Annotated in this window: 52 protein-coding genes (1 of these 52 only partly in view); 29 read left to right on the forward strand and 23 right to left on the reverse strand. The window is 70.9% G+C overall.

The features are described from left to right. A partial coding sequence (locus tag JNB61_RS14260; protein ID WP_220340055.1) for an HNH endonuclease signature motif containing protein occupies positions 1–691 on the forward strand: 691 nt, incomplete at its 5' end. 241 nt (positions 692–932) lie between these two features. Here the strand turns inward: JNB61_RS14260 and JNB61_RS14265 are convergent. The 5 genes from JNB61_RS14265 to JNB61_RS14285 are packed head-to-tail and all read right to left on the reverse strand — an operon-like array spanning position 933 to position 6,722. Beyond that, positions 933–2,633: a S8 family serine peptidase gene (locus JNB61_RS14265; protein WP_220340056.1), complete on the reverse strand. Its 1,701-nt coding sequence runs from the start codon at positions 2,631–2,633 to the stop codon at positions 933–935. A 4-nt stretch (positions 2,634–2,637) separates the two neighbouring features. Continuing rightward, positions 2,638–3,213 carry an acyltransferase gene (locus JNB61_RS14270; RefSeq protein ID WP_220340057.1) on the reverse strand — a complete coding sequence of 192 codons (576 nt, stop codon included), beginning with the start codon at positions 3,211–3,213 and terminating at the stop codon, positions 2,638–2,640. Continuing rightward, positions 3,210–4,571, reverse strand: coding sequence for a wax ester/triacylglycerol synthase family O-acyltransferase (locus JNB61_RS14275; RefSeq protein ID WP_220340058.1), 1,362 nt, complete (start codon positions 4,569–4,571; stop codon positions 3,210–3,212). Before JNB61_RS14275 ends, JNB61_RS14270 begins: the two co-directional genes overlap by 4 nt. After that, positions 4,568–5,494 (reverse strand): glycosyltransferase family 2 protein, encoded by a 927-nt coding sequence (locus tag JNB61_RS14280; RefSeq protein WP_220292307.1) that lies wholly within the window; start codon positions 5,492–5,494, stop codon positions 4,568–4,570. The genes JNB61_RS14275 and JNB61_RS14280 overlap by 4 nt, the downstream gene beginning before the upstream one ends. Next, complete coding sequence (locus JNB61_RS14285; protein ID WP_220340059.1) at positions 5,481–6,722, reverse strand: glycosyltransferase family 4 protein; 1,242 nt, start codon at positions 6,720–6,722, stop codon at positions 5,481–5,483. Before JNB61_RS14285 ends, JNB61_RS14280 begins: the two co-directional genes overlap by 14 nt. Positions 6,723–6,956: 234 nt before the next feature. Here JNB61_RS14285 and JNB61_RS14290 point away from each other — a divergent pair, with 234 nt between their 5' ends. From JNB61_RS14290 to JNB61_RS14315, 6 genes are read left to right on the forward strand one after another with little or no spacing between them, the layout of a single operon-like run. Then, complete coding sequence (locus JNB61_RS14290) at positions 6,957–7,853, forward strand: hypothetical protein (RefSeq protein ID WP_220340060.1); 897 nt, start codon at positions 6,957–6,959, stop codon at positions 7,851–7,853. Between the two features lie 30 nt (positions 7,854–7,883). Further along, positions 7,884–9,506, forward strand: a complete 1,623-nt coding sequence (locus JNB61_RS14295; protein WP_220340061.1) for an O-antigen ligase family protein — start codon at positions 7,884–7,886, stop codon at positions 9,504–9,506. Then, a complete protein-coding gene (locus JNB61_RS14300; protein WP_220340062.1) occupies positions 9,503–10,360 on the forward strand; it encodes a glycosyltransferase in 858 nt (285 codons plus the stop codon). The genes JNB61_RS14295 and JNB61_RS14300 overlap by 4 nt, the downstream gene beginning before the upstream one ends. Continuing rightward, positions 10,357–11,223, forward strand: coding sequence for an SGNH/GDSL hydrolase family protein (locus JNB61_RS14305; protein ID WP_220340063.1), 867 nt, complete (start codon positions 10,357–10,359; stop codon positions 11,221–11,223). Before JNB61_RS14300 ends, JNB61_RS14305 begins: the two co-directional genes overlap by 4 nt. Then, positions 11,220–12,164, forward strand: a complete 945-nt coding sequence (locus JNB61_RS14310; RefSeq protein WP_220340064.1) for a glycosyltransferase — start codon at positions 11,220–11,222, stop codon at positions 12,162–12,164. The genes JNB61_RS14305 and JNB61_RS14310 overlap by 4 nt, the downstream gene beginning before the upstream one ends. Positions 12,165–12,205: 41 nt before the next feature. Then, a complete protein-coding gene (locus JNB61_RS14315) occupies positions 12,206–13,189 on the forward strand; it encodes a glycosyltransferase family 2 protein (RefSeq protein ID WP_220340065.1) in 984 nt (327 codons plus the stop codon). Positions 13,190–13,244: 55 nt separating this feature from the next. On the opposite strand, the gene JNB61_RS14320 is transcribed toward JNB61_RS14315, so the two are convergent. The 4 genes from JNB61_RS14320 to JNB61_RS14335 form a co-directional block, all read right to left on the reverse strand. After that, a complete protein-coding gene (locus JNB61_RS14320) occupies positions 13,245–14,435 on the reverse strand; it encodes a glycosyltransferase (RefSeq protein ID WP_220340066.1) in 1,191 nt (396 codons plus the stop codon). 26 nt (positions 14,436–14,461) lie between these two features. After that, the gene (locus JNB61_RS14325) at positions 14,462–15,985 is read right to left on the reverse strand and encodes a sugar transferase (protein WP_220340067.1); all 1,524 of its coding nucleotides are present in this window, start codon (positions 15,983–15,985) and stop codon (positions 14,462–14,464) included. Between the two features lie 179 nt (positions 15,986–16,164). Next, entirely contained in the window at positions 16,165–17,361 is a 1,197-nt protein-coding gene (locus tag JNB61_RS14330) for a glycosyltransferase (RefSeq protein WP_220292321.1), read from the reverse strand. Beyond that, positions 17,358–17,930, reverse strand: a complete 573-nt coding sequence (locus tag JNB61_RS14335) for an acyltransferase (protein ID WP_308291272.1) — start codon at positions 17,928–17,930, stop codon at positions 17,358–17,360. Before JNB61_RS14335 ends, JNB61_RS14330 begins: the two co-directional genes overlap by 4 nt. Before the next feature lie 210 nt (positions 17,931–18,140). On the opposite strand from JNB61_RS14335, the gene JNB61_RS14340 reads away from it, so the two are divergent. The 6 genes from JNB61_RS14340 to JNB61_RS14365 are packed head-to-tail and all read left to right on the forward strand — an operon-like array spanning position 18,141 to position 25,035. After that, positions 18,141–19,922, forward strand: coding sequence for a fatty acyl-AMP ligase (locus JNB61_RS14340; protein WP_220340068.1), 1,782 nt, complete (start codon positions 18,141–18,143; stop codon positions 19,920–19,922). Continuing rightward, a complete protein-coding gene (locus JNB61_RS14345) occupies positions 19,919–21,661 on the forward strand; it encodes an acyl-CoA dehydrogenase family protein (RefSeq protein ID WP_220340069.1) in 1,743 nt (580 codons plus the stop codon). Before JNB61_RS14340 ends, JNB61_RS14345 begins: the two co-directional genes overlap by 4 nt. Continuing rightward, positions 21,658–22,758 carry an acyl-CoA dehydrogenase family protein gene (locus tag JNB61_RS14350; protein WP_220340070.1) on the forward strand — a complete coding sequence of 367 codons (1,101 nt, stop codon included), beginning with the start codon at positions 21,658–21,660 and terminating at the stop codon, positions 22,756–22,758. Before JNB61_RS14345 ends, JNB61_RS14350 begins: the two co-directional genes overlap by 4 nt. A 15-nt stretch (positions 22,759–22,773) precedes the next feature. Further along, positions 22,774–23,028 (forward strand): acyl carrier protein, encoded by a 255-nt coding sequence (locus JNB61_RS14355; RefSeq protein ID WP_159846759.1) that lies wholly within the window; start codon positions 22,774–22,776, stop codon positions 23,026–23,028. Beyond that, positions 23,021–23,701 (forward strand): 4'-phosphopantetheinyl transferase family protein, encoded by a 681-nt coding sequence (locus JNB61_RS14360; protein WP_220340071.1) that lies wholly within the window; start codon positions 23,021–23,023, stop codon positions 23,699–23,701. The genes JNB61_RS14355 and JNB61_RS14360 overlap by 8 nt, the downstream gene beginning before the upstream one ends. A 23-nt stretch (positions 23,702–23,724) precedes the next feature. Beyond that, positions 23,725–25,035 carry a UDP-glucose dehydrogenase family protein gene (locus tag JNB61_RS14365; RefSeq protein ID WP_220340072.1) on the forward strand — a complete coding sequence of 437 codons (1,311 nt, stop codon included), beginning with the start codon at positions 23,725–23,727 and terminating at the stop codon, positions 25,033–25,035. 39 nt (positions 25,036–25,074) lie between these two features. On the opposite strand, the gene JNB61_RS14370 is transcribed toward JNB61_RS14365, so the two are convergent. Next, positions 25,075–25,350, reverse strand: a complete 276-nt coding sequence (locus tag JNB61_RS14370) for a hypothetical protein (RefSeq protein WP_159846768.1) — start codon at positions 25,348–25,350, stop codon at positions 25,075–25,077. A 203-nt stretch (positions 25,351–25,553) separates the two neighbouring features. Between JNB61_RS14370 and gmd the strand changes: the two genes are divergently transcribed. Together gmd and JNB61_RS14380 are read left to right on the forward strand one after the other, a co-directional pair. Beyond that, positions 25,554–26,597: a GDP-mannose 4,6-dehydratase gene (gene gmd, locus JNB61_RS14375; protein WP_159846771.1), complete on the forward strand. Its 1,044-nt coding sequence runs from the start codon at positions 25,554–25,556 to the stop codon at positions 26,595–26,597. Continuing rightward, complete coding sequence (locus JNB61_RS14380; RefSeq protein ID WP_220340073.1) at positions 26,594–27,577, forward strand: GDP-L-fucose synthase family protein; 984 nt, start codon at positions 26,594–26,596, stop codon at positions 27,575–27,577. The genes gmd and JNB61_RS14380 overlap by 4 nt, the downstream gene beginning before the upstream one ends. A 33-nt stretch (positions 27,578–27,610) precedes the next feature. Here the strand turns inward: JNB61_RS14380 and JNB61_RS14385 are convergent, their stop codons facing one another. Further along, the gene (locus JNB61_RS14385) at positions 27,611–28,414 is read right to left on the reverse strand and encodes a hypothetical protein (RefSeq protein ID WP_220340074.1); all 804 of its coding nucleotides are present in this window, start codon (positions 28,412–28,414) and stop codon (positions 27,611–27,613) included. Between the two features lie 214 nt (positions 28,415–28,628). Here JNB61_RS14385 and JNB61_RS14390 point away from each other — a divergent pair, with 214 nt between their 5' ends. After that, positions 28,629–28,991 carry a hypothetical protein gene (locus tag JNB61_RS14390; protein ID WP_220340075.1) on the forward strand — a complete coding sequence of 121 codons (363 nt, stop codon included), beginning with the start codon at positions 28,629–28,631 and terminating at the stop codon, positions 28,989–28,991. A gap of 25 nt (positions 28,992–29,016) precedes the next feature. On the opposite strand, the gene JNB61_RS14395 is transcribed toward JNB61_RS14390, so the two are convergent. The 3 genes from JNB61_RS14395 to JNB61_RS14405 all read right to left on the reverse strand — a co-directional run bounded on the left by JNB61_RS14395 (position 29,017) and on the right by JNB61_RS14405 (position 31,483). Continuing rightward, a complete protein-coding gene (locus JNB61_RS14395; protein WP_220340076.1) occupies positions 29,017–29,811 on the reverse strand; it encodes a caspase family protein in 795 nt (264 codons plus the stop codon). 7 nt (positions 29,812–29,818) lie between these two features. Beyond that, a complete protein-coding gene (locus JNB61_RS14400; protein WP_220340077.1) occupies positions 29,819–30,895 on the reverse strand; it encodes a hypothetical protein in 1,077 nt (358 codons plus the stop codon). A 237-nt stretch (positions 30,896–31,132) separates the two neighbouring features. Then, entirely contained in the window at positions 31,133–31,483 is a 351-nt protein-coding gene (locus JNB61_RS14405; protein WP_220340078.1) for a VanZ family protein, read from the reverse strand. Between the two features lie 432 nt (positions 31,484–31,915). Between JNB61_RS14405 and JNB61_RS14410 the strand changes: the two genes are divergently transcribed. Together JNB61_RS14410 and JNB61_RS14415 are read left to right on the forward strand one after the other, a co-directional pair. Then, complete coding sequence (locus JNB61_RS14410) at positions 31,916–33,331, forward strand: HNH endonuclease signature motif containing protein (RefSeq protein WP_220340079.1); 1,416 nt, start codon at positions 31,916–31,918, stop codon at positions 33,329–33,331. 20 nt (positions 33,332–33,351) lie between these two features. Further along, on the forward strand, positions 33,352–34,293 hold the full coding sequence (locus JNB61_RS14415) for a nucleotidyltransferase family protein (protein ID WP_220340080.1): 942 nt from the start codon (positions 33,352–33,354) through the stop codon (positions 34,291–34,293). Here JNB61_RS14415 and JNB61_RS14420 read toward each other — a convergent pair. Continuing rightward, positions 34,283–34,432, reverse strand: a complete 150-nt coding sequence (locus JNB61_RS14420; RefSeq protein WP_220292347.1) for a hypothetical protein — start codon at positions 34,430–34,432, stop codon at positions 34,283–34,285. The genes JNB61_RS14415 and JNB61_RS14420 overlap by 11 nt on opposite strands. Positions 34,433–34,724: 292 nt before the next feature. On the opposite strand from JNB61_RS14420, the gene JNB61_RS14425 reads away from it, so the two are divergent. Then, positions 34,725–35,219, forward strand: a complete 495-nt coding sequence (locus tag JNB61_RS14425; RefSeq protein ID WP_220340081.1) for a hypothetical protein — start codon at positions 34,725–34,727, stop codon at positions 35,217–35,219. 25 nt (positions 35,220–35,244) lie between these two features. Here JNB61_RS14425 and JNB61_RS14430 read toward each other — a convergent pair whose 3' ends face one another. Then, complete coding sequence (locus JNB61_RS14430; protein ID WP_220340082.1) at positions 35,245–36,627, reverse strand: PqqD family peptide modification chaperone; 1,383 nt, start codon at positions 36,625–36,627, stop codon at positions 35,245–35,247. Positions 36,628–36,662: 35 nt separating this feature from the next. Between JNB61_RS14430 and JNB61_RS14435 the strand changes: the two genes are divergently transcribed. The 4 genes from JNB61_RS14435 to JNB61_RS14450 are packed head-to-tail and all read left to right on the forward strand — an operon-like array spanning position 36,663 to position 41,352. Next, positions 36,663–38,045, forward strand: a complete 1,383-nt coding sequence (locus JNB61_RS14435) for a polysaccharide biosynthesis tyrosine autokinase (protein ID WP_220292353.1) — start codon at positions 36,663–36,665, stop codon at positions 38,043–38,045. 41 nt (positions 38,046–38,086) lie between these two features. After that, entirely contained in the window at positions 38,087–39,877 is a 1,791-nt protein-coding gene (locus JNB61_RS14440) for a DUF4012 domain-containing protein (RefSeq protein WP_308291273.1), read from the forward strand. A gap of 10 nt (positions 39,878–39,887) precedes the next feature. Continuing rightward, positions 39,888–40,454: an LPXTG cell wall anchor domain-containing protein gene (locus tag JNB61_RS14445; RefSeq protein ID WP_220340083.1), complete on the forward strand. Its 567-nt coding sequence runs from the start codon at positions 39,888–39,890 to the stop codon at positions 40,452–40,454. 52 nt (positions 40,455–40,506) lie between these two features. Beyond that, complete coding sequence (locus JNB61_RS14450; protein ID WP_220340084.1) at positions 40,507–41,352, forward strand: hypothetical protein; 846 nt, start codon at positions 40,507–40,509, stop codon at positions 41,350–41,352. Between the two features lie 66 nt (positions 41,353–41,418). Here the strand turns inward: JNB61_RS14450 and JNB61_RS20530 are convergent, their stop codons facing one another. Continuing rightward, entirely contained in the window at positions 41,419–43,305 is a 1,887-nt protein-coding gene (locus JNB61_RS20530) for a DUF4012 domain-containing protein (RefSeq protein WP_220340085.1), read from the reverse strand. 58 nt (positions 43,306–43,363) lie between these two features. Further along, positions 43,364–44,107, reverse strand: coding sequence for an endonuclease/exonuclease/phosphatase family protein (locus tag JNB61_RS14460; protein ID WP_220292359.1), 744 nt, complete (start codon positions 44,105–44,107; stop codon positions 43,364–43,366). A 149-nt stretch (positions 44,108–44,256) separates the two neighbouring features. Between JNB61_RS14460 and JNB61_RS14465 the strand changes: the two genes are divergently transcribed. From JNB61_RS14465 to JNB61_RS14475, 3 genes are all read left to right on the forward strand, one after another. Further along, positions 44,257–44,700 carry a hypothetical protein gene (locus JNB61_RS14465; RefSeq protein ID WP_220340086.1) on the forward strand — a complete coding sequence of 148 codons (444 nt, stop codon included), beginning with the start codon at positions 44,257–44,259 and terminating at the stop codon, positions 44,698–44,700. A 51-nt stretch (positions 44,701–44,751) separates the two neighbouring features. Next, a complete protein-coding gene (locus tag JNB61_RS14470; protein ID WP_220340088.1) occupies positions 44,752–45,759 on the forward strand; it encodes a glycoside hydrolase family 6 protein in 1,008 nt (335 codons plus the stop codon). Positions 45,760–45,882: 123 nt separating this feature from the next. Beyond that, positions 45,883–46,788 (forward strand): response regulator transcription factor, encoded by a 906-nt coding sequence (locus JNB61_RS14475; RefSeq protein WP_159846821.1) that lies wholly within the window; start codon positions 45,883–45,885, stop codon positions 46,786–46,788. A 311-nt stretch (positions 46,789–47,099) separates the two neighbouring features. Here JNB61_RS14475 and JNB61_RS14480 read toward each other — a convergent pair whose 3' ends face one another. Beyond that, positions 47,100–48,512: a glycosyltransferase family 2 protein gene (locus JNB61_RS14480; protein WP_223214867.1), complete on the reverse strand. Its 1,413-nt coding sequence runs from the start codon at positions 48,510–48,512 to the stop codon at positions 47,100–47,102. 259 nt (positions 48,513–48,771) lie between these two features. On the opposite strand from JNB61_RS14480, the gene JNB61_RS14485 reads away from it, so the two are divergent. Continuing rightward, a complete protein-coding gene (locus tag JNB61_RS14485; protein WP_220340089.1) occupies positions 48,772–50,454 on the forward strand; it encodes a sensor histidine kinase in 1,683 nt (560 codons plus the stop codon). Further along, entirely contained in the window at positions 50,451–51,626 is a 1,176-nt protein-coding gene (locus JNB61_RS14490; RefSeq protein ID WP_220340090.1) for a hypothetical protein, read from the forward strand. Before JNB61_RS14485 ends, JNB61_RS14490 begins: the two co-directional genes overlap by 4 nt. Here JNB61_RS14490 and JNB61_RS14495 read toward each other — a convergent pair. Genes JNB61_RS14495 through JNB61_RS20535 form a run of 4 tightly spaced genes read right to left on the reverse strand, consistent with a single transcriptional unit; the run spans position 51,604 to position 56,767 of the window. Continuing rightward, the gene (locus JNB61_RS14495; protein ID WP_220340091.1) at positions 51,604–52,200 is read right to left on the reverse strand and encodes a hypothetical protein; all 597 of its coding nucleotides are present in this window, start codon (positions 52,198–52,200) and stop codon (positions 51,604–51,606) included. The two genes, JNB61_RS14490 and JNB61_RS14495, sit on opposite strands and share 23 nt — an antisense overlap. 51 nt (positions 52,201–52,251) lie before the next feature. Further along, positions 52,252–53,112, reverse strand: a complete 861-nt coding sequence (truA, locus tag JNB61_RS14500) for a tRNA pseudouridine(38-40) synthase TruA (RefSeq protein ID WP_159846835.1) — start codon at positions 53,110–53,112, stop codon at positions 52,252–52,254. Between the two features lie 54 nt (positions 53,113–53,166). After that, positions 53,167–54,600, reverse strand: coding sequence for a mechanosensitive ion channel domain-containing protein (locus JNB61_RS14505; RefSeq protein ID WP_220340092.1), 1,434 nt, complete (start codon positions 54,598–54,600; stop codon positions 53,167–53,169). Between the two features lie 7 nt (positions 54,601–54,607). Beyond that, positions 54,608–56,767: an adenylate/guanylate cyclase domain-containing protein gene (locus JNB61_RS20535; protein ID WP_220292928.1), complete on the reverse strand. Its 2,160-nt coding sequence runs from the start codon at positions 56,765–56,767 to the stop codon at positions 54,608–54,610. 219 nt (positions 56,768–56,986) lie between these two features. On the opposite strand from JNB61_RS20535, the gene JNB61_RS14515 reads away from it, so the two are divergent. Next, a protein-coding gene (locus JNB61_RS14515) for an acyltransferase family protein (RefSeq protein ID WP_220340093.1) crosses the window boundary here: on the forward strand, positions 56,987–57,264 show its beginning. It continues 1,732 nt past the right edge of the window; the window shows 278 of its 2,010 coding nt (coding positions 1–278); its start codon is at positions 56,987–56,989; the stop codon falls past the right edge of the window.

A 57,264-nucleotide genomic window follows, 5' to 3' on the forward strand; every position in this document is an offset into this window, starting at 1 on the left:
GGTCGGGGTCGGGGCCAACGGTTCCGAGGGCGAGGCTGGGAGCGAGGGTTCCGGGGGCGAGGCGGAGGTCTGGTTCGACGAGCGGACGATCGATCAGATCCGGGCCGACCTCGTCGCCGACATGCTGCTCACGGGATCGCCGCTCATCGATCCGGCTCTCGACAGAGCACCCGGCGGACTCGGTGCGATCCGGGCCCGCGTGCAGATCACCATCCCGGTCACAACGATGACCGGAGTCACGTCGGGCGGCGCCGAGCTCGATGGCATCGCCCCGATCGATCCCGCGACCGCGAAACGGCTGGCGGGTGGCGCGCCCGGATGGGATCGCGTCATGACTGACCCGGTCACCGGCATCGTGCTGGCCGTGGATCGCTACGAAGTCAGCCCGGCGCAGAAGAGATTCCTCAGCGCCCGCGACCGACATTGCCGAACACCTGGATGCCGCAGACCAGCACGCCTGTGCGACCACGACCACACGCGAGATCACGCGCTCGGCGGGGAGACCGCACTGTGCAATCTCGCCTGCCTATGCAAACGGCACCACATGCTGAGACACGCGACCGAGTGGAAGGTCCGCCAGTTGCCCGGTGGAGTGCTCGAGTTCACGAGCCCCTCCGGCCGGTCGTACATCGACACCCCGACTCCACGCGTCGTCTTCCTCCCCAGCGATGAGCCCGCGGCCCCGTTCTGAACGCTCGCCCATGTCACCGGGAGCGGGTGGATGCCAGCACCGGAAACCAACTCGCCCATGTCACCATGCGCGGGCGGACGCCGTCCACCGGGGACGAACTCGCCCGTGTCACCATGCGCGGGGGGATGCCGCCCACTGGGCGACCTCGCGCGACTCCGGGCGCGCTGCTCCTGGCGATAAGGACCTGTGGAGGCATCCTCATCGCCAGGAGTCTTGGGCGCAAGTACCAGACCCGAAGGCGTCAGTTACGGAGCGTCAGCGAGATCGTCGGGCTGTAGCCGGTGTTGCCGGCAGCGTCGACCGCCCGCGCGCGCACGGGGTACGTGGCGTTGGGGTAGCTGCTCGACGGCAGCGTGCCGGCCCACGTGCCGTCGGACTGCTTCGTCAGCGTGCCGAGCTTCGTCGTGCCCGACCACAGCGTCACCCCGGTGACGGCCACGTTGTCGGTGGCAGTGACCCGCACCGTGACGCTGCCCGAGACCGTCGATCCCGATGCCGGCGCGGTGATCGTCGCCGTCGGCGCCTGCGTATCGGGCGTCGGAGTCGGAGTCGGCGTCGGCGTCGGAGTCGGAGTCGGCGTAGGCGTCGGAGTCGGCGTCGGCGTCGGCGTCGGAGTCGGAGTCGGAGTCGGCGTCGGCGAGGAAGTCGGCGTCGGCGTCGGGGTCGGGGTGGTGCCGGTCGGGACCGTCGACGCGAGCCAACCCGAGTACCGGCCCGAGATCGGGCTGAGCGGGTCGCCCGCGAAGCGCTTGCCGCGCGTCGTGGCCGCCGCCTGCCCCTGACCCTCGAGGATCTGGAACACCTCGCGCGGAGTCCGACCCTCGCACGTGCCCTCAGCGAAGCAGGCGAGCACGACCCCCGACATCACCGCAGCCGCCATGCTCGTACCCGACGCGATGTAGCCGTACCGGTTGCCCTTCTTGGTCGTGTACGGACACGTACCCGGAGCCGCGATGGTGTGCGCACGGTCGGCCGCGCTCACCGCCCAGTTGCTCTTCGGGTTGATCGTGTCGTCGGCCGGGGCCGAGGTCTCGGCGCAGGGCTTCGTGCCCCGCGAACCCGGCTTGCCGTCGTAGTCGGCGACGTTCGTGACCGCGATCACTTCATCGAAGTTGCCCGGCGAGTACTGGGCCAGGTCTCGCGTGGAGTTGCCCGCGGCCGCGACCACGACCACGCCGTCCTCGACGAGCGCACAGATCGCCTGGTGGATGACATCGCCATTGGTGTACCCGCAGTTGCCGTCGTCCGCCTGGCCGAACTGCATGCTCATGTTCATCACGGCGATGTCGTAGCGCTCATGGTTCTCCATGACCCACTCGAGGCCGCACATCAGCGTCGCCGACGTGCCCTGCAGCTTGTCGTCCAGCACACGCACCGACGTGATCGGCGCGCCCGGAGCGATGCCGACGAGCCCCACGGTGTTGTTGATGGCCGCGGCCGCACCGGCGACGCCCGTGCCGTGACCGTTCGCGTCGGTGCCGTCGCCGCTGCCGAAGCAGTTGATCTGCCGGGCGACATTGAGATCGGTGTGCACACTCACGCCCGAGTCGATGATCGCGAGTCCCGGACCGTCCCACGTGCCCGCCGAGGTGGCGCTCGTCGGCGGCAGATCGGCCTCCACCGTTCCCACGGCCGGCGGCACCGTCTGCGCGGCACCCTTCACGACCTTGTTCGACGAGATCCCCCGCACCGTCGACGACACTCGCAGCAGGGCGACCTCATCGGCCGTCAGATACCCGGTGAAGCCCTTCACGACACTGTCGTAGACGGCGTCGGGCTCTGCCGCGATGCCCTGCAGCGCAGCATCCAACCCCTCCGACGACCGGAAGCTGACGGTGTACACGCCCGCCTCGTCGCCGACGGCGAAAGAGGCGGTGGCGACTCCGCCACCCAGCAGCGACGCCACGACCGCGGTGGCCACCGCGAGCGCGGTGACCCGCATCCCCCTATTCGACTCTCTCCTTCTGAGCTTCCCCACGGCTCTGTCCCTCTTCCTGGCCCGCAGGCCTCTCGCCGATGACGCGCGCCGGAACCCCTCCGACGATCGAGAACGCCGGAACGTCCTTCGTCACCACTGCCCCGGCCGCGACGACGGCGCCCTCGCCGATCGTCACGCCCGCCAGAACCACCACATTCGCGCCCAGCCAGGAGCCCGCGCCGATCACCACATCACGCTCGATCTTGGGCTGGTCCATGATCGCGACCGGGCCCATCTCGACGCCGTAGTTCGACGCCGTCACCATCACATGCGGCGCGAACAGGCACTTCTCGCCGATCTCGATACGACCGGTCTCGTTGCCCGCCCAGATGAGACTGAACTCGCCGATGTGAGTGCCCGCCCCGATCGAGATGCGCTCGCCGTTGCGGAACGACACATTCGGCGCCATCGACACCCCCGGACCCATGCGGATCAGCGGCACCTGCCGCACGAACGAGTATCCGTGGAAGTGCGCGAGCCGCAGCCCGTGCAGCAGGGTGCGGGGGTCGAGCACCGACCCCAGTGCACCGCGCAGGCGGCTCATCGCGCCGCTCCCGCAGCATCCGTCGCCGTCGCCACCGCCGTCGCCGTCGCCACCGGAACCGGCGCGAGCAGCTCGCGGTAGACCGCCATCAGCGCGGGAAGGTCGACCGACTCCCGCGCGGTGACGCTGATCACGAGCTCGCGACGGTACGAACACGCCAGGCACGCGACCTCGTCGCGCGGATCGCCCGCCGGCCAGCCCGTGACCGTCTCGACGGGAGCCGTGCCGAAGAACCGCTCGTCGCGACCCCACGTGACCGAGGTGGCGTAGCCCACCCAATCCTCGGCGCCCTCGACCACCGAGCCGCCCGACTCGACCGCCGCCTGCACCTGGGCCCGCACGCTCGGCACGATCTCTTCGAGGGGAGCGGATGCTGCGACAGACACCTTCACGACGCTGATGTCGTTGCGCACCCCGCCGTCACCGGCCCCGCGTCGCGAGATCGGCACCAGGATCGACAGCGTCTCGGCGTCGGGGCGCTGACGCGCCATCGCGATCAGGGTCGCGGCCGTGACGAGGTCGTTCACGGTGCCGCCGAGCTTGTACGCGCGGCGCGTGGCGGCGGCGAGATCCGCCACCTCGTATGCAGAACTGCGACCCTCGCGCACGTCGGCGAGGAGGCCCGTCCGCGCGATGCGGGCGTTCTTGACCGGACGCAGCAGCCGCCCGCCCCACCGGCGGAGGCGCATGCGGAACGACTTGCGCCAGTACGCCCGCCATGCCTGGCGCAGGCCCGGATTGCGCTCGCGCCACTGCGCGAATGCGAGGGCGAGCACCTCGAGGCTGTTCCGAGGAGGCACGCCCAACTCGGCGAACTGCGCATCGCCCGGCTCAGGCGGCTCGGGCGTCGGCGTCGTGCCGGCGATCACGTCGCCGATCCGCAGGCCGTACATCGCGTCACCCACCACGTGGTGGTACCGCATGACGATCGCCACGCGCCCGGAGTCGAGCTCGACGAACTCGAAGTCCCAGAGCGGTCGCGACGGGTCCATCGTCGGGCTCAGCCGCCCGGTGAACCGCTCGACGCGGGTCGGGTCATCGGGCTCGACGCCGTCGTGGAAGCGCACGTGATAGTCGAGGTCGAGGCTCGTAACGGGCACCCAGGCGGGCGTCGTGAGGCGCAGCGGCGTCGGCACCAGTCGCTGCCGCATCGCCGGGGCGAACCAGCTCAGCCGCTCGACGCGCCGCCGGATCGCGGCGCGGTCGAGTGCGCCGTCGGCTCCGCGGAGCGCCGCACCGTCGACGATCATGGTGCCCGCGGCGTGCATCGCGGCGAACGTCACCGCGTTCGACACGTATTTCTCGTCGAGCGAGCTGATCAGCTGCGCCCGGCGGGCGAGTTCGGGGTGCGCGCTCATTGCTCTCCTCCGTGCGTCGCGACGCCGAGCGTGATCGGCGCCGGAGGGTCGTCGTCGACGAACACTCGCCCGTCGAGCGCGAAGCGCACGGCGGTGAAGAACCCGCCGAGGAATCCGCGGAAGAGCGCGAGGTCGGCATCCCTCCGCCGAGGCTCGCGCCGGTTGCGCACCGCGCGAGAGATGGTGCGCTTCGCGACCACGGCGAACAGGCGCACCCCGACACGGGCACGCAGCCGCACCCACTTCGCGGCGAGCGCGCCGAGCCCGAGCCCATAGCCGTGGTGCAGCTGCGTGTAGGCGTCATCTGCGCGCGTGTGCACGTGATGCACGACGCACGTCGGGTCGTAGACGATGTGCGCACCGTCGTCGAGCACGCGGCAGAACATGTCGAGATCTTCGGCGCCCGCGAGCTTCCGTCCCGCACCCAGCACCGGGTCGAAGCCGCCGAGCGCGACGAGCTGCTCGCGCCGGAAGGCCATGATCGCGCCGTGACCGGCGTCGATGCCCTCGATGGTGCGCGTGAATCGCCGAGCAGGCGGCGACGCCTGCGTTCCGACGAGCGTGTGGTCCAGCATACGTCCGGTGACCGCCCCGACCGCCGGATCGTCGAAACCCTCGAGGATCGGCGCCATCCAGCCCTCGACCGCGGCGCAGTCGTCGTCGGTGAACACCACGATCGGCCGCCGACTCGTCTCGAGGGCGAGGTTGCGGGCGATCGAGAGGCCCTTGATGTCACTGCGCACGTAGTCGACGCCCGCGGCCTCAGCGACCTGCCACGTGGCGGGCGTCGTCGATGCCGAGTCGACGACGAGGATCTGCACCCCCGGCGGGGTCACCGCGGTGAACGAGGCGAGCGCCGCGGCCAGCATCTCCGGCCTCTCGCGCGTGCAGATCGCGAGGGTCACGTCCTCAGGCCGCGGCATCCGTCGATCTCCTCACCAGCCGCGCGGCCTCGCCGTAAGCCGCAAGAGTCGCCTGCGTCGCGGCCGCCCAGCTCAACTGGTCGGCCCGGGCCATCGCGGCGGTCGACATGCCGGCGAGCACCTCAGGGCGCTCCACGAGCAGGTCGAGCTGCGCCGCCAGCACGTCGACATCGCCCACCTCGTGCGTCATGCCGGTCACGCCCTCGTCGATCACCGCACCCGCGGCGACCGACACGAGCGGGACGCACCCGGCCACCTGCGCCTCGTACGTCACGAGGGCGCTGCCCTCCTCGACGGTCGGCAGCAGCATCACATCGGCCGAGGCCAGCACGCGCATCGGCTCGGACGTGACGCCCCGCACTTCGACGCTCGGATGCGCGAGCAAAGGCGCGAGGTGCGCGGCGTAGTCCTCGTCGAGCAGGCCGTAGACCAGGAACCGACCCTCCGCCGAAGCCTTCGACGCCGTCCACGCCTCGAGCGCGGTGTGCAGTCCCTTGCGGGGTGACCCCCGGCCGAGGAACACGGCCGTGAAAGGCCCGTCGCTGTCGCGCGCGGGCGGCATGGTCACGGTGCAGCCGTAGCGGTGCCGGAGCAGCCGGTCGTCGTCGAACCCGCGCGCCAGGAACGTCTCGGCGACCGCCTCGCTCGGCACGAGCAGCCCGGCCGCGGCCGCGTACTCGCTCTCTTCGGTGGCGAGCCGGCGAGGGTCGGCGGTGTGGCTCTCGCCGCGACGGGGCTCGAGCCCGAGCGCCGCATACTCGCGCGCCACGACGTCGTACGCGTGCGCGGTGTGGGTGTTGGGCACCTCGCGCACGCCCGGGATGCCGAGCCGGCGCGCCGCCTGCAGCGTCCGGACCGACGCGAGCGGCCAGGCGTGCACGACATCCTCGTCGGACCCGGCGCTCAGCAGCCGGTCGACGAGACCCGCAGCGACGGCATCGTGATAGCGCAGGGCGCGGTCGCGCCCGAGGAGCCGATGCGGGACGCGCCGGCCGCGGAAGGCGAGGGTCGTCCGCACGGACGCCGCCCCCTCGACCGGCTTGGCCACCGAGGCCGCGACGATGTGCACATCGACGCCGGCGCGGACCAGCTCGTTCGCCTGGTTCCATGCCGTCCAGCCGATGCCGGGGGCACCGAGTGCGTGCGGGAAGCTGTACAGGACTGCCAGAACGCCACCTCCCCCAGGACGAGCCCGCCTCCATAGGAGCCGCTCCAGGCTCTCGCTCAACACTCTGTGGGAGCCCTCCGGACGGACACAACCCGGGCCGTCGAATGTCGCCCAGTCTTTACAACCGTGCAACAAAGGCACAGGGCGCCGTTAACAATCCGGCGGGACCATTGCAGAGCAAGTCTTGTCGCGACACCTCGTTGTCTGGGATCCGGTGCGCGACGCGGACGGCCCGATGAAGTGCTGGGGGTTCTGGGCGGTCTGCGTCCGGAAGCACACGGAGAGAGGTGTCTGATGGAGACTCCGAAGTACCTGCAAGTCCTCTGGAACTACAAGTGGTTGCTGATCTTCGGCGCCCTCGTCGCCGCGGTGGCCGCGTTCTTCGCCGGCTTCGCGATCGTCAACGGTCAGGTCGTGTCGAGAGCTCAGCAGACCTGGTCGGCCGCGACCACGATGCTGGTCACGAGTCCGGCCGACCGGCTGTACCAGGCCGAGGTGCCGGGCGTGCCGATCCAGCAGGGCACCTCAGAGCCGCAGGTCATCGACCTGGCCTCGACCGCTCTCGTGTACGCGTACATCCTGTCGGGCGACATGATCCAGGACGCCGTCGAGGCCGAGATCGGCCCGCTCGACGACGAGACCGAGTCGATCACCGCGCTGCGCCGCACGACGCAGCCCACGGGCGACGAGCGCTTCCCAGGCCGCCTCAGCCTGCCGGTGCTCGAGGCGGTCGGCACCGCCGAGACCGCGGAACGCGCCGAAGAGATCTCACGCGCCGCGGCCGCCGCCTTCACGACCTACGTTGTCGCCCAGCAGGACGAGCAGCAGCTCGCACCCGAGCTGCGCGTGCAGCTCGAGCCGATCGGCGCCAGCCCCGCGGTCGAGGGCGACTCGTCCAACCCCGCGATCCCGGTCGTCGTCACGTTCGTGGGCGTCTTCCTCGGGTTCGTCGTGCTGGTGTTCATCATCGCGGGCCTCCGCTCGCGGTCCGCGAAGCGCAAGGCCGCCCGCGCCGAGAAGAAGGCTGCGGCCGCGGCTGAAGAGCCGGCGGACGAGACGGATGCTGCGCCCGTGACGCCTGCGGAGAGCGCCGACGACGTGGCACCCGAGGTCGAAGCCGGCGAGCTGGTCGGCGCAGGGCCGCCGTCGCGGCGATCCGGCCGAGCCGCCCGCGAGGACGAGACCGCGTAGGCGACGACGGCCCCTCCTCGGAGCACCGACATGTCGACCCGCACCGCGAACGCACCCGCGGACGAGACCGACGCGCCACCCGCCGAGATCGCGCCCGGCGACGGAGCACGGCCCCACTGGGCCACCGTCGCCGGGATCGCGATCCTCTTCGCCGCCATCGTGATCGCCGGGGTGATCTTCCTCCCGCCGATCGCCATGGGCGCGGCACTCCTCGGGATCGCGCTCATCGTGCTGCTGCGCCGCATCCTGTTCACGTGGCCGGCGCTGCTGTTCCTCCTCGCGGCGACCGTCATGTTCATTCCGGCCCGGCGCTACGCGCTGCCGATCCCGCTGCCGTTCGCGCTCGAGGCGTACCGCCTCATGATCTTCGTCGCGATCTTCGCGCTCGGGCTCGCGTTCCTGTTCGACCGGTCCCGACGGTGGCGGCCCGTCGCGTTCGGCTGGCCCATCGGCATCTTCCTGGCGACCCTGCTGATCTCGTTCATCGTGAACGGCATGCGCCTCGCGAACCTGGGACTGGCGAACACGTCGATGTCGGGCTTCTTCCAGCTCGGCGTCCTGCTGTCGGTGTTCTACTCGGTGCGCCAGATGCTCACGAGCGAGCGCATGGTGCAGGGCTTTCTCATCGTGCTGTCGTGGATGGCCGTGATCGTCGCGTTCTTCGCCGTCTTCGAGCGGGTGGCGCGCACCAACGTGTTCCTCATGCTCGCGAACTTCCTGCCGCTGGTCGTGCTCCGTGACGACGGCGGCGACGCCACGCGAGCGGGTGTGAATCGCGCGTACGGATCGGCGCAGCATCCGATCGCCCTCGCCGTCATGCTCTGCATGTTCCTGCCGATCCTCATCTACCTGGCCAAGTACGCGATCTGGCCGCGCAACATCTGGAACCGGCGCATCGCCTACGGCATCGGCACCTTCATCGTGTTCGGCGGCATCATCGCCGCGATCTCGCGCACGGCCGTGGTCGTGATGGGTGTCATGTTCCTGATCGCACTGGTGCTGCGGCCCAAGGTCGCCCTGCTGCTCCTCGCCTTCGCGGTGCCGGGACTGCTGCTGGCGATGTTCGTCGTGCCCGCGCAGGTCGAGTCCATGCTGCTGTCGTTCCTCGACGTCGACACGCTCATCGCGTCGCAGTACACGTCGGCGGGCATGACGGGCGCCGGGCGCCTCGCCGACCTGGAGCCGGCGTTCGTCGAAGTGCGCCAGTTCCCGTTCTTCGGGCAGGGGTACGGCAGCCGCATCGTCGTGGGCGATGACGCCAACTCGTTCATCCTCGACAACCAGGTGCTCGGCATCCTCATGGAGGCCGGCGCGCTCGGCGTCATCGGCTACGCCGTGTTCATGCTCGCGCCGGTCGTCATGCTCATCGTCTACGCCCTGCGGTGGGCGGTGGAGCCCCGGCACGCGCTCCTCGCGTTCGCCCTCGCGGTGTCGATCGCCGGGTACAGCGCGGCGCTGTTCTTCTTCGACGCGTTCGGCTTCTTCCAGTCGTTCCTCGTGCACATGATGCTGCTCGCCGTCGCCGCGTGGGTGTACACGGAGGGCTCGCGCAAGGCGTCCGCGCCGAAGCCCGCGTGGACCCCGGAGAGGGTGTCGAGCCCGACGCCCGCCTCGAGCCCGGAGCCGGCGTCGAGCGCGGAGGCGGTGCGGTGAGTGCGCGGTTGAGCGTCGTGATCCCGGCCCACAATGAGGCCGCGGTCATCGATCGCGTGCTCGCGGCGCTGTGCGTGTCTCCGCGGCGGGACGAGTTCGAGATCGTCGTCGCCGCCAACGGCTGCACCGACGACACCGTCCCGCGGGCGCGTTCGTACGCCGGTGTCGTCGTGGTCGAGACGCCTCGCGCGTCGAAGATCGCGGCTCTGCAGGCGGGCGATGACGCAGCATCCGTCTTTCCGCGCGTCTATCTCGACGCCGACGTGCAGATCGACCCCGATGCGCTCATCGCGCTGGCCGATGCGCTCGAGGCGCCCGGCGTCGAGGTGGCCTCGCCGCGGCTGCACGTGGACACCTCCGCGGCGTCGTGGCTGGTGCGCCAGCACTACCGGATCTGGGAGCTCAGCGACTACCGCCGCCGCGGGCACATCGGCTCGGGCGTCTACGCGATGACCAGCGACGGCCGCGACCGGTTCGGGGACTGGCCCGACGTGATCGCCGACGACCGGTTCGTGCAGCAGCTGTTCGCACCCGGCGAGCGCGCGACGCTCGCCGGCCACACCTTCACGGTGCGCTCGGCAGCCGACATGCGCGCGCACCTGCGCCGCTCAGTGCGCATCGCGCGCGGCAACCGCGAGCTGCCCGACCGCGTGCAGCACGAGGATGCCGAACGACCGACGGCGGGCAGCCGCGGGGGCCTGGTTCGACGGGTCGCCGCACGCCCGCGCCTGTGGGTGCCATTCGCCGTCTACTGCGTCAGCTGGACGCTTCCCAACGTGCTCGCCCGCCGCGACATCGCCCGCGCGCGCACCTCGACCTGGAACCGCGACGACACGAGCCGGGTGATGGCATGACAAGAAGACGCACAGCGACGATCACGACGATCGGGCTGCTCCTCGGACTGCTCACCGCGTGTGCGGCGGCACCCGTGCCGGAGCCGGTCGACCTCGCGGAGCTCGAGACGAGCCCCGGGATCGGCGACGTCGCGACGATCGGCGCCCTCGGCGATTCGATGACCCTCGGGGTGAACGCGTGCGCCGAGCCCGGCCGCTGCATGGCGGCGAGCTGGGCGACCGGGGACGACCCCGCCGTCGGCTCGATCGCGATGCGGGTCGGTGCGGCGTCGGGCACGGTTCCCGAGACGGTCAACTCCGCGAAGGACGGCGGCACCGTCGCCGACGCGGTCGCCCGCGTCGACGAGGTGATCGCCGCCCAGCCTGAGCTCGTGCTCGTGCTGCTCGGCGGCAACGACGTGTGCGACGCCGACGTCGAGGGCATGACGAGCGTCGACGACTTCCGCGCCTCGTATACCGCCCTGCTCGCCGCGCTGAGCGAGGGCCTGCCCGAGGCGCGTGTGCTCGCCCTGTCGATCCCCGACCTGTACCACCTGTGGGAGGTCGGCCGCGATGACGCGGGCACCCGGCAGGTCTGGGACAGCAGTCCGTCGTGCAGCAACCTGCTGGGCGACGCGGCCGCGACCGACGCGGCCTCCACCGAGCGTCGCGAGGCCGTCGCGGCCCGCACCGTCGAGCTCAACGCGGTCATCGCCGAGGTCTGCGCAGCCGACGCCGCCTGCACCTCGGACGGCGGCGCCGTCTTCGACTACGAGTTCTCACCGGACGAGATCTCGGCGATCGACCACTTCCACCCGTCTGTGGCGGGTCAGCAGGTGATCGCCGAGATCGCCTGGAACACCCTCGTGGAGGCCGCATCATGACCACGCTCCTCGTCGCGATCTCGGGCGGCCACCTCACGCAACTCACGATGCTCGCCCCGCGCGTCGCCGACGGCGACGACGTGGTGTGGCTCACCGACGACACCGCCCAGAGCCGGTCGCTGCTCGCGGGGCAGACGGTGTACCACGTGCCCACCCGGCCGCCCCGCGACTACGCCGGCGTCATGCGCGACACGGGCATCGCCCTCAAGGCGATGAAGGCCCACAAGGTCGACCGCGTGATCAGCACCGGCGCCCAGATCGCCCTGTCGGCGCTCGTGCCCGCGTCGGCGCGGCGCCTGCCGTTCACGTACATCGAGAGCGCGACGCGCGTCACCGGCATCTCGGCCACGGGCAAGGTGATGGAGCGGGTGCCGTGGGTCGACCGGTACGTGCAGTACCCGCACGCCGTGAACGCCCGCTGGCGGTACGCGCTGTCGGTGTTCGACGGCTTCCGCGTCGAGCCCGTCGACGACCCCGCGCCGATCCGCCGGGCCGTGGTCACCGTGGGCGGCAACGGCGACTTCGGGTACCGCCGGCTCGTCGACGGCGCCCGCGCCGCACTCGACGACCTCGACGGGGACGTCGAGACGCTGTGGCAGGTCGGCGCGACGGACGTGTCGGACCTCCCCCTCGACGCGGTCGCGTCGCTGCCCTCGAGCGAGCTCAGCGCGGCGCTGCGGCAGGCCGACGTCGTGATCGGACACGCCGGCACGGGCACCGCGCTGGCCGCCCTCGCCGCCGGGAAGGTGCCGGTGCTCGCACCTCGCTCTGTGGAGCACGGCGAGCACGTCGACGCCCACCAGCAGGATCTGGCGCGGTTCCTCGGCGACCGGGGGCTCGCGGTGGTGTGCGAAGCGGACGCGATCCGTCCGTCGATCCTCGACACCGCACGGCACTGGCGCGCGGTGCAGTCAGAACACTTGGCGCCCGTTCCGCTCTGAGCCGCGGCATCCCATCGCGACAGCAACCTGGAGGTCCGCACGTGCCGAGCACTGACGTCACCGTCGTCATCGTCAACTACGAGACCCGCGATGACACCATCGCGTGCGTCGCGTCGGTGCTCGAGCACGCCGGGAGCCTGAACGAGCAGGTGGTCGTGGTCGACAACGGCTCCCGCGACGGCAGCGCCGCGGCGCTGCGCGCCGCGCACCCGGGCATCGACGTGGTGGAAGCCGGCGAGAACCTCGGGTTCGCCCGCGCCGTGAATCGCGGTGCGGCGGTGGCACGCGGCGAGTTCGTGCTGTTGCTCAACCCCGACGCCGTCATGCTCGAGGACTCGCTCCCCCGCATGATCGCCTTCGCCCGCGAGAACCCGCAGTACCGCATCGTGGGCGGGCGCACGCTGCGCGAAGACCTCACGCTCGAGCCGTCGTCGTGCTGGGGCGCCCCGACGCTGTGGTCGCTCACCATGTACGCCACGATGCTGTCGACCGTGTTCAAGCGCTCGCGCGTGTTCGACCCGGAGTCGCTGGGCCCGTGGCCGCGCGACACGATCCGCGAGGTCCCCATCATCACCGGGTGTCTGCTGCTCATCCGCCGCGAGGACTTCGCGAAGCTCGGCGGCATGGACGAGGACTTCTTCCTCTACGGGGAGGACGCCGAGTTCAGCATGCGGGCCGCCGCGCGCGGCATGGCGCGGGTCGTGTATCCCCCCGCCGCGATCATCCACACCGTGGGCGGGTCGTCGGCGGGATCATCGAAGGGCTCGATGGTGCTGGCCGGAAAGGTCACCTACCTCGAGAAGACCTGGCCGCCACGGCGGGCCGCCGTCGGCGTGCTGCTGCTGAAGACCGGCGTCGCCGTGCGCGCCGCACTCGAGGCGGCGACCCGGCGCCCGAATCGGCCGTGGTCGACGGTCTGGCGCCGCCGCGCGGATTGGGGCTCGGGCTACCCCCACGCGGAGGCGGCGCTGTTCGGCCGTCCGCTGCCGCAGCCCGCCGCCGAGAGTCCCACTCCCGCTCGTTAGGGGACGGCGCTCCCGCGCCGGCACGGCGCGCGCGCCCGGGCGGTGCCGGCATGGGCTACCGCGGGGCGGGAACCCCCGCCGCGTCGCCACGGGTGAACGTGCCGTCGTCAGCTGCGGCGGAGGGCGCAGCATCCGTCTCCCCCAGCACCCACGTGCGCACCGACCCGATGAAGCGGGAGATGTCGAACTCGGCGGCGCGCGCCCGCGCGGCGGCGGGATCGATGCGATCGAGGCCCGCCACGGCCGCGGCGAGCTCGACGGGGTCGTCGGGGTCGACCGTGAAGCCGGTCACGCCGTCGACCACGGACTCGGCGGCTCCGCCCACGCGGTTCACGATGACGGGGCATCCGGCGGCCATCGCCTCGACGGGGATGATGCCGAAGTCCTCCACCGGCGGGAACACGAACGCGAGGGCGCGCTGGAACAGCGCCCGCATGAGGGCGTCCGACACGAAGCCGAGCATGTGCACGGGCACCGACGCCGACTCGGCGAGCGCCTGCAGGTTGTCGCGCTCGGGTCCGGTGCCCGCCACCACCACCGGCACCCCCAGGCGGTCGCCCATGCGGATCACCGCGTCATGGCGCTTGTACGGAACAAGGCGCGACGCCGCCATGAGATAACCGCGCTCGGGCAGGGCTTCGAGCACCGCCGTCTCCTCAGCGGTGAGCGCCTCGGCCCAGTCGCCGCCGTCGATGATCTCGCGCGCCTTCACCGGCGGGTGGATCACCCGCGCGTCGCGGCCCCACGAACGCTGGATGCGCCGGCGCACGAACTCGCTGTTCGCAGCCAGATCGCCGGCGTACCGAGCCGCGTCGCGGTCGACGCGCTTGAGCACGCTGCGGGCGGCGGCCAGCGCCGGGGAGCTCCCGCGCCCGTCGAGCTCGGGCTCCCACAGGTAACGCGCCGGAGAGTGCACGTACGAGAACTTCGGCACCCCGGAGCGGCGCGTGCCGAAGTCGCAGTGGTGCGCGAAGACGTAGCTGCTGGTGAGCACCCAGTCCGGCCGTGCGCCGACCTTCGCCGCGCGCCACGTCGCCGGCATGAGGGGCAGCCCCATCGCCTTGTGGTGGCGCAGCGGCGTGCGCGCCATCCACGATTCGTGCACCGTGCTGCGGGGGAACCGCTCGCCGTCGTCGCTCCACAGGGCGAACATGCGCGAGTCGGGCAGAGCCGTGCGGAACGCGTCGAGCACCTGTTCGGCGCCGCCAGAGCGTTCGATCCATTCCTGAACGATGAGACCAGACATGAGTCATACGACCTCTCGGGTGAGTGTCAGTACGCGCCGTCGCTATGGAGGACGGCCTTGACGGTCTTGGCCAGCACGACGATGTCTCCCGTGATCGACCAGTTCTCGACGTAGTACAGATCCAGCCGCACGCTGTCTTCCCACGAGAGGTTGGAGCGGCCGTTGACCTGCCAGAGCCCGGTGATGCCGGGGCGCGTGAGCAGCCGGCGGCTGACCGGCCCCTCGTACTGCTCGACCTCGCTCGGCAGCGGCGGACGCGGGCCGACGAGGCTCATGTCGCCGCGCAGCACGTTCCACAGCTGGGGCAGCTCGTCGAGTGAGTAGGCCCGGAGGAACCGGCCGACGCGGGTGACCCGCGGGTCGTCCTTCATCTTGAACAGCACGCCGTTGCCCTCGTCGAGCGCTTTGAGCTGCGCCAGCCGGGCTTCGGCGTCGACGACCATGGAGCGGAACTTGAGCATCGTGAACCGCGTGCCGTGCGCGCCGACCCGCTCCTGCCGGAAGACCACGGGACCCGGGCTGTCGAGGCGGACGGCCACCGCGATCACGGCGAACACGGGCGCCAGCAGCACCAGGGCGACCGTGACGATCGACACGTCGAAGAGGCGCTTCACCACGTGGCTGTAGCCCGAGTACCGCGGCAGGTCGACGTGCACCATCGGGAGGCCGTTGATGGGCCGCATGTGGATGCGCGGGCCCGCCACATCGGTGAGCCGCGACATCAGGATGAGCTCGACCTGCGAGTTCTCGAGATCCCATCCGAGCCGGCGGATCGCATCGTTCCCGCCGGGGAGGCTCCCGGCCACGATGACGGCGCGCGCCCGGCGGTGCTTCGAGACCCGCGCGACGTCGTCGAGCGGGATGAACGGCAGCACCGCCGCCGTGGACTCGTCCGCCCGCGGGGTGGCGCCGGGCTCACCGGGCATGCTCACCGCGATGGCGCGATACCCGATGCGGTAGTGGCTGCGCAGCTGCGACAGCACGCGCAGCACATCTTCCCGCCCGCCGACGACGATCGCGCCCGTCATGCAGCGTCCCGCGCGGCGCAGCGCGTGCAGGTACGTGCGCCACGCTCCGCGCGCGACGATCAGCAGCACCAAGCCGAGCGGCAGCGCGATCGCGAGATAGCCACGGGCGGTCTGCAGCTGGAGCAGGTAGGCGACGATCGCGAAGGCGCCGAACGTGAAGAGCGTCGACTGCAGCACGCGCTGGTACTCGACCATGCCGGTGCCGATGTTGCGCAGCAGCCTGCTGCGGGTCGCGGCGAGCGCGACCAGCCACACCACGATGAGGGCCAGGCTGGTGAGCGCGTAGGCCACATCGGCCGTCCACCCGCCCGCCGTGCGCACGGGATCGCCGAACCTCAGGAGCTGGGCGGTGAACACGGCGACCGCGATGGCCGCAGCATCCGTCGCGACCATGCCCCACACCAGGCGGCGCCGCCAGCCCAGCCGGCGCGGCTGCGGTGCGATCTCAGCGACCGGCGAGAAGAGTTCGACCGGAGACGCCGGCCGAGCGGTGGATCGGAGATCCAGGAAAGCTGATGACACGGGCGCACCCCCAAGAACGCAACCGACATGCAGATCGAGGCCATCGGCCCCAGTGCCCGTCGATGCGATCCCCGCTCGCGAAGGCCACGCTAGCCGCGCCCCCACGCGGAAGCCAGGGTCGTCACCAGCTGTTTACACAGGCTTCGGGCGCGCGTGACACGCCCGAAACACCGCCCGCGTCAGAGGCCGCGGGCGAGCGCGATGATGCGCTCGTGGCGGGCCGTCCAGGAGTTCGCCTCGACGAAGGCCACGCGCGCTGCCTCGTCGGCAGGCCCCGCCTGCAGCGCCTCATCCACCACGTCGACGAAGTCCGACACCGCGGCCGTGAGCCACACGCGGTCGCTGATGCCGCGCACCGGCGGCAGGTCGATCGACAGCACAGGAAGCCCAGCCGCGAGGTACTCGTAGAGCTTCAGCGGGCTCATCGCCTCGGTGAGCGGCGTGCGCCGGTGCGCGACCAGCGCGAGGTCGCAGTTGCGCAGGGTCGCGATGAGCTCGGCGCGTCCGACGCTGCCGTGCACGTGCACGTTGGCGAGCTCCCGGAGCGGGGCGATGTAGGACGCGTCGGGCAGAGGACCCAGCAGCACCGTGTGCACGTCGGGCCGGGCGCGCGCGAACTCCGCGATCCCCTCGACGTCGAGCCGGCTGTCGAGCGTGCCGACATACACCGCGCGCGATCGGGGCACGCGGGCGAGCCAGGCCGGTTCGCCCGGCGGCGGCTGCAGCCATTCGGCGGGCTCCACACCGTTCGGGACGACCTCATGCGGGCCCGTGGGTTCGATGCGCTCGAGGATCTGCGCCGAGACCGCAGCGACGCCGCGACCGGAGGCCGAGATGCGGCGGTACGCCTCGCGGAACGCCGGCCAGTACTCGCTGCGCCCGGGCGAGCTCAGCCAGTCGTCGCGCGCGAAGAACGTCACCTGACGCGTCCAGTCGAAGGGCGAGAAGCCGGCCACGAGCGGGTTGCAGGTGAGCGCCACCGGGTCGCCGAGCCCTCGCCGCTGCGCTTCGCGCCGCAGCGACGCGTCGTACTCGGCGTACTCCGCCGCGACCTCCGCCGGGTCGAGACGGTCGGAGCGCCGGCGGCGTGCCGGCGAGTGGAGCCAGATCCGATCGGATGCCGGAAACCTCGCGTCGCGGTCGAGCATCGGCGACATCGCCACGCGAGGCAGCCAGCGGAACGGGTTGGCGACCACCATGCGGCCGACGTTCGGGCTGCGCATGAGGCTGGAGACGATGCGATCGGGCGGGCGCATCATGCCGCGGCGGACGGCATCCGCATAGGTCTCGAACGAGAAGGTGAACACGAAGTCGTCGGTGCCTTCGGCTGTGCTGCCCACCGCGCCGCGGCCGATGCGCGAGTCCGCCTCCGTCACCCCGACACCAGCTCTCTCACCACGCGCGCCGGGGCGCCGACCGCGACCGTACGCGGCGGGATGTCGCGCGTCACCACCGCGTTCGCGCCGATGACGGCCTGCTCCCCGATCGTCACGCCGGGCATCACGACGACGTTCTGGCCGAGCCACGCCCCTCGCCCGATGCGCACGGGACGCGGCTCGGTGAGCGGCTGGTCGCGGATCGGCATGTCAGAGCGGTCGAATCCGTGGCTGTGGTCGGAGATGTACACCCCGGCGGCGATGCCGACCGCCTCTTCGATGATCACGCTGCGCACCGCCGAGATCGACGCACCGCGCATGCGCACCCGGTCGTGCAGCTCGATCACGGGACCGGGCTCGTCGCGCGAGGGGACCATGAGCCAGGAGCCGGCGCCGATGAGGACGCCCGCGCCGACCGAGATCTTGTCGGGGTTCGCGATGCGCGTGGGCAGCAGGATGCGCGAGCCGTCGCCGAACGACCGGAAGCCGCCGGCCACGAGTCGGCTGTATGCCGAATCCCGCAGACGTTGGGCCCCCAGCAGAACCCCATACCCATTGATCCGCCCCACGCGGCTCAGAGTAGCCTCCGCGATCCGCGACGCGAGGAGGGTGCCTGAGAGTTAACGCGCGTGTAACAGCGGCGTCGCTTGCGTCGGCCACTCTGGACCACGAGGGTGCCGCAGTGTCGCCGCTGGATCCGTCGGCCGGCACGGCCATGGGGAATTTTCGGGGACGGACTCGCGGGACGCACACGGCGTCAGGACCGAGGGGAGTCCGCGATGACCGACAGCGAAGTGCACGTGCCGGGGGCCGAGGTGCCCACGAGGGAGGGCGGCGCCCCGGAGCGCGGCAGCGAGTTCGTGCGCCGACTGCGCCTGACGGCGGCGACCGCCGAGGGACGCGGCATCCGTTTCTATCGTTCGCCCACCGACTTCTCGGAGGCGACGTACGCGGAGCTCGACGCCGACGCGCGGGCCCGGGCCGTCGAACTCGCCGGGGCCGGACTCGTGCCCGGCGACGTCGCGATCCTCGCCTTCGAGCCCGGCCTGCCGTTCGTGCGGGCGCTGCTCGCCTGCCTGTACGCGGGCGTCGCGGCCGCTCCGGTGCCCATCACTGCGATGCGGAACGCGGATGCTGTGCGCCAGCGTCTCTTCGCGATCCTCCAGGACGCCGGTGCCAAGGCCGTGCTCACCGAGACCGGTGCGCTCGACGGGCTCGGGCTCGCGGGCGAGACGTCGATCGCGGACGCCGTCGTGATCCCGGTCGACGGACCCGCCTCGGGGTCGGCCGACGAGTGGCGCATGCCCGACATCGACGAATCGGCGCTCGCGATCCTGCAGTACACGTCGGGCTCGACCGGGCTGCCCAAGGGCGTCATGGTGTCGCACGGCAACCTCTACGCGAACCAGCAGGCGATCGGCGGGATCGTCGGCCTGACACCGGACTCGGTGGCCGTCGGCTGGCTGCCGCACTACCACGACATGGGCTTGATCGGGCAGATCCTGCAGCCGATCTTCGCCGGCGCGAGCCTCCACATGACCTCGCCGTCGCAGTTCCTCCGGCGCCCGGTGCTGTGGCTGCGGCTCATCACCGAGCACCGCGCGACGCACACCGTCGGGCCCGACTTCGCCTTCGCGCTGTGCAGCCGCCTGGTGACGGACGACCAGCTCGCCGAACTCGACCTGTCGTCGCTGAAGACCGTCATCACCGGCGCGGAGCCCGTGCGCATCGACACGCTGGAGGCGTTCACGGCGCGGTTCGCGCCGGCCGGGTTCCGAGGCGAGGCCTTCGTGCCCGCATTCGGCATGGCCGAGACGACACTCCTCATCACTGCGCACCGCGACAGCGTGCCGCCACGGGCGATCGTCGTGAGCGCCGACGCGCTGGAGCGCGACGAGATCGCGCCGGCGACCGACGGCGAGCGCAGCGCCCAACTCGTGCCGTGCGGCGCGCCGGGCGCGGGCATGGAGATCGCCATCGTCGACCCGGCTACGGCGACCGAGCTCCGCGACGGGCGCATCGGCGAGATCTGGGTGCGCGGCACGAGCGTGACGCAGGGATACTGGCGCCGGCCCGAGCAGACCGCGACGGACTTCGGCGCGACCCTCGCCGGCGTCCCCGATGAGGTGTACCTCCGCACCGGCGACCTCGGGGCGATGATCGACGGCGAGCTCGTCATCACCGGGCGCCTCAAGGACCTGATCATCGTGCGCGGACGCAACATCTATCCGCAGGACCTCGAGCACAGCGCGGCGGAACTCCTGGGAACCGGATGCCTCAGCGCGGCGTTCGAGCGCCCGGGCGCGGCGCCGGAGGTCGGCATCGTCGCAGAGGTGGAGCCCTCGACGACCCCGGAGGAGCTCGATGCGCTCACCAGGGCGCTGCGTGCGCGCGTGGGCGAGGAGTTCACGCTCCCCGCGCTGGGCGTGGCGCTCATCCGCAAGGGCACGCTGCCACGCACCACCAGCGGGAAGGTGCAGCGCGCCCTCACTCGGCGGCTCCTCCACGAGCAGCGCCTGCAGCTGGTGCACCTCGACGGGTTCGAGGCGGTCCGGTCATGACCTCGGTCGCCACCGGCACGTACGCCGGCGCGCTCGCACCCGTCCGCGCGTTCGACGCGTTCCTCGGCGACCCTGCCGACGACGACGCCGTGGTCTCGACGCGGCGATCGGTGCTCCTCGACGAGGCGTCGGCCTTCCCCGACGACGAGATCGCCGCCGTCACCGCGTTCGGCCTGCAGCGGTGGTACATCCCCGCGGCCCATGGCGGCATGCTCGACGACGCGCTCGTGCCGCTGCTCATGATCCGCCACCTCGCGCGGCGCGACTTCACCGTCGCCGCGGCGCACGGCAAGACCTTCCTCGGGGCGATCTGCGCGTGGGTCGCCGACGGCCCGATCGCGACCCGTATGGCGGGTCTCGTCGACACCGGCCGCCCCGTCTCGTGGGGGCTGACCGAGCGCGGTGGCGGCTCCGATCTGTCGCGGTCCGCGACCACCGCGAAGATCGGCCCCGGCTCGGTGAGGGTCGACGGCGGGAAGTGGCCGATCAACAACGCCGTCCGCTGCCGCGCGATGACGGTGCTCGCCCGCTCCGACGAACGGGGCGGGCCGCGCTCGCTGTCGCTCGTGCTGGTCGACAAGGAGGAGGCCGACCCGGCCACAATCGGGTACGAGCCGAAGGTGTCCTCCCATGGCCTGCGCGGCGCCAACCTCGCCGGCATCCGGTTCGAGGGGTCCGTCGTGGGCGCGGACGCCGTCGTCGGCCCCGAAGGCCACGGCCTCGAGATCGTGCTGAAAAGCCTGCAGCTCACGCGGCCCTTCACGACCGGCCTGTCGATGGGCGCCGTCGACCGGGCGCTGCAGACCGCCCTGGATGCCGCCGCCGTGCCGGACGGCCCAGGCGGCCGCCTTCTCGACTCGCCGACGGCCCGGAGGTCGCTGGGCATCGCCGTGGCCGATGCGCTTCTCGTGGAGTGCCTGATGCTGGTCGGCGTACGGTCGGCCCACGCCTTCCCCGGCGAGATGGCGCTCGTCAGCGCGCTGGTGAAGTTCCTCGGTCCCGACACCGCCGACCTGCTGTTCCGCGACCTGACGCGACTGCTCGGCGCGCGAGCCCTCGTCGTGGGCACGGACCACGCAGGGGCGCTGCATCCGTCCGCCTTCGGCGCCTTCCAGAAGGCCGCACGCGACAGCCGCGTCGTCGGCATCTTCGACGGCAACTCCGTCGTCAACCTCAACATGATCGTCAACGAGCTGCCGAACCAGCTCCGCCCGGCGGAGCCGCCGGGCATGGCAGAGGTGCTGGCACCGCTGCGCGCAGACGCGCGGCACGATGCGATCGACACGACGGCGCTGCGCCTCGTCACCCGGCACGGCTCGCGTCTGCTGCGGTCGGTGCCCGCGCTGGTCGACGCCGTCGACGACGGGCGCACGTCTCGCGCCGCGGTCGACGCCGCGCGGCGCATCGGCGACGAGTACGCCGCGCTCCTCGCCGAGGCGGAAGACCTGCCCCGGCAGTCGCAGCCCGACCCCCTCGCCTTCCACCTCGCCGAGCGGTTCGCGCTCGTCTTCGGCGGCGCGTGCGCTCTCGCCGTCCATCTGGCGCGATCGCGGGCGATCCCGGGGCCGCTGGGCGAGAGCGACGCGTGGCTCGCGGCGGTGCTGCAGCGGGTGGCGAACCGCCTCGGCGCAGATCCGGTTCAGGCCCCGGTCGCCGACGCGGTGCTCGACGCCGCTGTGAGAGTGCACGAGGCGGGCGAGACCGTGACGCTGCTGGGTTCCTGGACGGAGCGCTCGTGAGCATCGCGGAGAGCGTGGAGCGCGCGCGTCCCGCATTCGGGCGCGACGTCTCGGCCGGACTCGACGCCCTCGAACCGCTCATCGGGCGGATCGGGGTCGCGGCGGTCGCGCCCGAGGGCGGCGAGGTGGTGACGAGCGCGCTGCGGACGTACCGCTTCGATGCGCCGGCCGCGCCGGGGCTCGAGGCCGGGCCGGGGCTCAAGACCTCGGGGCGGCCCGACGCCGCCGTCGTGCGGGCCGCGGTGCCCGCCGCAGCTCTGGGTGCGCTCGACGCCGCGCTGCGCGAATCCGTGCGGTACGCCCGCGCCCGCGAGCTGTACGGCGGGACGGTGCTCGACATCCCGCACGCCCGGAGCCTGCTGGCCGCGGCCCTCGCGGATGCGCTGACCGCCGACGCCCTGAGCAGCGCGGCCGTGTGCCTTGCGGACGCGCATGCCCCCGCAGCATCCGTCGCCGTTCCCCTGGCCGCTCACCTCTCGTGCCTGCTGCTCGCCGACGCGGCCCAGCAGGTGTCGGTGCTCGCCGGCTCCACGTTCTACGCGCGCATCGCGCCGTTCGAGCTCATCGAGCAGCACGTGCGCGACCTCTCGGCACTCGTCGCCCTCGTGCCCGAGCTCGCCGACCCGCTCCCGGCCGCACTCGACGGGCTCGCGGCCTGGTGCGCGGATACGGATGCTGCCGCCCCGGCGTCGCTCTTGCGACCCGAGGTCATGGCGGCGATCGCCGCAGACGCCCCCGGCGCGGTCGAGGTGCACGTGGCTCTCGCCGCCGCCGCGGCCGAGACCGCGTTGGATGCGGGAGAGCCGGAAGCGGGCGACCGGCACGCGGTGCTCGCGCTCGCCCATCGCGTGTCGCTGCTCACCGCGGCCGCCGCCGTGGTCGCCGGGTGGATGCACGCGCGCGGCTCGGAGGCGATCGCGGGCGACCCGCTCGTGATGGAGGCGTCGCTCAGGCGCATCCGTGGGCGGGTGGTGCGGCGGCAGCCGCCGCTTCCCGCCGACCTCGTGGCGCGGCTCGTCGCGCACGCCGAAGCCCGCGCCGCGAGCGGCGAGGAGATGGCGATCGGTCCCGCCCGCGCGACCGCCTCGCCGATGTGAATCGAAAGGACGACAATGCCCGCACAGCTGACCACCACCGAGATCGAGCAATGGCTCGTCGGACGCGTCGTCGCCTACGGCAAGATCCAGGCCGACGCGTTCACCGTCGACACTCCGCTCGCCGAGCTCGGGCTGGACTCCGTCTACGCCCTGACGCTCTGCGGCGACATCGAGGACGAGTTCCAGCTCGAGGTCGACCCGACGATCGTGTGGGACCACCCCACGATCCGCGAGCTCGCCGAGGGCATCCGGCAGCGTGCCGATGAGTGAGCGCCGAGACGGCGCCCGGCGCACGCTCGTGTCCGCGCGGGGCGTGCACGTCGTGACGGGCCGGGTCCCCGCCGTCGCATCCGACATCGACGCCGACGATCTTCTCGGAACGGATGCCGCCACCCTCGGCTCGCTCGACGAGACACGCGTCGCGTCGTACCTGACGGCGCGCCGCTGGGTGCGCGACATCGTCACGGTGCGCCTGAGGCGTCCCTGGAGCGGGTTCGAGGCGACGCCCCGCGGGGTGAAGCCGCGTCTGGCCGACTCGACACTGGATGTGAGCATCGCCCACGCCGGCGACCGGCTCGTCGTCGGGGTGGTCGAGCACGGGCGGATCGGCGTCGACGTCGAGCTCGTCGCCTCCGTCTTCGATCAGCCCTCGCTCGTGCGTCGCCTGTGCACCCCGTCCGAACGCCGCCGTGCCGGGGGGCTGGCCCCTGCCGAACGGCGGGCGTGGCTCACCCAGCTGTGGACGGTGAAGGAGTCCTACGCCAAGGCGCTGGGTGCGGGGCTGTCGCTGGACTTCCGGCAGCTCGACGGCGCCGGTCTGCGTCACAGAGACGCCGTTCGCGGTGTGCTGACTCCCGCGTCGGGTGCGAGTCATGCAAAGATCGCTGTGAGCTGGGTCGATGCTGCCCCTTCCTGTTCTCCATCGCCCGTTCGGGCGATCTAGTCCCATCCCGGAAGGGCACACTCATGCGTCTGTCTGTCATCGGCTGCGGGTATCTCGGAGCCGTCCACGCTGCGGCGATGGCGTCGATCGGTCACGAGGTGGTCGGTATCGACGTCGACCAGCGCAAGGTCGCGTCGCTGTCGAAGGGTGAAGCGCCGTTCTTCGAGCCCGGGCTGCAGGAGATCCTCACCGAGGGCATCGCCTCCGGCCGGCTCCGCTTCACCACCGACATGTCCCAGGCGCAGGGCGCGAAGGTGCACTTCGTGGGCGTCGGCACCCCGCAGCAGAAAGACGGATACGCCGCCGACCTCACCTACGTCAACGCGGCCGTCGATGGACTGCTGCCCTACCTGTCGGCCGGCGACATCGTCGCCGGCAAGTCGACCGTCCCGGTCGGCACCGCCGCCGAGCTCACCCCCCGGGTCGAGGCGACCGGCGCGACGCTGGTGTGGAACCCGGAGTTCCTGCGCGAAGGATTCGCCGTCAAAGACACCATCGACCCCGACCGGCTCGTCGTGGGCGTGCCCGCTGGCGACCCCGGCGAGACAGCAGCCGACGTGCTGCGCGAGGTGTACCACACGGCCGTCGCGAAGGACACGCCGTTCATCGTCACCGACCTCGCCACCGCCGAACTGGTCAAGGTCGCCGCCAACGCGTTCCTGGCCACCAAGATCTCCTTCATCAACGCGATGGCCGAGATCGCCGAGGTCACCGGCGCCGACGTCACCCAGCTCGCCGACGCCATCGGCCACGACGTCCGCATCGGCCGCCGCTTCCTCGGCGCCGGCATCGGCTTCGGCGGCGGGTGCCTGCCCAAAGACATCCGCGCGTTCTCCGCCCGCGCCGAAGAACTCGGCCGCGGCGAATCCGTCGCGTTCCTCCGCGAAGTCGACGCGATCAACCTGCGCCGCCGCGAACGCGCCGTGCAGCTCGTCCTCGAAGCCCTCGACGGATCCGTGTTCAAGAAGAACATCACCGTGCTCGGCGCCGCGTTCAAACCCCACAGCGACGACATCCGCGACTCCCCCGCACTCGACGTCGCCGTCCGCCTGCACGGCCTCGGCGCCTGGGTCACCATCACCGACCCCGCCGCGATCCACAACGCCCAGCGCCTGCACCCCCAGCTGAACTACGTCGAAGACCGCGACGAAGCCCTCCGCGAAGCCGACGCCATCATCCTCGTCACCGAGTGGGACGAATACCGCCGCGAACTCACCCCCGAACACGCCGCCACCCTCACCCGCGGCAAAGTCGTCATCGACGGCCGCAACGGCTGGGACGCCACCGCCTGGCGGGGCGCCGGATGGGCCTACCACGGCATGGGACGCCCCTGACTCACGGGGCCTGCATCCCCGGACCGAGGGGCCGGGGCGTCAGAGCGCGTGGACGCTGAGCAGCTGCCAGCCCTCCGGCACCTTGGCCTCGAGGGCCGCCATGTCGTCCGCCTCGATCTCTTCGACGTCGCCGCGGCGCGCGATCGTGGCGGTCGAGGTGAGCAGCTGCGAGCCCTTCGGCATCGCCGCCGGGACGTCGGTCACGACCCAGCCCGCCGGCAGCTGCGCGGTGACGGCGGCATTCAGTGCCTCGAGCGAGACGCCTTCCACATCGACGGTGCGGGTTTCGACAGGGCGGATGCGGCCGATGAGCATGAGTCGATCCTAGGAGCGCGTTGCGCCGGCGATCGAAGGGAGCCTGTTTTCCGCGGGCAGCCTGCGGTATCGTCGCCCTATTCTCGACGGTGAGACAGCTCCCGACAGGTTCACCGAGAGCCTGGCTGCCGCCGTCACGGAATCCGTGACGCGTGCGGAGACGCCCGAACGCCCCCGCACGTCGCTGGGGGACGGAGTACGACGTGAAGCGTGCACTCATCACCGGGATCACCGGTCAGGACGGCTCTTACCTCGCCGAGCTCCTGCTCGGGAAGGGCTACGAGGTCCACGGCCTGATACGCCGCGCCTCGACCTTCAACACGCAGCGGATCGACCATCTCTACGTCGATCCGCACGATCCGAGCGCCAGGCTGTTCCTCCACTACGGCGACCTCAGCGACGGCGCAGGACTCGTGAGCCTGCTCGTGAAGATCCATCCGAACGAGGTGTACAACCTCGCCGCGCAATCGCACGTGCGGGTGTCGTTCGACGAGCCCGTGCACACCGCCGACACGACGGGGATCGGCACGGTCCGCCTGCTCGAGGCCGTGCGGTCGTCGGGGATCGACACGAAGTTCTATCAGGCGTCCACGTCGGAGCTGTACGGCGCCACACCCCCGCCGCAGAACGAGCTGTCGCCGTTCTACCCGCGCTCACCGTACGCGGCCGCGAAGCTGTACAGCTTCTGGATCACGAAGAACTACCGCGAGGCGTACGACATGTTCGCCGTGAACGGCGTCCTCTTCAACCATGAGTCCCCGCGCCGGGGAGAGACCTTCGTCACGCGCAAGATCTCCCGCGCGGTCGCCCGCATCCAGGCGGGCGACCAGAAGGACCTCTACCTCGGCAACCTGGACTCGATCAGAGACTGGGGCTACGCGGCCGAGTACGTGGAAGGCATGTGGCGGATGCTGCAGGTCGATGAACCCGAAGACTTCGTGCTGGCGACGGGGCGGGGTTACACGATCCGGGACTTCCTGGAGGCGTCGTTCGGGCATGTGGGCCTGGACTGGCAGGAGTTCGTCAAGTTCGATGAGCGCTATCTTCGCCCGACCGAGGTCGACGCGCTCATCGGCGACCCGGCCAAGGCGGCCGAGAAGCTCGGGTGGGCGGCGACACTCGACGGCAAGGACCTCGCGAAGCTCATGGTCGATGCCGACATCGAGGCGCTCGACAAGCGCCCGGAGTGGATCGACTCGGTCAACCTCGCCTCGTGGACGCCCGAGCCGTCGCTGGTGGGCCCATGACCACCGTGACCGACGGTGTCGGGTTCTCTCCCGGCGAGCTCGACCGCGACGCGACGTTCTACGTCGCGGGCCACCGCGGACTCGTCGGCTCCGCCATCGTGCGCCGGTTCGAGGCCGCGGGCTTCACGAACATCGTCGGCAAGACCTCCGCCGAACTCGACCTCAAGAACCGCGACGACGTCTTCGCCTATATGGCCGAGATCCGGCCGCGATACCTCGTCCTCGCCGCGGCCAAGGTCGGCGGGATCCTGGCGAACAGCACCTACCCCGTCGACTTCCTCAGCGACAACCTCCGCATCCAGTCGAACGTGCTGGACGCCGCGGTCGCGAACGAGGTCGAGCGGGTCGCCTTCCTCGGCTCGTCGTGCATCTACCCGAAGTTCGCGAAGCAGCCCATCCGTGAGGACGCACTGCTCACCGGCCACCTGGAGCCGACGAACGATGCCTACGCGATCGCCAAGATCGCCGGCATTCTCAACGTGCAGGCGGTGCGTCGCCAGTACGGGCTGCCCTGGATCTCGGCGATGCCCACGAACCTGTACGGGCCGAACGACAACTTCTCGCCCCAGGGTTCGCACGTGCTCCCGGCGCTGATCCGCCGGTACGACGAAGCGGCGAGGGCCGGCGCCTCCTCGGTGACGAACTGGGGCACCGGGACGCCGCGGCGCGAGTTCCTGCACTCCGACGACATGGCAGACGCCGTCCTGCACCTGCTTGAGCACTACGACGGACCGGAGCAGGTCAACGTCGGGACCGGGTCGGATGTCACGATCCGGGAGGTCGCCGACACGATCGCCGGCGTGGTGGGTTTCGAGGGAGAGACCGAGTGGGACACTTCCCAGCCCGACGGGACGCCGCAGAAGCTGCTCGACGTGTCGAAGCTCGCCGAGTCCGGCTGGACCTCGAAGATCCCGCTGGAGGAGGGGCTCGAGCGAACCGTGGCCTGGTATCGGGAGCACGTCGGCGCGGTGCGTGTGTGACCACCACGCCTGGTCAGCCGGGGAGGCTGGGGCTCAGCATCCGATTCCCCTGATCTTGGGCAGGAAGCAGACGAGATCGCCGAGATTCGCGAGGATCGACTTCGTCGCAGAGAGCTTCACGATCGCTTCGTCGGTGAGAGCACCGCCGTTCTGGGTCACTTTGAGCACGATGCTCTTGTACGCCGGGAAGCGCACCTCGGCTGTCGTCTTCCTCGCCTTGGCCCAGGCGTCGGCGCAGGCGGTTCCCTCTTCCAGTCGATCCACCGCATAGTCCCAGATCGCCTCGGGGTCGTCGGTCCACGTGGCTGTCGGGTCGTACTCGCGAGCCGCATTCCACAAGGCGAGGCTGCATGTCCACAGGGCGGCGCGACGGCTGCTCTTGCCCGCGACGACGTCTCCGACGGTCTCGTGGGTCTTGTCCTCGAGCTTGTCGACGAGCTGGTCGTAGAAGATCCACATGAACGCGAGATCGGGCTGCACGGCGTACTCCACGCCGCCGGCATCAGAGGGGATGAGCACCTCATCGCCCGGCGCGAGGAAGATGTACCGGTAGAACGACTTCGCCGACTCGTGGAAGAGGTGCGATCTGACGGTGCCGATGGCGAGCTCGAAGATCCTCACCTCGGGCGAGGTGAGGGCCCAGATCGTGTCGCTGTCGTTGCGGACGAACCAGTCACCGTAAGGCGTCACGCCGCAGACCACGACGTCGTCGCCGTCGTAGGGGTGGTCGACGCGATAAGGCGCGTCGTCGTAGCAGCCGGCGTCCACGGAGGACGCCTGTGCGGGAGCCGTACCCCCGACGACCAGCGCGACGCTCGTGAGCACGGCAAGGAACATGCGGAACACGCGACCACCCCCAGCGGTCTCGACGGTTCAGCCCCAGTGGCGCTGACAGTAGTCCTGGTCCAGGTGCGGTTCAAGCGGTCTCGCCGAAAGGCCGGCTCGCGGCGCCGGCGGCGGGGATCGTGCGCCGATGTGCGCGCCGCGGCCGTGTGAGACCGCTACGTTGGGAGCCACGCAGCCGACTCCCTTCTCGCCACGGAGGACACACATGACTCAGCGCCCGCTCGGCGTCACCCTCGTCGCCATCATCGCCTGGATCTCGGGCTTCCTGCAGATCATCGGCTCGATCTTCGTGATCATCGCGGGCGCCTTCATCACGTGGCCGGCGATCCTCGGGTGGATCAGTCTCATCATCGGCATCGTGACCCTCGCCGTCGGCGTCGGCCTGTGGCGCGGCAACCACACCGCCCGCACGATCGCGACGATCGTGTTCATCGCGAACATCGTGTTCGAGGTGCTCGGGATGTTCAACGGCGAGAGCGCCTGGTCGGCGATCGGCGGCAGCATCCTGTCGATCATCGGCCTGATCCTGCTCTACACGCGGTCGGCGCGGGCGTACTTCGGGTCGTGACATCCTGCCGGCGGCGATCCGGCGATCACACGAAGGGGAGCTCGCGCTCCATGCTCGCGAAGGGATCCACGACGCGCATGACGGCAGTCTGATACGGGTTGTTGACGAATCGCGACGCATAGTCGTACCACGTGCTGTAACTTCCGCGATTCGCCGGCGTGTCCCACGATCGCAGCAACTCCCGTGTGAGCACTCCCTGCACCTTGTTACCGAACGAACGCTCGCGCGCCTGTTGCTCCTGCATCGACGCCGAGATCAGCACACGACGCGGCCCCGCGCTCGTGGTGTCGTAGTGGATGACAGGCTCGATGGGCGCCGCGCGGTAGGCGATCGAGTCGGAATGGCAGGAGTCCACGATGACGACCGCCTTCATGTCGGCCCGTGCACCTTTCCAGAACGGCACCCACCAGTCGTCGATGAGCGGCAGATCCGCGAGCGCGAACAGCTCGTCCATGCGATCCGGCTCGCTGTCGTCGTACGACATCCACCGGAAGCCGTGACCAACCATCACGATCACCAGCGTCGAACACGTGCATGGATGCTGCGTATCGACGTGCCGCGAGAGCTCGGTCGTGACGGATTCCAAGGTTGCCCGGGCCGGTTCGTCGAGCCGTTCGACCTGAAGCTCACCACTGTCGACCTCGGAGTTCTCCAGAATCCGCGCGTACGCATCGAGGTCGTTCGCCACGCCGTCGAGCCTCGCGAACGCGATGTCGCCCTCTCGCAGAGCGCCGGCCGCGGGCTCGAAACGGCTCTGACCGGACGACCAGCGGAGTGCCTGTGGCGCCTCGACACCGATGAGCACCGCGTGCGTGGTCATGGCCTGCTCAATCCCGTGGGGCAGGGGTGGAGACCGCCGGGTCAGGCGTAGTCGCCCCCGACGACACCAGCGCGTCCCCGCCCAATAGTCCTCCGAGCCCCAGAACGATGAGAATGACCCCCACGACGTAGGCGGCGATCGTCCCCCGCACCTTGCTCAGCGCGGCGGCGAGCTTCTCGATGTCTTGGATGGGCAGCCCGATGCCGCCTCGCGTCGTCTCGGCGGCGAGCAAGGCGCGCGCACGTTGCCTCCCCCTCACCTCCAAGACCGACAGCCAGACGCCCATCAACACGGCGACGGCACCCGCGACCAGAGCGAGCACGCTGCCGGCCGCGATGATCCGTTCCTGGAAGTCGACCTCGGTGCAGCACCCCGATCCGCCCATCGGCAGGGTCCACAGGATGATCCAACCGCCCAACGCCAACACGACGAACGCCAGTGCGCGGAATACGCCGCCGGTCCACTTGGCGAACTCAGGATCGTACTCGCCGATCTGGATCTCGGCCGGCGCGCCCGGTGGGTTCTCCGCAGGAGGGGCGGGTGCAGTGCTCGCGAGCGCGACACGGATCGGCGGCGATCGGTGGACGACGCCGCCGACGATGACGCTTGCGTAGAGGTCGTGCTCGGGCGCTTCGGTGAATGACGTCGTCGCTTGCCATGTCGTCGAGGTCGCGGCGTTGGCGTCGTTCGTGAAGTTCACCGAATCAAGCTTCTGCGTGCCGGCGAACAGCGCCGGAACGGGAATCGGCGACGGATGCGCGACGACGAACGTCACCTTCTTGCCAGGCGGAAGGTCGGTGAGCGGCTTGGGCGCCACCGTCGCCGTGCCGCCTTCCGGCGTGGCCGACAGCACGAGCGGTGTCGGCTGCCCACCGCCTGATACAGCCTGGGCTGACGCGGGTTGACCCTGGGTGTGCTGAATCGCCGGCGTGGCCTGTTCAGGCCGACCCGCTGCCGGTTGTCCGGACATCGGTTGGCCGGGCGCCTGCGGCGGCTGCGCCAGTCGTTCCTCTGGCGGCGGCTGCTCTGGTGGCACGCCCTCCGCGGGATGGTCCTGCGGTGCTCGGGTCTCGTCGTCCGTCATTTCTCGCCCCCGGTCGTCGTTGACGAAGGCGCGCCGAATACCGGTGATCCGTCGTCACGGCGCCATACCCCCTCAGCCGCTCAGTGCCCCAGCGACCGATGGCCGCATCGTAGCGACGCATCGAAGCTGCCACAAGAGCGTGAGCGGGCACCGAACCGCACAGAGTGAGGGCAATCCCTTTCGACTGTCGGGCCGCAGGACGCGCTCGGAGCGGCAAATGGTGGGCCGCGGCATACGTCAATCCCGGATCTTGCGACGCTCCCTCAGGTGCACGATGGCGAGGCCGATGGTGGCGCCCAGCACGTTGGCGACGATGTCGCGCAGGCTCGGCGTGCGCTCGGAGAGGATCAGCGCCTGCCCCGACTCGATGATGAGCGTGGTGGCGAGGGCGATCGGCACGACGAGCCCGCGGTGCAGCGGAAGCACGAGCGCCAGCAGCACCCCGAACGGCACGAACAGCGCGACGTTCGCGACCGTCTCGATGAGGTCGTACGTGAGCCACGGAACCGCCCGCGTGATCCGGTCGATAAAGTCCGACGCGCCGCGATCCACGGGTGTCGGCCAGAACGCGATGAGCGCGAGCAGCACGCCGTAGATGACGAGCAGACGGATGCCGCGCCCTTGCGTGCGACGCAGGTGCAGGGTGGCGACCGCCGCTGTGGACGTCGTCTGCGCGGGCGCGAGAGGGGATGCATCGGCGATGGCGCGCTCCCCTCGATCGGGCGCCGCGACGCTGCCGCGCAGTGCGGCGATTCTACTCGCGAGGTGGTGTGCGTGCAGAGAACTGGGAGCCGAGAGCAGATAATCGAAGATAGTTGCTAATCTACATTGCGGAGCGGCCCACTGCGTGATTGCATCGAAGCGGCGCCCTCAGGTTCGGAGCGCGGCTCGACAATGGCGGCCCTGCGGAGTCTCAGCAACGGGAAGTGTGCGCCCACATGAGCTCTCATCACCCATGGATACACAGATCGTTTCGAACAAATATTTGAAACTCGCGTCAATCTTCGATACGCTGGCTTCATGACCAGCGCACTGTCATCCCTCGCGGAGGCGATCGACGTTGCGCGGGGAATCCTGCCCGACGGGCGCGACATCGCGTCGCTCACACCGGCCGAACTGATCGCGCTCAACGACCAGATCGGGCGCGGCAAGCGTCTCGCCGAGAGTGTGCAGGCGATGGTGGCGTCCGAGATCCAGCGGCAGTCACGGCCCGGACTCGGGCCCGACAGCCTCGCGAAGATCCAGGGCTTCCGCAATCCCACGCAGTTCATCGCCGCGACGATGGGCACGACCACCGGCGACGCCGCGCGGCTCGTGAAGGTCGGCGATGCCACGACGCCACGCACGCTGCTGTCGGGCGACAAGGCGCCCGCCCGGCACCCTCACGTCGGGCAAGGGCTCAGCGACGGTCGCATCGGCGCACAAGCCGCGTCGGCGATCATCGCGATGCTCGACCGCGTCGCCATCCGCGCCGGCGCTGAAAAGATCGAGCAGGCCGAGCAGCTCCTCGTCGAACAGGCTGCAGGGCTCCCTCTCGACGCGCTCTCGAAGCTCATCCTCCGCGCGCAGGCCTGGCTCGATCCCGACGGCGTCGAGCCGCGCGAAGCAGACCTGGCCGCCGAGACGTCGCTCACCATCCGCCGCGATCGCTCCGGCATGATCGTCATCAACGGCAAGTTCGACCCCGTGAGCGGCGCGCCGGTCGTGACCGCGATCGAAGGCATGGTCACCGCGAAACTCCGCGCCCAGCGCGACACCGGGCCCGGCGGCGCCCGCGAGTCACTCCGCGCCACGTCCGCGAGGACCGACGAGCCCGCAACGCCCCTGCTCGATGAGACGACCGAGGCCGAGCGTCGCACGATCCCGCAGATGCAGGCCGATGCGTTCGTGAGCATCTGCGAACACGCCCTCGGATGCGCCGAGAACGACCTCCCTCTCAACGGCGTGACAGTCGTTGTGCGCATGACGCTCGACACCCTTCGCGAGGGCACCGGCACCGCCCAGATCGACGGGATCGACGCTCCGATCTCTGCGTCGGCCGCGCGCAAGCTCGCCTGGAGCGCATCGGTGATCCCCTGCGTGCTCGGCGGCGACAGCGAGATCCTCGACTGGGGCCGCGAGCGGCGGCTGTACTCGAGGTCCCAGAAGCTCGCGCTCGGCGAGCGCGACGGCGGGTGCGTCGGGTGCGGGCTTCCGCCCCAGTTCACGAAAGTGCATCACATCCGCTGGTGGATGCGAGATGCCGGCCCCACCGACCTCGACAACGGGGTGCTGCTCTGCGAATCCTGTCACCACCGGATACATGACAACGGGTGGGACATCCGGGTGGAAGGCACCGGCCGACAAGCCAGGGTGTGGCTCATCCCACCGGCCTTCGTTGATCCGGAGCGCACGCCGCGCCTCGGCGGACGCGCCCGATACGACTTCGCCGCATGAACCCCCGTTATCGTGGGCCCGTGCCCACCGATGCCTCGACCGACGCAACGGTGCTGCTGCGCCTGGACGAAGCCGACGAGCTCGCCGCCGCCTGGGTGACTGCGCTGGCCGAGCGGCGCGGCATCCGTGCACTTCTCATCAAGGGGCCCGCGCTGCACCTCCACGGGCTGCGTGAAGAGCGGGTGTCGGCGGACGTCGATGTGCTCGTCGAGCCGGCGCGGTTCGACGAGCTGTGCGAGGCGATCGCGGAATCCGGATGGACGAAGCGGCCGTCGGGATTCGTCGGCGAGCTCACCACCCTGCACTCGGACACGTACCTGCGCGACGGGTGGCCGTGCGACCTCGATGTGCACAGCTTCTTTCCGGGATTCCTCGCCGACCCCGCCGACGTGTTCGAAGCGCTCTGGCGACACCGGTGGGCGCTGCCGCTGGCGCACCACGACTGCCTCGCGCTGGACAGGATCGCCGGAGCCCTCGTGCTCGGGCTGCACTCCCTGCGCGGCGCGACGATCCAGCCGCGCCACCTCGACGAACTCGAGCAGCTGCTGCGCACGCCGTTCACCGACGCCGAGCGGGCCGACCTGGGTTCGCTCGCCCGCGAGACCGGCTGCGTCGCCACACTCGAGACGGTGCTCCCTCGGCTCGGGGTCTTCGTCGAGCCTTCGGCCGTGGAGCTGGCGTCACCAGACCTGCGGGACTGGCGCGAGCGCGTTAGCGCGGGATCCCATGGCACCTACTTCTGGCTGCTCGCGCTGCGCAAGTCACCGTGGCGCGCGCGGCCGCGCATCCTGTGGCGCGCGGTGTGGCCCACGCGGCGCGACCTGCTCGTCGCCCGGCCCGAGACCGTCGACACGTTCCGCGGACGCACGCGGGCGCGACTGGCGCGTTGGGGGCGCGGCATCCGTTCCGGCCCTGCCGGCGCGCGGGCCGTCTGGACCCACCGCCGCCGTGTCAGCCCATGACGAGCCAGAGCACGCAGACCGCCGCGAGGAACGCCACCGCCACACAGATGAGCCACATCGGCGCCCCACCGTACTCGCGGAGCAGCCACGGCTCCTGCCCGATCTCGTAACGCCGCCGCCGACGTCGTGACCTCGCCATCCCGCACCCCTTCCCCCAGGTCCGCGACGCCGTCGTCACGAGTTCACGCTACGCGCGCCGGGTTGCGGATCGGCGACGCCCATGTTTCGGGCTCGCCGCGGGAGGCTCAGGATCATGTAAAGAACCGGATCCTGTCCCCCAGGGTGAACGGGAGCCCCCGGCGGCTCCGCTAGGGTGAGCATCACGTCGGTTGCTTGGGGCGACCGCACGGCGGGCGAGGGGTCGCCCGTTCTGTTCACGGCTGTGGGAGCCCGAACGCCCGTCAGCCACGACTGTTCTCTGGGGGAACACAGTGACCGATACGCTCGCGCGCGCTCTCGCACCGTCCGACACCGGCATCGACCGCCGGAAGCTGCTCAAGATGGGCGTGTGGGCGGCGCCCGTCGTCGTGCTCGCCACGGCAGCTCCCGCGGCAGCCGCCTCCGGCCCGCTCACCGAGCAGCAGGCGGCCGCCCTCATCGCACCGAGCGCCCCGACCAATGCATCGACCGATAAGAAGGTGGTGGCTGTCAAGGTCGCAGTCAACGGGACCGCTTCCACTGTGATCATCGCGACGATCACGGTCTCGCCATCCGGGCAGGGCACGTGGAACGGTGTGGCAGCTCCGGCCAACGGCCAGTCGTCGTTCACGACGCAGCCCGTCACGATTCCCGCCGGCGGTTCGACGACGATCACCTTCCCGGAGTTCCAGCGGGGCAACCAGGGTCACCAACTGACCTTCACCGTGTCGTTCAGCGTCAACGGTGTGCAGGTGCCGAGCAGGACGCAGTCGCTGGTCGTCAACTGACGTTCACCACGCGCTGATCCACGCGTCAGCCGGCGAAGACCAGCTCCTGATCGCGGAGAGCTCCGAGGAACGACTCGACGTCATCCCGGATCACGTCGCCGTCGACCTCGGCCGACGCGGCGACGCGCGACACGATGTCGTCGGAGCAACCGGGACCGGCGGCGAGCGCGGTCCAGATCAGCGCAGCCGAGCCCTCGAGCGCCAAGGGCGACGCCGCGGGATTCGCCAGTGCCAGCACGACCACGCGCGGCGACTCCCCCGTCCACGCGACGTCATCATGGATGCGCCAGAGCGGGCTGTCGGGAGCGCGCACCGGCGCCGATTCCTTCAGCACGCCGGCCGCGACGAGCTCATCGGCGGCCGACGCGACGGCGGTGGCAGCATCCGTCCCCTCCGGAACCCCGTGCGCAGAGACCGCAGCGTCCACGAGCGCGTCGAGTTCGACGCCGTCGGCCGCACGCCACAGGGCGGGAGCGATGCCCGCGAGCACGCGCACGGTGCCGGCGTGATCGGCGTCGATGTGGAGGAGCGCCAGTCGATCGGGATCAGCCAGCGGCAGCTCATCGAGCGGAGGCACGCGACACAAGCGCCGCCCGCTCGTGCCCGCAGCCACCGGCCCGTGCCCCGACGACACCGACTTCGACACCTGCGGCGACGGCGGCGACACCGCAGCGACCTCGGGGATCACCGCGACGAGGGCCGCGGCATCCGCGTACGACACCCGGCGCACGCCGCCGACCGACGCCACGTGCGCGGCGATGGTGCGAAGCGGCGCCGGGAGATTCGTGAGATAGCTCGACTGGGCGACCAGCTCCTCGAGCGCGTCGCCGAGGTCGACGTCCGAAACGACCGCGCCGTCGACGCCCTCTCGCCGGTCGAGCAGCAGGATCCCCGCGAGGCGCAGCTCGCCATCCGGCAACGAACCAAGACCCAGTGCCGACGGCGCGCGCTGCGCCTTGTCGGACTCGCCGGGCTCGATGATCGACAGCGGCTTCCGGTACGGGTGCACGCGGCCCTCGGCGTCGATCGCCACCGTCTCATCCGACACGTACCCGTACGCTTCGCCCAGAACCCGCGACGCCGTCGTCTTGCCGCGACCGCTCGGGCCCACGAGCGCCACCACCCGGCCGTCGGGCAGAGCGATGCCGGCGGCGTGCAGCATCCAGAGCCGCCCGCGCTGGGCCTCGATCGCCGCGAGCGTCACGCGCTGGGACAGCGACGACAGCAGGGCACGGATGCTGCCACCCGCCCCCGCGACCACCTCGACGTCAGGACCGCCCACGTGCGCAGCATCCGTCCGCGCATCCTGCCAGGCCGTCTCGACCGCAGCCCGCGAATCACCGTCGAGGCCGTCGCACACGATGCCCACCCGCACCCCCAGGGCAGCGATCACGAGGTTGCCGGTCACACGCGGTAGTGTACGGGGGAACTGGGAGGGGGCCCATGGAGCTGCGGGATTACCTGCGCATCGTGCGAGCGCATTGGCTCGCCATCGTGATCCTCACCCTCCTGGGTGTCGCCGTGGCCTGGGGATGGACCGCCCTGCAGCCCAAGGTCTACACGGCGAACGCCAGCGGCATCGTCACGGCGACGAACGCGGGATCCGACACCGGCTCGTCGCTCGTCGGCGACCAGCTCGCCCGTAGCAAGGTGACGTCGTATGTCGAGCTCGGCTCGTGGCGCGCCGTCGCCGAGTGCGCGATCGAGGAGCTCGGGCTGAGCACCACGCCCGAGGCGCTCGTCACCCGCGTCGACGTCTCGAACCCGCTCGACACCGTCATCGTGCGGGTGACCGCGACCGCATCGAGCCCCGAAGAGGCGCGTGATCTCGCCGAGTCGTGGCTCGGGTGCATGGTGCAGCAGATCAACACCGTGGAGGGCACCGACGAGACCGGCACCGCCGCCGTCACGCTCGTCACCGGCGACTCGGCACGTCTGCCCACCGCGCCGTCGTCACCGAACGTGCGCCTCGCGCTCGCGCTCGGCGCACTCGTCGGACTCGCCCTCGGCATCGGCTACGCGGTGGTGCGCCACGTGCTCGACCGGCGCCTGCGCGACCCGCGCGACATCGAACGCGAGACCGGCGTGCCCGTCGTCGGGACCCTGCCGATCGACAAGGGCCTGAGCGTCGAGCGCGGCCTCGCCGACTTCGAGAGCCAGCACTCCGCGTCGGCCCCGCTCGCCGAGGCGATGCGCGAACTGCGCACGAACCTCCAGTTCATGGACGTCGACAACCCGCCCCGCGCGATCGTGGTCACAAGCCCGCTCCCCGGCGACGGCAAGTCCACGATGGCCGCCAACCTCGCCGTGAGCCTCGCCGCGGCGGGCCGTCACGTCGTCCTCCTCGACGCGGACCTGCGCCGTCCCATGGTCTCGACGGTGTTCGGACTGCCCGACGGCGCCGGCCTCACGGACGTGCTCGCCGGACGCGCCGAGCTCAACGAGGTCGTGCACAATGTCGGCGCGAGCCGCAACCTCGCCGTCATCACCGCCGGCCGCGTGCCGCCGAACCCCAGCGAGGTGCTCGGCTCGAACCGCATGCAGGCGCTCGTGCAGAGCCTCACCGAGCACGCCCTCGTCATCATCGACTCTCCGCCCCTCCTTCCGGTGACGGATGCCGCGGTCCTCACCACCGCCGCCGACGGGGCGCTCATCGTGGTCGGCGCCGGCAAGACGACCTACGACATGCTGCACAAGGCGATCGCGAACCTCGCCAAGGCCAATGCCCGCGTGCTCGGGGTGGTGCTGAACCGGGTGCCGCGCAAGAACGGCGGGTACTACGGCTACCAGTACCAGGGCGACTACGCCGGAGCAGACACCCGCTGACCTCGGAGCCGATGTTCGGAACCGCCCCGTAGGGTGGAGCGGTGACCGACTCTCCCCTGCCCCGCTCCGTGCGCCGCGGGGGCGTCGTCTTCGCCGCGGTCCTCGGCGGCCTGCTCATCCTCGCCGTGGTCGCCACCGTGTGGGTCGGCGTGCGCGGAGCCCTCGCCTACGGCCACCTCCGGGATGCGCAGCAGACCGCGGCCGCGGTGCGGGACAACCTCTCCGATCCCGCCGCCGCGAGCGACGCGATCAGCGCCCTCGCCGCCGACACCGGCGCCGCGCACGCGATGACCTCCGACCCGGTGTGGGAGCTGGCCGAAGGCCTCCCCTGGGTCGGCCCGCAGCTGGCCGCCGTGGCCACCGTCGCCGAGTCCCTGGACGGCGTCACGAGCACGGCGCTGCGTCCGCTCTCCGAGGTCGCCGCCTCGTTCCAGGTCGACGCACTCCGCCCCCAGGACGGACGCCTCGACCTCGCACCGCTGCAGCAGATCAGCGGCGCCGCGCAGACCGCGAGTGACGGGGTCGGTGCTGCCGCAGCATCCGTCTCGTCGATCGACCGCACCGCACTCGTCGCGCCCGTGCGAGAGGCCGTGGAAGAGGTCGACGGGCTGCTCACCGAGGCCGGCGTCGCCACCGACGCACTCGCCCGTGCGACACAGCTGCTGCCGTCGATGCTCGGCGCCGACGCGCCGCGCGACTACCTCGTGCTGTTCCAGAACAACGCGGAGTGGCGCTCACTGGGCGGGATCCCCGGCGCGATGGCCCTCATCCACACCGAAGGGGGCGCGCTCAGCCTCGCCGCGCAGGAGTCCTCCAGCGACTACCCCCGCTACGACGCGCCCGTATTGCCGCTCGGCGACGAGGTCGCGGCGATCTACGGCGACCGGCCGGGCCGGTGGATCCAGAACGTGACCCAGGTGCCGGACTTCGCGATCAGCGGCGCGCTCGCCCGCGAGATGTGGGCGCGCGAGCACGGCGGGCAGCAGGTCGACGGGGTGATCTCGCTCGACCCGGTCGCCCTGTCGTACCTGCTCGAGGCGACCGGACCCATCTCCCTGCCGACGGGAGACGTGCTCGCGCCCGACAACGCCGTGCAGCTTCTGCTCAACGACGTCTACGCCCGCTATACCCGCCCGGCCGACCAGGACGCCTTCTTCGCGATGGCCGCGGCCGCCGTGTTCGAGAGGCTCTCGGGCGGCGACGTCGACCCGGCCGCGCTCGTGGCCGCCCTCACCCGCGCCGGCGATGAGGACCGCCTGCTGCTGTGGAGCACGCACGAGAACGAGCAGACCCTGCTCGCCGACACCACGCTCGCCGGCGGGCTGCCCGTGTCGGACGAGGAGGCCTCACGCTTCGGCGTCTACGTCAACGACGGCACCGGCTCGAAGATGGACTTCTACCAGAACGCGACGACGAAGCTCGAGTGGTCGAACTGCACCGTCGACGCGGCAGGGACCGCGACCGGCGACGCCGTGCTGACCGTCACCGTGGGCAACACGGCGCCCGCGGACGCGGCATCCCTTCCCGCCTACATCACCGGTGACAGCGCCTTCGGCGTGCCCGCGGGCATCACCCGCACCATCGGCTACCTGTACCTGCCGGAGGGGTTCGAACTGGTCGACGCGACGATGTCGGACGGCACCGGATTCGGCGGCGGGACGCACGACGGGCGCCGCGTCGTCAGCTTCGCGATCGACCTGCCGCCGGGCGGGTCGGTGACGGCGACGGTCACCGCGCGGGCGAGCGAACCGGTCGCCCCGACGCTCGAGGCCGCCGGCACGCCGACGCTCGCGCCGCCGGCCGCAGTTGCCGCGGTGTGCGGCGGTTCGTAGACTGCTCCCGATGCCCCACATCACCGGATCCCCCACGCCCAGACTCCTCCCCCGAGCCGCTGTCGCCGTCATGCTCGCCCTCGGAGCGGTCATAGCCGCGCCCGCTGCGGCGAACGCGTCCACGATCTACCCTCCTTCGGGCTCGTGCACCGCGACCCCGACGGCGCAGGCCGGCGGCACCATCTCCTTCCAGTGCGACGCCGAGACCTTCTCGCCCGACGAGGCCATCACGATCACCGTGACCGGTGAGAACGGCGCCGCCGCGCGCATCGGCATGGTGAAGTTCGCGATCACGACGGCGAGCAGCACCGCCTCGTCCGAGGCCGACGGCTCGCTCGCGGCGGTCGACATCGCACTCCCTTCGAACGCCACCGGCACCTACAACATCGCCGCGGTGTCGTCGACCTCCGCCGGCGGCACGGCCGCCGTCACCATCACCGGCGCCGACGGGCTGCCCGCGACGGGCCTCGACCAGGGCCAGACCATCGGCCTCTGGATCGGCGGCGGCGCACTCCTGCTCGCCGGCGCCGCGCTCGCGGTCGTCGCCGCGGTGCGCCGCTCGCGCGACTCGCGCTGACGAGCTGCTCCCGTCGGCGCCGCCGTCGGGGCCGACCGCTATCGTGATCGCCATGGCATCCGCCGCGTCGACGTCGCTCGAGCGCACCTACCGCTATCTGCGGATCGGGCTCGCCGGCACCGTCGTCGCGATCTTCGTCGCGATCCTCCAGGCCGCGGCGACCTACGGCTGGCTGACGTCGATCAGCGACTACTTCTACACGCCGGCCCGCGACGTGTTCGTGGGGGCCCTGATCGCGGTCTCGCTCGCGCTGTTCGCCCTGTCGGGGCGTGGCGCCGAGCGGGCGCTCCTCGACGCCGCCGCGCTGTTCGCGCCGCTCATCGCGCTGGTGCCGACGACCGTGGTCGCGGGCACCGTGCCGGGAGTCGGCGTGACGTGCAGCGGACGCTGCTTCCCGCCCGAGTACGAGCCCGACGCCGCGAACGGCGTCGTCGTGTATCTCGTGCTCGGCGTGCTGATGCTGCTGGTGGCCCTGCTGCTCGGCGCGCTCGGCCAGGTGTCGCTCGCCGCGGTGTGGCCGTCGCTGGTGATCGCGGCCGCGGTGCTCGCGGTGACGGGGCTGACGTGGGCGTTCGCCCGCGATGCGTTTGTGCAGAACGCGCACTTCTTCGCGACCACGGCGTTCTTCGCGCTGTTCGCCGCGGTCGCCGTACGCAACGCCTTCCCCCGCCAGGGTCCTCCTCCGACTCCGTTGTTCCGGGCGCTGTACACCGCGATCGCGGCTGGGCTCGTGCTCGTGCTCGTGGCCTACGTGGTGCTGCTGCCGCAGGCGAACGGCTCCGGCATCCCCATCGTCCTCATCGTCGAGGCGATCGCGCTCGCGCTGTTCTTCGCGTTCTGGGTGGTGCAGGGGATCGAGAAGTGGAGCGACCCCGATCCGTCGATCATGAGCGGGTGAGAGACGAAACGCCCCCGAGGGTTCGGGAGGGTGCGGGGGCGCTTCGTCCGGCTTGTTCCTCGCTCCTCACCCACCCGAGGCCGCAGGGAAGAGGGCGTTGCAGCTCGCGTCGATCGTGACGGGCGTCTCGGTGGCGGTGGGGGTGTGGCGCAGGCGCAGCGGACCGAGGTCGCCGGCGGGCAACACGGTGGTGAACGAGACGGTCTCGGTCTCCCCCCTGCCGATGAACACGGTCTTGCTCACCGCCGTGTTGCCCTTCTCCACCCCACTGCGCTCCCACCGCGCGACGTCGCCGCGCGCCGGAACCGTCTGCGTGATCTGCGCGCCCGGGGGCGCGAAGAACAGGACGTCGAGGATCATCGTCGTACGCGGCACCCCCAGCTGCCGGTTGCGGTACCCCAGGGTGTAGTTGCTGCGGATGTCGTCGGTGATCCCGTTGTGCATCGTCATCGTGGTCGTGATGGTGCGCGCCGCGGCATCGCAGGTCGCGGTGACCGCCGTGGCGAGGTGGTAGTCGAGCTTGCTGACGGCCGAGTCGTTCAGGTAGATCCCCACCTGCGTCTGCGTGGCCGTGTCACCGGCGAGGGCGCCGTCGAGACCGAACTCCACGGCGAGCGCCTGCGCCGCCGGATCGGTGAACGCCAGGTTGATGCGCTGCTCCTTCGCCGACTGCTCGAGCGCGGCGAGCATCTGCAGCGGATCCCACGACGACGAGGTGAGGTGAGCGAACACCTGCCGCGCAGCATCCGCGAAGAAGGCGTCCGAATCGGCGCCGGCCGGGTACCGCTCGTACGCGTCGCTCAGCAGCACCTTGACCGCGTTGTCGGCGGTCAAGAGCTCCCCGTCGCCGAGCGTGACCGGCCCCGACACCGCCAGCATGTGGGACAGCACCACCGGGTCGATCGAGACGACGCCGTCGAAGGTGGCGCCCGTCGTGTGGGTCCACAGCGCCTGGAACAGCTGCGCCGTCGTCGGGAAGTCGGGGGTGAAGGTGAAGTCCTGCGAGTGCCTCGTCAGCGTGGGAAGGTAGATGCCCATCGTCTCGCCCGGCAGCGGCACGTACTCGTTGCCCTGCGTGCCCGCGTCGTAGAACGTCTGGGAGCTGCCCTGATCGACGTACCCGAGCTTGCCGTCGGTGAGCGTCACGATCATGCTCGCGGCGGGATTGCCGCCGGTGGCGCGGATCTCGGCGTTGTTCTGGAACATCAGCAGGTACGTCTTGGTGCCCGCGGAGCCGGCCATGTCGAGCAGCGTCGGCAGGTACTTCTCGGCCACGCCCAGGGCCGGGGTCGCAAGGTCGATGAAGCCGAGGATGTCGGAGATCGACTCGCTCACCTCGGGAAGCAGTGTCGAGGTGTCGATCGGCGCGACGATCTCCTGGGCCTCGGTGAAGGCCGCCGCGATCTCCGGGATCGAGCTCTGCACCTGGCGGAAGGGCTCGAGGTCGATCCCGCCGCCGGCCACGGCGAGCCGGTCGAAGTCGGTGGCGGCCATGAACTGCAGCCCCGCCGGCAGCGCGCGGTCGACGAGCACGTCGACGGCATGCGTCACGCGCCGCACGGCGTCGACGTTCTGCCCGACGAACGGCACGTTCATGGCGATGTCCCACAGCGGTCCGTCGACCGTGCGGACGGCGAGCGTGACGTTGGCCTGGACCTCATCGGTGACGGCGCGAAGCTGCGCCGTGTCGGCAGCATCGAGATCGGCGCGGAGCGACTCGATCCCGGCGGCCGCCCTCTCGACGGCGGCACGGGCCCGTTGCGCCTCCGACCAGAACTGCATCGCGAAGGCGCCGGCGACGACGCCGCCCACCAGCAGCACGGTGAGCAACGCGACCACGATCCACGGCCACGCGCGCCGGTGGCGCGTCGGTACAGGCGTCGCCTCAGCATCGAGAACGGCCCCAGTTTGCGCACCCTCGGGTTCGGAGCGCGTGACGATCCCCCTCGTCACGAGGGCTATGGTACTCTCCGCGCCCCCGGATGTCAGGGGTCACGCGAGAGTCGCGTGCTCAGGCGGCGCCCGACTTTCCTGCCGCCTCTGCGGAGGCCTCAGGGTCGGCGATCTCGACCACGCGGCGCACCCCCGGAGCGGGGTGAGCGGTCACGAGGATCGGCAGGTGGTCGCTCAGCCCCTGCGGCAGCGTGCGCACGCGGTCGATCTCGAAACCGATCGACGTCGCGAAGTCGTAGTGCCCGCGGAAGAACCGGTAACGCGTGTACGTGCGGGAGTCCGAGAGGTTCAGCTCGTACCCCTGCTCGCGGATGTGCTGCCCCAGTCGCTCCTTGAACACGGGGTAGTTGTAATCCCCGACCATGAGCGCCGGCAGTCCCTCGCCCAGCTGCTGGAGCTCACCGAGCGCCGTGCGGATCTGGTGGCGGCGCAGCGAGTTCAGCGCCGTGAGCGGAGCGGCGTGGAACGACGCCACGATGAGGTCGGTGTTCTCGTCGATGTCGTGCAGCCGCACGCCGAGCAGCCGTTCCTCCGCGGGCTTGAGCACGCGGTCGTGCAGCGACTTCTTCAGCGCTAGGGCGCGCACCTCGACCGGGCGGTACGTGTTCTCGCGGTAGTACACCGCGAGACCGAGACGGTTGCGCTGCGTGGAGTCGGCGAGCCGCAGCCCCGAGATCTCTTCGGGGATGTCGGACGTGTCGGCTTCCTGGAGGCACAGCACGTCGGCGCCATGGCGCTCGACCAGGTGCGCGAGCTCCCCCGCCGCCCGGTGCTTGCGCAGGTTGTACGAGATGACCTTCATGACGACCACAGCCTATGCCGCCGACCTGGCGAGCGGATGACCTTGACAGGAAGTCCCTATGTACGAAATTCGGACACCGCGCCTCTGGAGTGGTGTGCCGGTCCACGGCATCCCAGCGTGACACCCGCACCCCGATCCTGGAGGACCCCATGACCGCTGCATCCCCGAAGACCGTCCGCGCCGATCTCGCCGACGCACTCGACGCCAGCCGCACCGCCCGCGAGGAGGCCGAGCGCGAGCTCCACCGCAGCTTCGCCCTGCGCTCCCGCGCCGCCGAGGCCCTCGAGCGCACTGCGGGGCGCCCCGGACTCGACGAGTCCGAGCGCGCCCGCCTGCGGGCCGAGTACGCCGACGCCGACCGTGTCGTGGCCGAGCGCCTCGCGGCCATGGCCAAGGCGCAGGAGTTCGAGCGCGCAGCATCCGTCGTCGCCCACGCGTTCGAGGACGAGGCGACCTCGGCGAGCCCGCTCGCGGCGGCCCTGCTGCAGCTCGTCGGCTCGAAGCGCGGCGCCACCGCCCGCCGAGGCGCGCTCGTGTCGGGACGCACCGCACCCGCCGCGCGCGTGCGCAGCCCGCGCCCGCGCACGGCCTGACGCGACACGCCGGGGCCCGCGCCCCGGCGCAGGTCTCGTAGGCTCGCCTTCGTGCCCACCTCACGACGGACCCGCACGATCGCGGCGATCACGGGCGCCGTCGCCGTGGTGGCCGTAGTGGCCGTCGTGGCGGCCATCGCCCTCCTGCGGGGGCAGGCTCCCCAGCCTCCGGGCCGCGGCACGAAGATCGTCGCCTCCGAGCTCTCGAAGGCGACGGATGCTGCGACCCGGGCCGCCGACGGCAGCCCCGAGCAGGCCGCAGCGAGGTATCTGAGCGAGCAGCCCACCGCGGTGTGGCTCACGCCGGAGGCCGACCCCCTCGACGTCGTCGGCGAGCGCATCGCGGCCCTCGCGGACGAGGCACGCGACCAGTCCGCCCGCACCGCGGTCGTCGTCTACGGCCTGCCCGAGCGCGACTGCGGCGGCCACTCCGCCGGCGGCCTCGACGGCGAGGCGTACATCGAGTGGACGCGCGCGATCGGCGACGCACTGCGAACCGCGGCCGACACCGCGCCGATCGTGATCCTCGAACCCGACAGTCTCGCGCTCGCGCCCGAGTGCGGCAACATCGACGAGCGCGTCGCGCAGCTGAGCGCGGCGGTCGAGGCGATCGCCGGCGACAGCACCTGGATCTACGTCGACGGCGGGCACTCGAACTGGCTGCCGGCCGCCGAGATGGCCGCGCTCATCGACCGGGTCGACGGCGCGTCGCGCGGTGACGGCGGCCGAAGCATCCGTGGGTTCGCCACCAACGTGTCGAACTTCCAGGCCACCGACGACGAGGTCGCGTACGCGCACGACGTCGCCGCCCGGCTCGACGGGCTGCACGCGATCATCGACACCGGGCGCAACGGCGCCGGCGCTGACGGCGAATGGTGCAACCCGCCCGGCCGTCTCGTGGGCGAATCCGGCGGCACGATAGGCGACGACTTCGTCGACACGAACCTGTGGATCAAGCCGCCCGGCGAGAGCGACGGCGACTGCAACGGGGGCCCTGCCGCCGGACGATGGTTCCCCGAGGCCGCGGTCGAGCTCACGCGGAACGTCGTCGCGGATTGATCCCCGACCAGGCATTCCCCGTTGTGTGTAGCATCGGGAGTACTTTGCGCATGCGTCGGGGGCCGCGGCTGGGGTCGGTAATCGGCGCATATCCGGTTCCACCGTCCGAGAAAGCACGCACGCATGAGCACCCCTTCCGACGAGCTGAAGACAGCCGTCATCATCGAGGACGACACCGAGATCCGGCACGTTCTGGCTGAAGTCCTCGAGTCATCGGGGTTCTCCACCGTCTCGGTCGGCAACGGGATCGACGGCGTGCGTGCGGTGCTCACCTACAAGCCGGTGCTCACGACCATCGACGTCAACATGCCCGGCATCGACGGGATCGAGGCGGCCAAGCGGATCCGCGCGCAGTCCGACACGTTCATCATCATGCTCACCGGCATGAACGACGAGGCCGACGTGATCGCCGGTCTCGGCGCCGGCGCCGACGACTACCTGCTCAAGCCCTTCCGCCCGCGCGAGCTGCGCGCCCGCGTCGAGGCGCTCATGCGGCGGGCGCGTCCCGGGTCGGACGGAGCCCCGGCCGTGGCGGCACCGCCGTCCCAAGGGAGCGTCGGTCCGTCGTTCCCCGGTTCGCGGCCGACGACAACGGCCGTGCCGACGGCGCCCGCCGTCGACGACAGCGACCTCGAAGCACCTGCGACCGTGATCGTGCCGGCGGGCGCGGCATCCGTCGTCCTGAACGGCGACGCCGACGGCGAGTGGCTGGCGCACCGCGACCTGCGGCTGCACCCCGAGAACCGCATCGTGCTCATCGGCGATGACGAGCTCGACCTCACGCGCACCGAGTTCGATCTGCTGGCGACCCTGCTCGAGTCGAAGCGGCGCGTGCGCAGCAAGGCCGACCTGACGCTCGTGCTGCGCGGCGAGTCCTACGTGACGAGCTACTTCGTGGGCGACGCCGACAAGCGCGCGGTCGAGGCGCACATGACGAATCTGCGACGCAAGCTCGGCGAGAGCGCCGCCAACCCGCGGTACATCGAGACGGTGCGCGGAGTCGGCTACCGGCTGACCTCGGAGGGCTGACCCCTCTGAACAGCAGAGGAGGCATCCGCTCGCCCCAGACGAGCCGATGCCTCCTCTTCCTGCCTGGCGACGGTTCCGCCTCTCCCCTGACGGTCCCGTCGCCTTTCCTCCCCCGCGCCGTGCTCCCCAGCTTGGCGCTTCCCCAGTGGTGACACGCTTCGGGTGCGTGTCGGACGAGCGGATGCCTCCGCCCCGGCTTGTGCGGTGAGGGTGCCCGCCCCCTCCCCCTCAGGCGGGCCCCTCACCTTCTCCCCCTGCGCCGTGCTCCCCAGCCGCGGCGCTCCCCAGTTCTGACCCGGTTCGGGTTCGGGTCAGACCTTGTATCCGTGATGACGACGGATGAGCTTGAAGAACATCGACAGCGTCTGCAGCACCGTGACGACGCCGACGATCGGCCAGCCGATCCAGAGGACCGTGGACTGCACCATCACGGGCAGCATCATCCAGATGGCGACCATCGCGGCGATGACGGCGACCGCGAGGATGAGCGGCGTCCAGTGGCCGAAGCCGCCGCCGCGCTCGGCCTTGGCCTGCATCGCCCAGTTGTCGACCTTCTTGCGCGACAGGAACCGCGTCCACGAACGCACGAAGTGGCTGCACCGGATCCACATGTAGATCTCGGCCGGAACCAGCGTCAGACCGAAGACGATGTCGCGCGCGTTCCGGTTGTGCATCGTGAGCGCCATGCGGGTGTTGAGCGCGATCGCGACCACGGGCGGGATGAGCCACCAGTACGAGAAGACGAACGCTCCGATCGACAGCGAGGCCGCGAGCAGCGTGATGAATGCGATGCGCACGAACATGTTCATGAGCATGTCGAAGTGCTCGAGCCACCGGACGCGCAGATTCGGGTGGAACGGCTGGCCCTTGGTGTCGCCGCGCTGACCGGGCCACATGAGCTCGATCGCGCCGTAGGTCCACTTGACCTGCTGCGCGTCGAGCGCGCGGAGGGTCGTCATGCCGCCGACGTCGGCGCGGGCGAACGGGCTGATCTTGGTGAGGTAGCCGGCGCTCTTGATCTGCAGCGACAGCAGCGAGTCCTCGACCTCGGAGTCTTTGACCCAGGGCGTCGACTGGTGGTTCTCCTTCATGACGTCGCGCAGGGCGTGTGTCGAGAAGATGGAGAACTGACCGCCGAGCACCGCCATGTTGCGGCCGCGGAGCAGGTTGTGCAGGTTGAAGGCCGCGAACTGCGAGCGCTGACCGGTCGTGAGGAACTTCGCGAGAGCGCCCTTGATGGGCTTGTCGTCGATCGAGTAGATCGCCGAGATGCCGCCGATGCGGGTGTCGCTCGTGGCCTCGGCCTCGAGGTACTCCACCGCCTTGGCGTCGGCGACGGTGTCGCCGTCGACGCCGAGCAGGTAGTCGTAGCCCTCGACCAGCGTGTAGCCGTAGTTGAGGGCGCCGACCTTCTTGTCGGGGTTCTTGCCGATGTCGTGGACGAAGACCTCGGTGAACTGCTCGCCGAGCTCGGTCACGACCTCGTGCGGGCCGGCGTACTGCGACGCCAGCATGACGGTGGCGTCGGACGTGTTGTTGACGACCACGTGGATCACGTCGGGCACGCGGGTCTGGCCCAGCAGCGACTCGATCACCTGGGCGATCGACTCCTCCTCGTTGTACGCGGGGATGACGCAGCCGATGGTCGAGCGGTGCACCGAGGTGTCGTCGAGGACGGCCTCGAAGTCGTCGGCGAATCCGTGGGCGGCATGAACGGTCGTCATGTCCTCGAGCGAAGCGGTCGCGTCACTGTGGTGCGTCCGCTTGCTGCGGGTGAGGGGGACGATGTCGGTCACGTTCCTCGCCTTTCGGATTCCCGGCCGGTGTCTCCGGCACATGAAGAGCTTCTCCCACCGACCGCAAGGCCCCTCCGAGAGACAGCGAACAGAACCGCAAGGTTTGCGCAAGGCATCCGCAAGAGAGCGCTTGCCACCTTTCGGCTCGGCGCCGAAATGCCCGATCGCAGGCCAATAGAATCGGCCTATGGCTACCGGGGCTGCACGACCGACGCTCGTCGTGGGCGCGCCCGACGGCCGCACCCGGTCGATCTGGCTGACACAGCTCGTGCTCGCCGCCAGCGTGCTCATCACCGCGATCCTCGTGATGGCGCTGCAACCGGCTCTGTTCGGCCGCTGGAACTTCCTCGTGGGCACGTTCGCGGTCGTCGTCCTCACGATCGTCACGCTCGCCCTGCCATGGTCGCGACTGCCCGCCGCCGCCGTGCTCGCGATCCCGTTCGCCGACGCGCTCGCGATCGGGCTGATGTCCAGCGGCATGGAGCTGCGCCTGGGCTACCTGTGGGGCTTCCCCGTGATGTGGGTCGCGATGCACTTCCGGGCGGCGGCGCTCGCGGCCATGCTCGCCACCATCGGGCTCATCCTCCTGGTCGAGTCCGCCGTCTCGACCGGCACCGTCGCGGCGCTGCGCGCCTTCGTCGTGCTGCTGTCGCTGACGTTCATCGGCATCACCGCGCACCTGGCGCTGCGCCGCACCCGGTCGCTGCGCCGGCTGCTGAAGCGGCAGGCCGACCGCCTCACCGCCACCTACACGCGCCGTGCCGACCAGGAGCGCCGCACCAGCGAGATCCTCAACGGCGTCGACACCGGCATCGCGCGCATCTCCCATGACGGCTCCGTGCTCGCCGTCAACGACGCGTACTCGCGGTTGTACGGTCTCGACCCGCTCGACCCGACCCTGCCCGCGCGCTCGGTCGAGTACACCGGGCTCCGCGGCATGCCGGTGCCGTTCTCCGAGCGGCCGTTCGCGCGTGCCGCGCGCGGTGAGACCTTCACGGATGCCTCGGTCTGGCTGTTCACCGCCGAAGGCGAGTGGCGCGCGCTCTCGGTGACCGCCAAGCGCCTCGCCGCCGGCCGAGATGAGGGAACCAGCATCCTTCTCCTCGTCCATGACGTGACCGCCCTCACCTACGCGCAGCGCGAGCGGGAGCGCTTCACCGCGATGGCCTCGCACGAGCTGAAGCACCCGCTCACCGTCATGATCGGCAACGCGGAGCTGGCCCTCGAGCTCGACGACCTCACCCCGCGCACGCGCGAGCGGTTCGAGTCGATCGTCGCGGCGAGCGACCGCATGCTGACGATGATCCAGAGTCTGGGCACCACCTCGAAGCGCGGCTTCTCGGGCCGCGACGAGGTCGACGACATCGACCTGCGCGAGATCCTGCTCGAGTCCGTCGCCTCGTTCCGCCCGACCGCGGTCTCGGGCGACATCACGATCGACGTGCAGGCGGACGACGCCCTGCCGATCACCGCCGACGGGTTCCGGCTGCGGCAGGTCGTCGACAACGTCGTGAGCAACGCGATCAAGTACACCCCGCGCGACGGCCGCGTGAGCATCATGGGCACCGTCGAGGGCCACCACGTCGTGCTGTCGGTCGCCGACACCGGCATCGGCATCGCGGCGGAGGACCTGCCCAACATCCTCACGCCGTACTTCCGCACCGCCGAAGCCAAGAAGAAATCCGGCGGCACCGGCCTCGGGCTCGGCATCAGCAACGACATCGTGCTCGCCCACGGCGGCACGCTCTCGATCGACAGCGAGGCGGACCGGGGCACGACCGTCACGATCCGCCTCCCGCTGGCAGGCGAGCTGGCCGGGGAATCGGCCGCTGTGCCCGAGGCCCGGCGTGACGAAGAAGGACGAGCATGACCGACCTCATCGCCGGAGCCGGCGTGGACCTCGGCATCGCGCAGGCGGTGATCACCACCCTCGCGACGATGCTCACCATCGGCATCGCGTTCCTCGTGCGCCCCGGGCTGCCGACTCTGTACTGGAGCATCGCCTTCACCCTCGCGATGCTCGCGACCTACGGCGTCGTCGCCGGAGACGTCGCCGGCATCGAAGCGCTCCGTCGCGCCTCGCTCGGCGCGCTGATGGGAGCCCCGGCGTTCCTGTGGTCGGGCTTCCGCGCGACGTGGGGGCTGCGTCCGCATGTCTGGGCGGGGGCCGCCATGGCCGCGGTCTCGGCGTTCTCGCTGGCGATCGTCGACGACCTCGCATGGTTCACGGTGGCGTACCGCACGGTCTTCTTCGCGGCATCCGTCTTCGCCGGGCTGTTCGTGCTCGACTGGGCCCGCGCCGCGTCGCGGCGCAACGATCGCCTGCTGCTGCCGCTCGCGATCGTGTCGGTCGCCTTCTTCGTCACCGGCGTCGGCACGCTGGTCGCCGGGCTCGTGTTCCCCCCTTCGGGCGGCGACGACTTCGAGCTCGTGCGGCTGATCTCATCCATCGGGATGCTGGTGTACGTGGCCTGCGCGCTGATCGCCGTGGTCGGCACCACGGCACGCGACAGCGGGCTCGGCCGCAGCGCGACGGTCTCGACGGCGTGGCAGCAGTTCGAGCGGACCGCCGGCGACCGCCTTGCTCGCGCCCAGAAGACCTCCGAGCCGTGGTCGGTCGTCTATCTCGGGCTCGACGACGCCGCCGACATCCGTCAGACCGCGGGGGCCGCGGCGTTCGCGACCCTTTCGGAGCTGCTCGAGGACGAGGTGCGCGCCGTGTTCCCTGCCGAGTCCGACGTCGGTTCGCCCTCGGCGGGCGCCGTCGTGGTGCTGGTGCCCCGGCCCGATGCGGTGGTGCGCGACCTGCTGCGCGCCACGCTCGAGCGGGTCACACTGCTCGATGTGCACGGGGCGCTGCCCATCCGGCCGACGGCGAGCGCCGGCTGGGCGCCGGTCTCCGTGCTGGGCTACGACCTCGACACCCTCGTGTACACCGGCCGCGAGGCCGCCCGGGTCGCGAGCGCCAAGGGCGGCGACCGATGGGAGCGCGTCGGCGCCACCATCGTCAACCGCCTGATCAGCGAGTCAGAGCTACCGTGAGCGTGTCGGTGGCGGTCTGCTTGGCGTACTCGCTCGACGACGGGGTCGTCTGCACGAGGAAGTCGTAGCTGAACTGCAGCGTCACGTACGTCGCCTCGGCCGGGACCGGTCCGACGTTGAAGGTCTGCGAGTAGCTGTACGGATCCAGGACGAGGTAGCCCGGGCTCACGGTCGCGGCGTCCACCTGCGTGGCGAGCGCGTCCAGCGCACCGGTGGGCGTCGCCGGCACGGCGGTCATCGTGGCGCGCTGCAGGTAGACCTTCTGCCCGTCGTCCGGTGTGACGGTCGTCACGAGCGAGATGCTGACGGGCTTGATCGCCTCGGCGGTCCACTGGTCCATCGAGAGCGTCGACCAGTAGTCGATCGTCGCCGTGACCGCGCCCGCGCTGAGCTCGCGCTCCGTCGCCCCGCCGGACAGGTCGTTGGGCACCGGGGTCGGGATCGTGGTCGACGTCGGGGTCGGAGTGGTCCCGCCCGCTGCGTCCTCCCACGGTGCGGGCCCGCATCCGGCGAGCGCTGCCATGCCCACGAGCGAGACCGTCACGACACCGGCGAACCGGTTCCACCTGCGCATAGAACCCCCGAGTCGCGCCGGAAAACGTCCGGTCAGTCTAGCGGGGCGATGTCACTCGCGATCGCGCCGCGCGCGGGTCTGCTCGGCGCGCCCCGCGAGCAGGTCGTCGGCGGGGTAGCCGACCTCGGTGAGCGTGAGACCGCGCGCGGCGAGCACCTTCACCTCGGGCACCCGCTCCTGCGCATCGCGGATGTCGACCACGTCGTCCACGTCGAGCCGCCCCTCGCCGACGGCGACGCACGCCCCGACGAGGGCGCGCACCATGCTGTGGCAGAACGCGTCCGCCTTGACGTTCGCGACGAGCACGCCGGCGGCGTCGCGCCGCCAGTCGAACTCGAGGAGCGTGCGGATCGTCGTGGCCTCTTCACGCGGCTTGCAGTAGGCGGCGAAGTCGTGGAGTCCGATGAGGGCGCGGGCCGCAGCATCCATCGCCTCCGTGTCGAGGGCCGCGCGCACCGTGGTCGTGCGATGGCGCTCGAGCGGGTCGTACCCGGTGACGGTGTCGCCGATGCGGTACTCGTAGCGGCGCCACACCGCCGAGAAGCGGGCGTCGAAGCCCGCGGGCGCGATGCGGGACCCGGTGACGGCGACGTCGGAGTAGGCGCCGACCACGCCGGTCATGCGCGCGGCGAGCGCCGCGGCGCGGTCTTCGGGCGTGGGGATGCCGGCGGCCGGACGCGCGTGCCGTGCGAGCATGCGCTGCTGCTGGGCTTCGTCGAGGTCGACGTGCGCGACCTGGCCGGTGGCGTGCACGCCCGCGTCGGTGCGTCCGGCGACCACGAGGCGAGGGTCGCCGCCGACCACGCGGGCGAGGGAGGCTTCGAGCGTCTCCTGGACGGTGCGCAGCCCCGGCTGGCGTGCCCACCCCCGGAAATGCGTGCCGTCGTAGGCGATGTCGAGGCGGATCCGCACGGGCTCCAGCCTATTCGGCGCCGCCAGTCTGCCGAACAGCCGCTGAACTCGCGATCAGCCGACGACGAAGCGGCCGCGCGGAAGCGTCTCGCCGGCGGCGGCGAGCGCCGCCCCCGCCTGGCGGAGCCGGTTCTCGCTCTCGCGCACGATCTCGCGCGCGACCACCGGGTGCGCGCGAACGATGTCGTCGAGCGCGGCGACCGGCACGACCACGACATCGACCTCGCTCGTCGCCGATGCCCGCGAGATCGTCGGCGTGCGAGCGAGAGCGGTGAGGCCGACGGCGTCACCAGCGGTGAGGACTCCCACCTGCACGAAGCCCTCGTCCTCGGTCGGGATGCCCAGCACGACCGTCCCGGTGAGGATGAAGCGCGTCTCGAGGGGCACGATTCCGGGACGCAGCAGCGACTCCCCCGCGCAGTACCGCTCGAGGCGCGCGTGGGCGGCGAGAGCCTCCGCCTCCCCCGGTGCCAGGCTGAGCGACGGCGCGATCTGCCGCAGTGCGTCCTGGAGACGCGCGGGGGTGCGCCACTCGTCGGTGAGGTCGCCGTCCAGGTGCAGGTCGGCGCGGCGCGCCGCGTACCAGAGGCGCGTCGCGAAGGCGTCGAGCGCGTCGGCGCGATCACCGGGGGTGCGCAGGGGGATCGAGACCTCGTACCGCGAGCCGCCCAGGGTCGCGGCCGACGGCTCGAGGCCCGGCGACAGCAGCGGGATGTCCCGCGCCACGGCGACGAGGAGCTCCCGCACGCGCCCGGGCGGGTCGTCGGTGCCGAACGCGACCTCGAGCGTCGCCGCGTAGGGCTCGGGATTGCGCGACAGGTTCACGAACGAGCCGTCGGCGAGCTCGGCCGTCGGAATGATCACCGTCCCGTTGCCGGTCTCCAGGTGCACCGCACGCCAGTTCACCTCGACGATCTGCCCGCGCGCGCCCCCTGTCTCGATCCAGTCGCCGAGCTCGAACGGCGCCTCGAACACGAGGAACAGGCCTGACACGATGGACCCGACCGCGTTCTGCAGCGCCAGGCCGACGACGATCGAGGTGATGCCGAGCGCTGCGAAGACGCCGGCCACGTCGGCATCCCACACCCACCAGAAGACGGCCGCGATCCCGAGGATGATGAAGACGAACCGGATCAGGTCGCTGAAGATCGTCGGGAACCGGTCGCGCCACGACCCCTTCTCGGCGCGGTGGAACACGAGGTGGTTGACGGCGTTGATCGTGACGACGATCACGAGCAGTCCGAAGATCGTCCACACGACCTTCGGCCACGTTCCCGACCCCTCCCACGCGCCGGGCTGGCTGAGCAGCACGAGGATGCCCGCGACCGGCACGAGGTAGTTGCGCACCATGAGCACGATCGGCGCCGCGCGGCTGCCGCGGCGCGAGAGTGCGTTGTGGAACTCCGTCAGCCCGATCAGCGCGAGCGGCAGCCCCACCGACACGACGACGGCGGGCCAGAACCACGGCTGCGAGACGATATCGGCCACGGATGCCTCACCCCTCCGCCACGACGACGCTCGGGGCCTCGACCTTCCAGACGCGCTGACCGCCCGACTGCGTCTCGATCTCCCCCGCCGGCAGCACGGTGATCGAATCCGGAAGCCGCTCGGCCACCCGCTGGGTGATGTAGATGCCGGGTTCGTCGGAGTCGCCCTGCACGCGGAACGCCAGGTTCACGGCATCCCCCCACATGTCGTACACGACCCGGGCACGACCGATGAGTCCGCTGGTGACCTTGCCGGAGTCGAGCCCAGCCCGCAGTGTGAGCGACACCCCCTGCTGTGTCGAGTAGCGCTCGAGGATCGTGTCGAGCTCGAGGGCGAACTCGACGGCGCGGCGGGCGTTGTCGACCCGGGGTGTCGCGAGGCCGCAGCTCGCGAGGTAGCTCTGCCGGGTGGTGCGCACGCGTTCGACGCCGTGCCGCTCCGCGGCCTCGTCGAACGCCCGGATGAGGTCGTTGAGCCGCGCGACGGCGTCGTCGGACGACATCGACAGCGCGAGCGCCTCGAAGCCCACGATGTCGGCGAACACGACGGTGACGTCATCGCTGTCCTGCGTGATGGCCTCGTCGCCGAGTTTGTAGCGGCTCGCCATGCCCTCGGGCATGAACGAGAGGATGAGGTCCTCGTTGGCCTTCTCCTGCTGGGCGATGAGGTGCGACTTCACCTGCAGGCTGTGGCTCATGTCGTTGAACGCGTTCGCGACGTCGGCGAGCTCGTCGCTCGAGCCCGCGTCGACCTGCACGCCCTCGTCGCCGGCCGCGATGCGCTGGGCGGCGGTCTTGAGGCGGCGCAGCGGCCGCACGAACACCTGCGCGAGCACGAGCGACAGCACGCAGACGAAGATGATCATGGCGGCCGTCGACAGGATGAGGTTGCGCGTGAAGTCCTCTACCGGGACCATCGCCTCCCGCTCGGTCTCCTGCGCGACGATCACCCAGTCCAGTCCGTCGACGGCCAGCGGCGCGTACGCGGTGAGGCTCGGCCGGCCGAGGTAGTCGCTCTCCAGCAGCGTGCCCGAGTCTCCGGCGAGAGCGCGGGTCACGGCGGTGCCGGCGATCGCCTGATTGAGCAGCGTGTTGCCGTTGTTCACGGCGAGCGCCGCTGCTGCCGGCGGAAGACCCGCGGCCACAGCATCCGTCTCGTATGCCTCAGCGTCGTCCAGCAGCGCGCGCGAGACCGACCGCATCGTGCCGTCGGAGCCCACGAGGTACGTCTCGCCGGTCGCACCGAGGCCGTTGAGCTCCCACTCGCCCGCGACCGTCATGACGTCGTCGATGCGCTCGATCGGCAGCTCGATCGCCAGCGCCCCGAGCACCTCGCCGTCGTCGGCGATCGGCACCACTGCCCAGCCGGCAGGGGCGCCGAGGCTCGGCCCGTACGACGCGAAGTCGGCGAGGACGACATCGCCGACGATGTTGCGGTCCATCGCCTCGCGATAGGCGACGGCGAGGTTCGACAGCCGGTACGGCCCGTCGAAGAGGTTCGTGCCGAGGTCGACCCCCTTGTAGGCGGTGTAGACGACGTTGCCCTCGGTATCGAGCATGAGCACGTCCTCGTACTCCTGCAGCTCGGTCATCGTCCGGTAGTAGTCGTGGTACTTGGCGTGCGCCGCCGACCACGCGCTGCCGTCGCCCGCGTCGTCTGTGACGATCGCGTCCTCCCACGAGTCGTACGGGATCACGTAGTGGTTCTGCAGGTAGGTCTGGGCGGCGCCGCGCGGGGCGAACGCCGAGCCGTCGACGTCCTCCCCTGTCGCGGCCTCGAGATCGGCGGCGAACGCGTCGCGGTAGTAGGCGTCGACGGCGGCGGATGCTGCGGGGTCGGGATCCTGCGCGTCCAGCTCGTCGAAGCCCTCGGTGAAGGCGCGGACGGCGGCCTTGCTCGTGTCGTTGAGCGCCGACAGCCGTACCGAGTTCTCGATGGAGCGGAACAGCTGCGACACCTCGCGGGCGCGGTTCTCACGGATCTCGACGAGCTTCTCGTACGCGATGGCGCGCAGCGCCTCGGTGCCGTTGACGTAGCCGATGATGCCGACGACGATGCTCGAGAGCACGCTCACCGACAGCAGCATGATGAGCAGGATCGAGTAGATCGACAGACCCGCACGCGTGCGTACGCGCGGCGTGCCCACCCAATGCGCGGGTGTCGCCACGGGCGTCTCCGATCCGGACACGCTCTCTCCCCTCGTACGCCGCCGTTGGATCACGTGCAGCGGCGCTGGAAGCCTCCCCCACACCTCGGCCCGCCGAGGTTGGGGCAAGAGTAGCGCTCGGCCTGCTTCTGGCATAGAGCCGCGACCGCGCGCCCTGATACGCCCAGGCATGCCGCGTACAATTGCCGTTTCCCCCCAAACCTTCGTTCGCGAGAACCCATGACGTCGACTGCGCCCGCCACCGCCCCGCCCGCCCGCTTCGCCGGGCTGGACGGCATGCGCGCGATCGCCGTGCTGCTCGTGGTCGTCTACCACCTGTTCCCGCCCGCGGCGCTCCCGGGCGGCTTCATCGGCGTCGACGTGTTCTTCGTCATCAGCGGCTTCCTCATCACGAGCCTGCTGCTGCGCGAGCAGGTCTCCACCGGACGCGTGGCCCTCGGCCGCTTCTGGCAGCGGCGCGCGAGACGGCTCCTGCCCGCGCTCGCGGTGGTGGTCGG

This window comes from Microbacterium ureisolvens (genome assembly GCF_019511645.1).
In the GTDB taxonomy this organism is placed as follows: domain Bacteria; phylum Actinomycetota; class Actinomycetes; order Actinomycetales; family Microbacteriaceae; genus Microbacterium; species Microbacterium ureisolvens_A.

What these genes read in the sequence shown, in the direction of transcription:
- JNB61_RS14305 (WP_220340063.1), top strand. Translation starts at nt 10,357, where the DNA reads ATGACAAGAAGACGCACAGCGACGATCACGACGATCGGGCTGCTCCTC.
- JNB61_RS14355 (WP_159846759.1), top strand. Translation starts at nt 22,774, where the DNA reads ATGCCCGCACAGCTGACCACCACCGAGATCGAGCAATGGCTCGTCGGA.
- JNB61_RS14465 (WP_220340086.1), top strand. Translation starts at nt 44,257, where the DNA reads ATGACCGCTGCATCCCCGAAGACCGTCCGCGCCGATCTCGCCGACGCA.
- JNB61_RS14395 (WP_220340076.1), bottom strand. Translation starts at nt 29,811, where the DNA reads ATGACCACGCACGCGGTGCTCATCGGTGTCGAGGCGCCACAGGCACTC.
- JNB61_RS14435 (WP_220292353.1), top strand. Translation starts at nt 36,663, where the DNA reads ATGGAGCTGCGGGATTACCTGCGCATCGTGCGAGCGCATTGGCTCGCC.
- JNB61_RS14345 (WP_220340069.1), top strand. Translation starts at nt 19,919, where the DNA reads ATGACCTCGGTCGCCACCGGCACGTACGCCGGCGCGCTCGCACCCGTC.
- JNB61_RS14480 (WP_223214867.1), bottom strand. Translation starts at nt 48,512, where the DNA reads ATGACGACCGTTCATGCCGCCCACGGATTCGCCGACGACTTCGAGGCC.
- JNB61_RS14475 (WP_159846821.1), top strand. Translation starts at nt 45,883, where the DNA reads ATGAGCACCCCTTCCGACGAGCTGAAGACAGCCGTCATCATCGAGGAC.
- JNB61_RS14320 (WP_220340066.1), bottom strand. Translation starts at nt 14,435, where the DNA reads ATGTCTGGTCTCATCGTTCAGGAATGGATCGAACGCTCTGGCGGCGCC.
- JNB61_RS14290 (WP_220340060.1), top strand. Translation starts at nt 6,957, where the DNA reads ATGGAGACTCCGAAGTACCTGCAAGTCCTCTGGAACTACAAGTGGTTG.
- JNB61_RS14310 (WP_220340064.1), top strand. Translation starts at nt 11,220, where the DNA reads ATGACCACGCTCCTCGTCGCGATCTCGGGCGGCCACCTCACGCAACTC.
- JNB61_RS14275 (WP_220340058.1), bottom strand. Translation starts at nt 4,571, where the DNA reads ATGAGCGCGCACCCCGAACTCGCCCGCCGGGCGCAGCTGATCAGCTCG.
- JNB61_RS14265 (WP_220340056.1), bottom strand. Translation starts at nt 2,633, where the DNA reads ATGCGGGTCACCGCGCTCGCGGTGGCCACCGCGGTCGTGGCGTCGCTG.
- JNB61_RS14410 (WP_220340079.1), top strand. Translation starts at nt 31,916, where the DNA reads ATGACCAGCGCACTGTCATCCCTCGCGGAGGCGATCGACGTTGCGCGG.
- JNB61_RS14495 (WP_220340091.1), bottom strand. Translation starts at nt 52,200, where the DNA reads ATGCGCAGGTGGAACCGGTTCGCCGGTGTCGTGACGGTCTCGCTCGTG.
- JNB61_RS14380 (WP_220340073.1), top strand. Translation starts at nt 26,594, where the DNA reads ATGACCACCGTGACCGACGGTGTCGGGTTCTCTCCCGGCGAGCTCGAC.
- JNB61_RS14365 (WP_220340072.1), top strand. Translation starts at nt 23,725, where the DNA reads ATGCGTCTGTCTGTCATCGGCTGCGGGTATCTCGGAGCCGTCCACGCT.
- JNB61_RS14450 (WP_220340084.1), top strand. Translation starts at nt 40,507, where the DNA reads ATGGCATCCGCCGCGTCGACGTCGCTCGAGCGCACCTACCGCTATCTG.
- JNB61_RS14490 (WP_220340090.1), top strand. Translation starts at nt 50,451, where the DNA reads ATGACCGACCTCATCGCCGGAGCCGGCGTGGACCTCGGCATCGCGCAG.
- JNB61_RS14340 (WP_220340068.1), top strand. Translation starts at nt 18,141, where the DNA reads ATGACCGACAGCGAAGTGCACGTGCCGGGGGCCGAGGTGCCCACGAGG.
- JNB61_RS14485 (WP_220340089.1), top strand. Translation starts at nt 48,772, where the DNA reads ATGGCTACCGGGGCTGCACGACCGACGCTCGTCGTGGGCGCGCCCGAC.
- JNB61_RS14390 (WP_220340075.1), top strand. Translation starts at nt 28,629, where the DNA reads ATGACTCAGCGCCCGCTCGGCGTCACCCTCGTCGCCATCATCGCCTGG.
- JNB61_RS14420 (WP_220292347.1), bottom strand. Translation starts at nt 34,432, where the DNA reads ATGGCGAGGTCACGACGTCGGCGGCGGCGTTACGAGATCGGGCAGGAG.
- JNB61_RS14280 (WP_220292307.1), bottom strand. Translation starts at nt 5,494, where the DNA reads ATGCCGCGGCCTGAGGACGTGACCCTCGCGATCTGCACGCGCGAGAGG.
- JNB61_RS14460 (WP_220292359.1), bottom strand. Translation starts at nt 44,107, where the DNA reads ATGAAGGTCATCTCGTACAACCTGCGCAAGCACCGGGCGGCGGGGGAG.
- JNB61_RS14445 (WP_220340083.1), top strand. Translation starts at nt 39,888, where the DNA reads ATGCCCCACATCACCGGATCCCCCACGCCCAGACTCCTCCCCCGAGCC.
- JNB61_RS14385 (WP_220340074.1), bottom strand. Translation starts at nt 28,414, where the DNA reads ATGTTCCTTGCCGTGCTCACGAGCGTCGCGCTGGTCGTCGGGGGTACG.
- JNB61_RS14360 (WP_220340071.1), top strand. Translation starts at nt 23,021, where the DNA reads ATGAGTGAGCGCCGAGACGGCGCCCGGCGCACGCTCGTGTCCGCGCGG.
- JNB61_RS14295 (WP_220340061.1), top strand. Translation starts at nt 7,884, where the DNA reads ATGTCGACCCGCACCGCGAACGCACCCGCGGACGAGACCGACGCGCCA.
- JNB61_RS14270 (WP_220340057.1), bottom strand. Translation starts at nt 3,213, where the DNA reads ATGAGCCGCCTGCGCGGTGCACTGGGGTCGGTGCTCGACCCCCGCACC.
- JNB61_RS14370 (WP_159846768.1), bottom strand. Translation starts at nt 25,350, where the DNA reads ATGCTCATCGGCCGCATCCGCCCTGTCGAAACCCGCACCGTCGATGTG.
- JNB61_RS14400 (WP_220340077.1), bottom strand. Translation starts at nt 30,895, where the DNA reads ATGACGGACGACGAGACCCGAGCACCGCAGGACCATCCCGCGGAGGGC.